This window comes from Achromobacter spanius (genome assembly GCF_002812705.1).
Classification (GTDB): domain Bacteria; phylum Pseudomonadota; class Gammaproteobacteria; order Burkholderiales; family Burkholderiaceae_B; genus Achromobacter; species Achromobacter spanius.
Genome location: NZ_CP025030.1, coordinates 5,126,611 through 5,182,592 on the forward strand (window position 1 = coordinate 5,126,611; position 55,982 = coordinate 5,182,592).

53 protein-coding genes (2 of these 53 only partly in view) are annotated in these 55,982 nt (G+C 65.2%); 13 read left to right on the forward strand and 40 right to left on the reverse strand.

All coding sequences use genetic code 11. The features are described from left to right. From ccoP to CVS48_RS23180, 7 genes are all read right to left on the reverse strand, one after another. Window positions 1-364 carry the beginning of a cytochrome-c oxidase, cbb3-type subunit III gene (gene ccoP, locus CVS48_RS23150; RefSeq protein WP_242001183.1) on the reverse strand. 656 nt of this gene lie to the left of the window's left edge, so 364 of the gene's 1,020 nt are visible here — the first part of the coding sequence; it begins with the start codon at window positions 362-364; the stop codon falls past the left edge of the window. Continuing rightward, complete coding sequence (locus CVS48_RS23155) at window positions 361-537, reverse strand: cbb3-type cytochrome oxidase subunit 3 (RefSeq protein WP_100856484.1); 177 nt, start codon at window positions 535-537, stop codon at window positions 361-363. Before CVS48_RS23155 ends, ccoP begins: the two co-directional genes overlap by 4 nt. 2 nt (window positions 538-539) lie before the next feature. Beyond that, the gene (gene ccoO, locus CVS48_RS23160; RefSeq protein WP_100856485.1) at window positions 540-1,283 is read right to left on the reverse strand and encodes a cytochrome-c oxidase, cbb3-type subunit II; all 744 of its coding nucleotides are present in this window, start codon (window positions 1,281-1,283) and stop codon (window positions 540-542) included. 12 nt (window positions 1,284-1,295) lie between these two features. Next, the gene (ccoN, locus tag CVS48_RS23165; protein WP_100856486.1) at window positions 1,296-2,801 is read right to left on the reverse strand and encodes a cytochrome-c oxidase, cbb3-type subunit I; all 1,506 of its coding nucleotides are present in this window, start codon (window positions 2,799-2,801) and stop codon (window positions 1,296-1,298) included. A gap of 137 nt (window positions 2,802-2,938) precedes the next feature. Next, the gene (gene ccoS / locus CVS48_RS23170; RefSeq protein ID WP_100856487.1) at window positions 2,939-3,112 is read right to left on the reverse strand and encodes a cbb3-type cytochrome oxidase assembly protein CcoS; all 174 of its coding nucleotides are present in this window, start codon (window positions 3,110-3,112) and stop codon (window positions 2,939-2,941) included. Next, complete coding sequence (locus CVS48_RS23175; protein WP_100856488.1) at window positions 3,109-4,128, reverse strand: P-type ATPase actuator domain-containing protein; 1,020 nt, start codon at window positions 4,126-4,128, stop codon at window positions 3,109-3,111. The genes ccoS and CVS48_RS23175 overlap by 4 nt, the downstream gene beginning before the upstream one ends. A gap of 100 nt (window positions 4,129-4,228) precedes the next feature. Continuing rightward, complete coding sequence (locus tag CVS48_RS23180) at window positions 4,229-5,497, reverse strand: adenosylmethionine--8-amino-7-oxononanoate transaminase (RefSeq protein WP_100856489.1); 1,269 nt, start codon at window positions 5,495-5,497, stop codon at window positions 4,229-4,231. Between the two features lie 148 nt (window positions 5,498-5,645). On the opposite strand from CVS48_RS23180, the gene CVS48_RS23185 reads away from it, so the two are divergent. From CVS48_RS23185 to CVS48_RS23200, 4 genes are read left to right on the forward strand one after another with little or no spacing between them, the layout of a single operon-like run. Next, window positions 5,646-6,833, forward strand: coding sequence for an aminotransferase class I/II-fold pyridoxal phosphate-dependent enzyme (locus tag CVS48_RS23185; protein WP_100856490.1), 1,188 nt, complete (start codon window positions 5,646-5,648; stop codon window positions 6,831-6,833). Further along, window positions 6,830-7,579 (forward strand): alpha/beta fold hydrolase, encoded by a 750-nt coding sequence (locus tag CVS48_RS23190; protein ID WP_100856491.1) that lies wholly within the window; start codon window positions 6,830-6,832, stop codon window positions 7,577-7,579. The genes CVS48_RS23185 and CVS48_RS23190 overlap by 4 nt, the downstream gene beginning before the upstream one ends. Then, entirely contained in the window at window positions 7,579-9,015 is a 1,437-nt protein-coding gene (bioD, locus tag CVS48_RS23195) for a dethiobiotin synthase (protein WP_100856492.1), read from the forward strand. Before CVS48_RS23190 ends, bioD begins: the two co-directional genes overlap by 1 nt. A 53-nt stretch (window positions 9,016-9,068) precedes the next feature. Further along, a complete protein-coding gene (locus CVS48_RS23200) occupies window positions 9,069-9,317 on the forward strand; it encodes a ribbon-helix-helix domain-containing protein (RefSeq protein WP_100856493.1) in 249 nt (82 codons plus the stop codon). Between the two features lie 22 nt (window positions 9,318-9,339). Here the strand turns inward: CVS48_RS23200 and CVS48_RS23205 are convergent, their stop codons facing one another. Then, a complete protein-coding gene (locus CVS48_RS23205) occupies window positions 9,340-10,230 on the reverse strand; it encodes a LysR family transcriptional regulator (protein ID WP_100856494.1) in 891 nt (296 codons plus the stop codon). Between the two features lie 105 nt (window positions 10,231-10,335). Between CVS48_RS23205 and CVS48_RS23210 the strand changes: the two genes are divergently transcribed. Beyond that, a complete protein-coding gene (locus CVS48_RS23210) occupies window positions 10,336-11,400 on the forward strand; it encodes an NAD(P)-dependent alcohol dehydrogenase (RefSeq protein WP_100856495.1) in 1,065 nt (354 codons plus the stop codon). A 156-nt stretch (window positions 11,401-11,556) separates the two neighbouring features. Here CVS48_RS23210 and aceA read toward each other — a convergent pair whose 3' ends face one another. After that, window positions 11,557-12,876, reverse strand: coding sequence for an isocitrate lyase (aceA, locus tag CVS48_RS23215; RefSeq protein ID WP_100856496.1), 1,320 nt, complete (start codon window positions 12,874-12,876; stop codon window positions 11,557-11,559). 320 nt (window positions 12,877-13,196) lie between these two features. Between aceA and queF the strand changes: the two genes are divergently transcribed. The 3 genes from queF (at window position 13,197) to CVS48_RS23230 (ending at window position 16,824) form a co-directional block, all read left to right on the forward strand. Further along, window positions 13,197-14,021 (forward strand): NADPH-dependent 7-cyano-7-deazaguanine reductase QueF, encoded by an 825-nt coding sequence (gene queF, locus CVS48_RS23220; RefSeq protein ID WP_100856497.1) that lies wholly within the window; start codon window positions 13,197-13,199, stop codon window positions 14,019-14,021. 133 nt (window positions 14,022-14,154) lie between these two features. Further along, entirely contained in the window at window positions 14,155-15,309 is a 1,155-nt protein-coding gene (locus CVS48_RS23225) for a M20 aminoacylase family protein (RefSeq protein WP_100856498.1), read from the forward strand. Between the two features lie 96 nt (window positions 15,310-15,405). Continuing rightward, complete coding sequence (locus CVS48_RS23230; protein ID WP_197723139.1) at window positions 15,406-16,824, forward strand: MFS transporter; 1,419 nt, start codon at window positions 15,406-15,408, stop codon at window positions 16,822-16,824. Here the strand turns inward: CVS48_RS23230 and CVS48_RS23235 are convergent. From CVS48_RS23235 to CVS48_RS23290, 12 genes are all read right to left on the reverse strand, one after another. After that, a complete protein-coding gene (locus tag CVS48_RS23235) occupies window positions 16,750-18,060 on the reverse strand; it encodes an MFS transporter (RefSeq protein ID WP_100856499.1) in 1,311 nt (436 codons plus the stop codon). The genes CVS48_RS23230 and CVS48_RS23235 overlap by 75 nt on opposite strands. Window positions 18,061-18,271: 211 nt before the next feature. Further along, complete coding sequence (gene pgsA / locus CVS48_RS23240; RefSeq protein WP_100856500.1) at window positions 18,272-18,844, reverse strand: CDP-diacylglycerol--glycerol-3-phosphate 3-phosphatidyltransferase; 573 nt, start codon at window positions 18,842-18,844, stop codon at window positions 18,272-18,274. A gap of 79 nt (window positions 18,845-18,923) precedes the next feature. Continuing rightward, window positions 18,924-20,753, reverse strand: coding sequence for an excinuclease ABC subunit UvrC (gene uvrC / locus CVS48_RS23245; protein WP_100856501.1), 1,830 nt, complete (start codon window positions 20,751-20,753; stop codon window positions 18,924-18,926). Next, window positions 20,716-21,774 carry a beta-N-acetylhexosaminidase gene (nagZ, locus tag CVS48_RS23250; protein WP_100856502.1) on the reverse strand — a complete coding sequence of 353 codons (1,059 nt, stop codon included), beginning with the start codon at window positions 21,772-21,774 and terminating at the stop codon, window positions 20,716-20,718. The genes uvrC and nagZ overlap by 38 nt, the downstream gene beginning before the upstream one ends. A gap of 14 nt (window positions 21,775-21,788) precedes the next feature. Next, window positions 21,789-22,256: a holo-ACP synthase gene (gene acpS / locus CVS48_RS23255; RefSeq protein ID WP_100856503.1), complete on the reverse strand. Its 468-nt coding sequence runs from the start codon at window positions 22,254-22,256 to the stop codon at window positions 21,789-21,791. A gap of 70 nt (window positions 22,257-22,326) precedes the next feature. After that, window positions 22,327-23,067 carry a pyridoxine 5'-phosphate synthase gene (locus CVS48_RS23260; RefSeq protein WP_100856504.1) on the reverse strand — a complete coding sequence of 247 codons (741 nt, stop codon included), beginning with the start codon at window positions 23,065-23,067 and terminating at the stop codon, window positions 22,327-22,329. Beyond that, window positions 23,064-24,581 (reverse strand): efflux transporter outer membrane subunit, encoded by a 1,518-nt coding sequence (locus CVS48_RS23265; RefSeq protein WP_100856505.1) that lies wholly within the window; start codon window positions 24,579-24,581, stop codon window positions 23,064-23,066. Before CVS48_RS23265 ends, CVS48_RS23260 begins: the two co-directional genes overlap by 4 nt. After that, a complete protein-coding gene (locus tag CVS48_RS23270) occupies window positions 24,578-27,808 on the reverse strand; it encodes an efflux RND transporter permease subunit (RefSeq protein WP_100856506.1) in 3,231 nt (1,076 codons plus the stop codon). The genes CVS48_RS23265 and CVS48_RS23270 overlap by 4 nt, the downstream gene beginning before the upstream one ends. A 65-nt stretch (window positions 27,809-27,873) precedes the next feature. Further along, complete coding sequence (locus CVS48_RS23275; RefSeq protein ID WP_100856507.1) at window positions 27,874-29,184, reverse strand: efflux RND transporter periplasmic adaptor subunit; 1,311 nt, start codon at window positions 29,182-29,184, stop codon at window positions 27,874-27,876. A gap of 289 nt (window positions 29,185-29,473) precedes the next feature. Next, complete coding sequence (locus CVS48_RS23280) at window positions 29,474-29,875, reverse strand: helix-turn-helix domain-containing protein (protein WP_100856508.1); 402 nt, start codon at window positions 29,873-29,875, stop codon at window positions 29,474-29,476. A 159-nt stretch (window positions 29,876-30,034) separates the two neighbouring features. Beyond that, window positions 30,035-31,228: a DUF3734 domain-containing protein gene (locus CVS48_RS23285; RefSeq protein WP_100856509.1), complete on the reverse strand. Its 1,194-nt coding sequence runs from the start codon at window positions 31,226-31,228 to the stop codon at window positions 30,035-30,037. 14 nt (window positions 31,229-31,242) lie between these two features. Continuing rightward, window positions 31,243-31,839 carry a DUF4136 domain-containing protein gene (locus tag CVS48_RS23290; RefSeq protein WP_419191468.1) on the reverse strand — a complete coding sequence of 199 codons (597 nt, stop codon included), beginning with the start codon at window positions 31,837-31,839 and terminating at the stop codon, window positions 31,243-31,245. Window positions 31,840-32,017: 178 nt separating this feature from the next. On the opposite strand from CVS48_RS23290, the gene CVS48_RS23295 reads away from it, so the two are divergent. After that, on the forward strand, window positions 32,018-32,812 hold the full coding sequence (locus CVS48_RS23295) for a TOBE domain-containing protein (protein ID WP_100857821.1): 795 nt from the start codon (window positions 32,018-32,020) through the stop codon (window positions 32,810-32,812). Window positions 32,813-32,897: 85 nt separating this feature from the next. On the opposite strand, the gene CVS48_RS23300 is transcribed toward CVS48_RS23295, so the two are convergent. The 8 genes from CVS48_RS23300 to CVS48_RS23330 form a co-directional block, all read right to left on the reverse strand. Then, window positions 32,898-33,584: an ATP-binding cassette domain-containing protein gene (locus CVS48_RS23300; RefSeq protein ID WP_100856510.1), complete on the reverse strand. Its 687-nt coding sequence runs from the start codon at window positions 33,582-33,584 to the stop codon at window positions 32,898-32,900. Then, the gene (gene modB / locus CVS48_RS23305) at window positions 33,581-34,267 is read right to left on the reverse strand and encodes a molybdate ABC transporter permease subunit (RefSeq protein ID WP_100856511.1); all 687 of its coding nucleotides are present in this window, start codon (window positions 34,265-34,267) and stop codon (window positions 33,581-33,583) included. The genes CVS48_RS23300 and modB overlap by 4 nt, the downstream gene beginning before the upstream one ends. A gap of 24 nt (window positions 34,268-34,291) precedes the next feature. After that, window positions 34,292-35,050, reverse strand: a complete 759-nt coding sequence (gene modA, locus CVS48_RS23310; RefSeq protein ID WP_100856512.1) for a molybdate ABC transporter substrate-binding protein — start codon at window positions 35,048-35,050, stop codon at window positions 34,292-34,294. Window positions 35,051-35,174: 124 nt separating this feature from the next. Next, a complete protein-coding gene (gene speD, locus CVS48_RS23315; protein WP_100856513.1) occupies window positions 35,175-35,525 on the reverse strand; it encodes an adenosylmethionine decarboxylase in 351 nt (116 codons plus the stop codon). After that, window positions 35,522-35,689 carry a hypothetical protein gene (locus tag CVS48_RS29420; RefSeq protein WP_167401045.1) on the reverse strand — a complete coding sequence of 56 codons (168 nt, stop codon included), beginning with the start codon at window positions 35,687-35,689 and terminating at the stop codon, window positions 35,522-35,524. The genes speD and CVS48_RS29420 overlap by 4 nt, the downstream gene beginning before the upstream one ends. Before the next feature lie 4 nt (window positions 35,690-35,693). After that, complete coding sequence (locus CVS48_RS23320; protein WP_100856514.1) at window positions 35,694-37,163, reverse strand: DUF4178 domain-containing protein; 1,470 nt, start codon at window positions 37,161-37,163, stop codon at window positions 35,694-35,696. Between the two features lie 6 nt (window positions 37,164-37,169). Next, entirely contained in the window at window positions 37,170-38,189 is a 1,020-nt protein-coding gene (locus CVS48_RS23325; RefSeq protein ID WP_100856515.1) for an SPFH domain-containing protein, read from the reverse strand. Between the two features lie 43 nt (window positions 38,190-38,232). Then, the gene (locus CVS48_RS23330) at window positions 38,233-38,619 is read right to left on the reverse strand and encodes a DUF350 domain-containing protein (RefSeq protein WP_100857823.1); all 387 of its coding nucleotides are present in this window, start codon (window positions 38,617-38,619) and stop codon (window positions 38,233-38,235) included. Between the two features lie 89 nt (window positions 38,620-38,708). Here CVS48_RS23330 and CVS48_RS23335 point away from each other — a divergent pair, with 89 nt between their 5' ends. The 3 genes from CVS48_RS23335 to CVS48_RS23345 are packed head-to-tail and all read left to right on the forward strand — an operon-like array spanning window position 38,709 to window position 43,142. Next, on the forward strand, window positions 38,709-40,220 hold the full coding sequence (locus tag CVS48_RS23335; RefSeq protein WP_100856516.1) for a polyamine aminopropyltransferase: 1,512 nt from the start codon (window positions 38,709-38,711) through the stop codon (window positions 40,218-40,220). After that, the gene (locus CVS48_RS23340) at window positions 40,220-41,902 is read left to right on the forward strand and encodes an NAD(P)-binding protein (RefSeq protein WP_100856517.1); all 1,683 of its coding nucleotides are present in this window, start codon (window positions 40,220-40,222) and stop codon (window positions 41,900-41,902) included. Before CVS48_RS23335 ends, CVS48_RS23340 begins: the two co-directional genes overlap by 1 nt. Next, window positions 41,895-43,142, forward strand: a complete 1,248-nt coding sequence (locus tag CVS48_RS23345) for an NAD(P)/FAD-dependent oxidoreductase (RefSeq protein ID WP_100856518.1) — start codon at window positions 41,895-41,897, stop codon at window positions 43,140-43,142. The genes CVS48_RS23340 and CVS48_RS23345 overlap by 8 nt, the downstream gene beginning before the upstream one ends. A gap of 267 nt (window positions 43,143-43,409) precedes the next feature. Here the strand turns inward: CVS48_RS23345 and CVS48_RS23350 are convergent, their stop codons facing one another. The 3 genes from CVS48_RS23350 to CVS48_RS23360 all read right to left on the reverse strand — a co-directional run bounded on the left by CVS48_RS23350 (window position 43,410) and on the right by CVS48_RS23360 (window position 46,272). Beyond that, complete coding sequence (locus CVS48_RS23350) at window positions 43,410-44,204, reverse strand: ABC transporter ATP-binding protein (protein ID WP_100856519.1); 795 nt, start codon at window positions 44,202-44,204, stop codon at window positions 43,410-43,412. A gap of 1 nt (window position 44,205) precedes the next feature. Next, window positions 44,206-45,096, reverse strand: a complete 891-nt coding sequence (locus CVS48_RS23355) for an ABC transporter permease (protein WP_100856520.1) — start codon at window positions 45,094-45,096, stop codon at window positions 44,206-44,208. Window positions 45,097-45,300: 204 nt separating this feature from the next. After that, entirely contained in the window at window positions 45,301-46,272 is a 972-nt protein-coding gene (locus CVS48_RS23360) for an ABC transporter substrate-binding protein (protein ID WP_100856521.1), read from the reverse strand. Between the two features lie 270 nt (window positions 46,273-46,542). Here CVS48_RS23360 and CVS48_RS23365 point away from each other — a divergent pair, with 270 nt between their 5' ends. Further along, window positions 46,543-47,499 carry an aldo/keto reductase gene (locus CVS48_RS23365; protein ID WP_100856522.1) on the forward strand — a complete coding sequence of 319 codons (957 nt, stop codon included), beginning with the start codon at window positions 46,543-46,545 and terminating at the stop codon, window positions 47,497-47,499. Between the two features lie 44 nt (window positions 47,500-47,543). Here the strand turns inward: CVS48_RS23365 and CVS48_RS23370 are convergent, their stop codons facing one another. The 8 genes from CVS48_RS23370 to CVS48_RS23405 all read right to left on the reverse strand — a co-directional run. After that, a complete protein-coding gene (locus tag CVS48_RS23370; RefSeq protein ID WP_100856523.1) occupies window positions 47,544-48,515 on the reverse strand; it encodes a Bug family tripartite tricarboxylate transporter substrate binding protein in 972 nt (323 codons plus the stop codon). Between the two features lie 167 nt (window positions 48,516-48,682). Beyond that, window positions 48,683-50,224, reverse strand: a complete 1,542-nt coding sequence (locus CVS48_RS23375; protein WP_100856524.1) for a malonate--CoA ligase — start codon at window positions 50,222-50,224, stop codon at window positions 48,683-48,685. A gap of 5 nt (window positions 50,225-50,229) precedes the next feature. Continuing rightward, window positions 50,230-51,021, reverse strand: coding sequence for an enoyl-CoA hydratase/isomerase family protein (locus tag CVS48_RS23380; protein WP_100856525.1), 792 nt, complete (start codon window positions 51,019-51,021; stop codon window positions 50,230-50,232). A gap of 54 nt (window positions 51,022-51,075) precedes the next feature. Beyond that, on the reverse strand, window positions 51,076-52,392 hold the full coding sequence (locus CVS48_RS23385) for a malonyl-CoA decarboxylase domain-containing protein (RefSeq protein ID WP_167401046.1): 1,317 nt from the start codon (window positions 52,390-52,392) through the stop codon (window positions 51,076-51,078). Beyond that, complete coding sequence (locus tag CVS48_RS23390) at window positions 52,343-53,095, reverse strand: GntR family transcriptional regulator (protein ID WP_100856526.1); 753 nt, start codon at window positions 53,093-53,095, stop codon at window positions 52,343-52,345. The genes CVS48_RS23385 and CVS48_RS23390 overlap by 50 nt, the downstream gene beginning before the upstream one ends. 187 nt (window positions 53,096-53,282) lie before the next feature. Beyond that, on the reverse strand, window positions 53,283-54,053 hold the full coding sequence (locus CVS48_RS23395; protein ID WP_100856527.1) for a class I SAM-dependent methyltransferase: 771 nt from the start codon (window positions 54,051-54,053) through the stop codon (window positions 53,283-53,285). Window positions 54,054-54,232: 179 nt separating this feature from the next. After that, the gene (locus CVS48_RS23400) at window positions 54,233-55,363 is read right to left on the reverse strand and encodes an acyl-CoA dehydrogenase family protein (RefSeq protein WP_242001182.1); all 1,131 of its coding nucleotides are present in this window, start codon (window positions 55,361-55,363) and stop codon (window positions 54,233-54,235) included. A gap of 117 nt (window positions 55,364-55,480) precedes the next feature. Next, window positions 55,481-55,982: the 3' portion of an acyl-CoA dehydrogenase family protein gene (locus tag CVS48_RS23405; protein ID WP_100856528.1), read on the reverse strand. The gene runs 698 nt beyond the window's last position; 502 of the gene's 1,200 nt are visible here — the last part of the coding sequence; the start codon falls outside the window, past its right edge; the stop codon is at window positions 55,481-55,483.

A 55,982-nucleotide genomic window follows, 5' to 3' on the forward strand; every position in this document is an offset into this window, starting at 1 on the left:
TTTCAAAACGGGCGTAGATGGGGCGCACGGCGTTGGCCATCTGGGCCTGGTGCCGCGCCACTTCTTCCGTGCTGCTGTAGCCCAACTGGCCCTTGTACGAGCCCAGGCCCGGCATGAAGAACAGATAGCCCAGCGCGAACAGGCAGGCCAGCAGGTACATCCACGTCCACCACGTGGGAACGGGGTTGTTCAGTTCGGTCAGGTCACCATCCCAGACGTGGCCGGTGTCTTCCACCTGCCCGGCGGCCGGCTTGGCGCCCAGCCAGCGGCGCTGCGTGTACAGCAGCCACACGCACCAGAGCACGCCGCCCACAGCGACCACCGAAATGAAAATCCCCCAGAAGCCATTGACGAAATCGCTCATGATCGATTCGCTCCATCTTGTTGTGCCTGCCCGAATTCATCGGGCAGGGCGAACGGCAACATGGCCGATTCGCGGTTGGCGCCCTGGCGGCCGCGCGAGCAGGCCCACCAGACGATGCCGAAAAAGGTCGCCATGGAAATGGCGGTAACGATTGCGCTCAGGTAAGCCACCATGATCAGCCTCCCGTAGCCGGTTGCGCGGCGGGTTGCGTGGCCGTTTGCACGGCGGACTGTGCGGCCGATTCCGCGGCCTTCCTGGCCTCTTCCGCCTGCTTGGCTTCGGCCGCCTGCTTGGCGCGGCGCACGCCCACGCCCAGGCTTTGCAGGTAGTCGACCAATGCGTCCTCTTCCGTCTTGCCTTCGATTTCCTTGGGCGCGGCGGCGATCTGTTCGTCTGTGTACGGCACGCCCAGCGTGCGCAAGGCCCGCATGCGCTCGGACACGTTCTGACCGGTGATCACCGTCTTTTGCAGCCAGGGATACGCGGGCATGTTCGATTCCGGCACCACCTTGCGCGGGTCGCGCAGGTGAATGCGGTGCCAGTCGTCGGAATAGCGTTCGCCCACGCGCGCCAGGTCGGGCCCGGTGCGCTTGGAGCCCCACAGGAACGGGTGGTCGAAGACCGATTCCGCCGCCGTCGAATACGAGCCGTAGCGTTGCACTTCGGCGGCCAGCACGCGCACTTGCTGCGAGTGGCAGCCCACGCAGCCTTCGCGGATGTACACGTCGCGCCCCATCAGCCGCAGCGGGCTGTAGGGTTCGACGCCCGCCACGGGCTGGGTGGTGCTGTGCTGGAAGAACAGCGGAATGATCTGAACCAGGCCCGCGAAGGACACCACCAGGATGCTGGCGATGATCATCCAGCCGATGTTCTTCTCAAGCGTCTGGTGAGAAAAGAAGCCGGTTTTATTGTTGGCCATGATGTCCTCTCGTCAAGCAGTGGCCGGCACGGCGGGCGCGGCGGGCACGTCGGGCGCAGAGACCGACGGGCGAGCGGCATGGGGATCGTCTTCGGGAATGGCGGGGTTGACCGGCAGCGCACCGCGCACCGTCATCCACACGTTCCAGGCCATCACGAACACCCCCGACAGGAACAACGTGCCACCCAGCAAACGGATCAGGTAGTACGGCACGCGCGTCTTCAGTTCTTCGACGAAGCTGTAGACCAGGGTGCCGTCGCTGGCGGTGTCGCGCCACATCAGGCCCTGCTGCACGCCGGCAATCCACATGGCGGCGATGTACAGCACCACGCCGATGGTGGCGATCCAGAAGTGCAGTTCGATGGCCTTTACGCTGTACATCTTTTCGCGGCCATACAGGCGCGGAATCAGGTAGTACAGCGAGCCGAAGGAAATCATCGCGACCCAGCCCAGTGCGCCGGAGTGCACGTGGCCAATGGTCCAGTCCGTGTAATGCGACAGCGCATTGACGGTGCGGATCGACATCATCGACCCTTCGAACGTGGACATGCCGTAGAACGACAGCGCGGTGACCATGAACTTCAGGATCGGGTCGGTACGCAGCTTGTACCAGGCGCCTTGCAGCGTCATGATGCCGTTGATCATCCCGCCCCAGGACGGCGCCAGCAGAATCAGCGAAAACGTCATGCCCAACGATTGCGTCCAGTCAGGCAGCGACGTGTACAGCAAGTGGTGCGGACCCGCCCACATGTACGTGAAGGCCAGCGCCCAGAAGTGGACGATGGACAGGCGGTACGAATAGATCGGGCGGCCGGCCTGCTTGGGCACGAAGTAATACATCATGCCCAGGAAGCTGGTGGTCAGGAAAAAGCCCACGGCGTTATGGCCGTACCACCACTGCACCATGGCGTCCTGCACGCCGGCGTACGCCGAGTACGACTTCCACATCGACACCGGCATCTCAATGTTGTTGAAGATGTGCAGGATGGCGATGGTGAGGATGTACGAGCCGAAGAACCAGTTGGCCACGTAGATGTGCTTGGACCGGCGCTTGATGATGGTGCCGAAGAACACGATGGCGTAGGCCACCCAGACCAGCGTGATCAGGATGTCGATGGGCCATTCGAGTTCGGCGTATTCCTTGCTGCTGGTGAACCCCATCGGCAAGGTGATCGCGGCGGCGACGATGACGACCTGCCAGCCCCAGAACGTGAAGGCGGCAAGCTTGTCGCAGAACAGCCGCGTCTGACAGGTGCGCTGGACCACGTAGTACGACGTTGCGAACAACGCGCTACCGCCAAAGGCGAAGATCACCGCGTTGGTGTGCAGCGGTCGCAGGCGGCCGTAGCTGAGCCATGCGGTGTCGAAATTCAACTGAGGCCAAATCAGCTGCGCGGCGATAAAAACGCCCACAGCCATGCCGACAATCGCCCAAACCACCGTCATGAGCGCGAACTGCCTCACGATCTTGTAGTTGAAGGTGTCGGCCTTGCTTGCGATTGCGGCGCAATCGTTCATCACCCTTCCCCCAAAGTAACAAATAGCTCCAGGCTTGAATGATGGGACCGGGCCTATAAGTCGGCGTTGATATGGATCAAGCGCGCGTGGGGCAGCAAGGGAACGCGGCAACGCCGCAACGCATCAGCAAGGGTTTGTTATGAATTGAAGCCGCCGCCGCTGGCGCGGCCGCTGTCGTCGTCACGCAGGATCGCCGTGCCCGCGCTGTCGGTATCGTCGTACTGGCCGTTGAACACGGCCCACCAGAACGCTACGCCGATGGCCAGCACGAACAGCAGGGACAAAGGCAACAGCAAGTACAGGATGGTCATCGCGCCACTTCCATCTTGGCTGCTTCCATCTTGGCCGCTTCCATCGTTGCCACGTCCAACGCGGGCGAGGGCACCGCGCTGCCGGACCAGTCGCGGCGGCACAGGCGCCACGAGTTATAGGCAACCGCCAACGACGACACCAGCATCGTGATGGCGGCCAGCCAGGGCTGCACCCAACCCATCAACGCCAACGGCGTCATCAGCAAATGCCAGACGAGCGACCCGTACAGGTTCTGCCGCGCCTTGTGGCGCGCCTGTTGCAACAGCGCATCCAGCGCGGCGTCGGGCATGTTGGGATGCGCCGCCAGCGCCGAGTGCGCGGACGCCATCGCCGTGGGCACCGCCATCGACATCGCGCAAGGGCAGCTCATGACCAGCAGCGCCACCATCACGGGCAGGCTGTGGGCGGGGTCGATATAGGCCCAGCCGACGGCGGCGGCCAACGCCAACGCCACCTGCGCCAGCACAAAACGCGACGCCAGGCGATCGGCGCGCGCGCCCAGGTCCAGCCGCTGCGCCTCAACGCGCTGATGGCGCAAGCCGCCCGCCGCGCCGCCAAATGATTGGCGGGCGCACAGTTCCAGGTAGCGCGCGGTCAGCAGGAACGCCACGAACATCGTGACGGAATCAAAATAGACTTCGCCGCGCCCCGTCCAGGTGGCGTGCACGCTGGGAATGAACGCGGCGACGATGCCCAGCGCCACCGGCACGTCCATGCCGGCGCGGCCGTGGCGCAGGTTGTCGCCGGCATGGCGCCAGATGGGCCAGGCGGAATACAGCACCACGGGTATGGTCAGCGCGAAGCTGGCCCAGTTCATCAGCACGATGGCCCAGTCCAGCGTTTCCAGGGCGTCGGCGGGCATGCTCTCGTGGCGCAGGTAACCGGGCCAGGCGAACATCATCACCTGCATCATCGCCAGCCAGGCCAGCGACAGGCGCACCAAGGCATGGCGGCGCTGCTGGCGGTCGGTATCCGACAGGCAGGACGGGACGGCGAAGATCGATTTTGCTCGCATGCGCCGATGGTAGCTAGCGCCCCCTCCCCCCGCCTTGATCTGGATCAAGCCGCTTTTTGTTGCGGCCTGCCTGGCGTGTCCTGCGTGTCCACAGATCGCATCAAGGGCGCTGCTGGCGCAGCACGGCCACCACCGCGCGAGTCAACGCGGCCAGGTCGTCGCCATCGATCGTCAGCGCCGGGGTCAGGTACACGACGTTGCCGAAGGGGCGCACCCACACACCCGCATCGACCAACCGGCGCTTCAAGGCTTCGCGGTCGGTGATGCCGTCCAGCTCCACCACGCCGATGGCGCCCAGCACGCGCACGTCACGCACCCAGGGCAAGTCGCGGCAGGGTTCCAGGCCGGTCGCCAAGGCCTGGGACAGCGCTTGCGCCTGCGCCAGCCGGGGTTCGGACTCGAACAGATCCAGCGAGGCATTGGCGGCCGCACACGCCAGCGCATTGCCCATGAACGTGGGGCCATGCATCAGTGCATGCGCCGGGTTGTCGGACCAGAAGGCGTCGAACACCCGGTTGCTGGCCACCGTGGCGGCCAGCGGCAACGTGCCGCCCGTCAGCGCCTTGGACAAGGTGATGATGTCGGGCTTGATGCCGGCCTGCTCGAAGGCGAACATCGTGCCGGTGCGCCCGAAGCCGGTGAAGATCTCGTCAAAGATCAGCAAGAGGCCGTGGCGGTCTGCCAGGCGGCGCAAGCGGCGCAGCACTTCCGGGTCATGCAGCAACATGCCGCCCGCGCCTTGCACCAGGGGTTCGACGAGAATGCCCGCCAGTTGCGGCGCGCGCGCTTGCAGGAATTGATCCAGCGCCGCGTAGGAGGCGTCGTCGCGCGGCAGGTCCACGATGTCGTGCTCGGCCAGCATGCCCCGGTACAGGCTGTGCATGCCGTCGTCGGGGTCGCACACGGCCATGGTGCCGAACGTGTCCCCGTGATAGCCGCCCCGAAACGCCACAAAGCGGCTGCGGCCCCGCTCGCCCTGGTTCAGCCAGAACTGCACCGCCATTTTCATGGCGACTTCGACCGCCACCGACCCGGAGTCGGTGTAGAAGACGCGGTCCAGCCCCGGCCCCAGCAAGCCGGCCAGGCGGCGCGCCAGCGTCAGCGCGGGTTCATGGGTCAGGCCGCCAAACATCACATGCGGCATGGCGTCCAGTTGCGCGCGCACGGCCTGGGCGATGTGCGGGTGGTTGTAACCGTGGCAAGCCGTCCACCAGGACGCCACGCCATCGATCAGGCTGCGCCCGTCCGCCAGTTCCAGCCGGCTGCCGTGGCTGCGCACCACGGGCAGCGGCGGCGTCACCGTTTTCATTTGGGCATAGGGAAGCCAGATATGAGGTTGGCCCTGGGCCACCCAGTCGGGCGTGTGCATGGTTGAGCTCCGAAAAAACAGGCGCGTTCGCAGGGCATTCCTGGCGTCCCGAACGCCGGAAAACGCCCTGCGCGCCTCCACTACAATGGCCCGCATTCTACGGCTTGGCACGGGCGCCCCCCTTGCCCGGCCGCTGCCGGAACGATTGATGTCTAAGCTGGATTCCCTGTTTTCTTCCGAGTTGGCCGCCGCCGACACCCGCCACGTACGCCGCCGCCTGCGCACCGCCACGGCCGCGCCGCCCGGGCGCATTGTGCTCAATGGCGCGCCCGTGCTGAACTTTTCCAGCAATGATTACCTGGGCCTGTCCAAGCACCCGCTGCTGATTGAACGCGCCCGGGAATGGGCGGCCCGCCACGGCGCGGGTGCGCAAGCGTCGCGGCTGGTCTGCGGCAACCTGGACTTGCACGAACAAGTGGAAGCCAAGCTGGCTCGCCTGAAAGGCACCGAGGCCGCGCTGCTGCTGGCCTCGGGCTGGCAGGCCAACGCCGCCGTGCTGCCCGCCCTGCTGCGCGCCGCCGCAAACCTGGGCGAGATCGAGCTGTACGCTGACAAGCTGAATCACGCCAGCCTGCACCAGGGTTGCCAGGCGGCCGGGGTCAGGCAGATCCGCTTCCGGCACAACGACCTGGATCATCTGGAAAGCCTGCTCGCCGCTCGCGTGCAGGCCGGCGCCGGCAAGCCCGTGGCCCGCTTCATCGTCACGGAAAGCGTGTTCAGCATGGACGGCGACCGAACCGACGTCGTCCGGCTGGCAGATCTGGCCGACCGCTATCAGGCCTTTGTCTACCTGGACGAAGCGCATGCCACCGGCGTACTGGGGCCGGGCGGCATGGGATTGGCGGGCCTGGCTCCGGGCCGTATCGACCTGGCGATGGGCACGTTCAGCAAGGCGCTGGGCGGCTTCGGCGCGTATGTGGCCGGGTCGCGCGCGCTGTGCGACTACTTGATCAACACCTGCTCTGGCTTCATCTACACCACGGCACTGCCGCCCGCCGTGCTGGGCGCCATGGACGCCGCGCTGGACCTGGTGCCCACACTGGACGCCGAGCGCGCCCGGCTGACTGCCGCCGGTGACCGGCTGCGCGCCGCGCTGCAAGGCATGGGCTTGGACACCGGCGATTCCTCCACGCAGATCGTGCCCGCCATCGTGGGCGACGAAGCGCGCGCGCTGGACATGGCGGCCGCCCTGGAACGCCTAGGCCTGCTGGCCGTGGCCATCCGCCCGCCCACCGTGCCTGCCGGCACCAGCCGCCTGCGCCTGACGCTCAGCGCCGCGCACCGCGATGTCGACGTCGGGCAACTGATCGATGGCATCAAGGCGGTGCTGGCATGACCCCCACGCGCCCCACCCTGCTCTTCGTACACGGCTGGGCGTTCGACGCTTCGGTCTGGACGCCGCTGCGCGCCGAGCTTGGCGACTGGCCACACGAGGTTGCCGACGCCGGTTACTTCGGCGCCGCGCAATCGTCGGCCGCAACCATCGGCCGGGTTCTAGACCCTGCCATCGACCCAGTCGTCGGCCATGTTGTAGACCCAGTCATCGGACAGGTTCAAGACCCCGCCAGCGCCCCCATCATCGCCATCGGCCATTCAATGGGCGTGCTGCGCTTGTTGCGGGATCTGCCGTCCAACTGTGTGGGCTTGGTGTCGATCAACGGGTTCCCGCGCTTTGGCGCCGCGCCGGACTTTGACGCCGGGGTACCGCGCCGCACGCTGGACCGGATGATGAAACGGCTGTCCGCCGACCCCGTCGCTGTCTTGCAAGACTTTCGCGAGCGCTGCGGGGACGCTTCCGCCTTCGGTGAACCGCGCCTGGAACCATTGGCCCGCGACCTGGAAGCCTTGCGCGACGAAGACCAGCGCGACGCCTTGGCGGCGCTGCCCGTTCCCTTGCTGATTCTGGCCGGACAGGACGACCCCATCGTTCCCGCTACCATGACGCAAGCCGCGTTCGGCGGCCGCTTGGGCGACGAACGGCACGATCTGGAACACGGCGGCCATTTGTTGCCGGTGTCGGCCGCGCCCTGGTGCGCGCGCCACATCGCCGGTTTCATCGACCGCGTGGCGGGTGCCGCCTGATGCAAGCCACGCCACGTAACGTCCGGGTCGGCGCCCGCTTTGGCGCCGCCGCCCACCGCTATGAAGACCACGCGCCCATCCAGCGCAGTACCGCCGAACGGCTGGCCAGCGATATCGCTTGCCTGCGTTTGCCCGCGCGTCCTCGCATCCTGGAGATCGGCTGCGGCACCGGCTTGCTGACCAAGGCCCTGGCGCGGCGGCTGGGTGAGGCGGACTGGACCATCACCGACATCTCGCCCGCCATGCTCGCCGCCGCCCAGCGCGGCCCGGCGCTACCCGGCACGGCGCGCTTCCAGTTGCTGGACGGCGAACACCCCCAGGCGCTGGATGGCGAGTACGACCTGATCTGCTCCAGCCTGGCCGTGCAGTGGTTCACCGACCTGAACGCCGGCCTGAGCCGGCTGGCCGCGCTGCTGGCGCCCGGCGGCCATCTTGCCGTCGCGACGCTGGCCGACGGCACCTTCAGCGAATGGCAGCGCGCGCATCAGGCGGCGGGCTTCGCCGCCGCCACGCCGCCCTACCCGCCGTGCCGGGTCATCCGTCCCGCCATGAGCAATCTGGCCGGTGGCGTGCGCGGCGAACGGCTGATACAAAATCATCCTGATGGCCTGACTTTCCTGAAGGGCTTGAAAGGCATCGGCGCCACCACGCCCGCGCCCGGACGCTCGCCGCTATCCGCGGCGGCGCTGCGCCGAGTACTGGCGGCGTTTGACGAACAAGGAGCCACGGTGACGTATCACCTGGCCTACGGTATGTGGAAAAAATCAACGCAACGCCCCGCCGGGGTTTTCGTGACCGGCACTGACACCGGCATCGGCAAGACGCTGGTGTCCGCCATCCTCGTGCGCGCCTGGAACGCCGACTACTGGAAACCGGTGCAGACCGGCGTATCCGAAGAGCGGGGCGACACCGACACCGTGGCCGAACTGGCGCAACTGCCGCCCGAACGCCAGCACCTGCCCGCCTACGTGCTGCAAGCGCCGCTGTCGCCCTGGGCCGCCGCCACGCTGGAAGACACGGTCGTCGACGCAACCAGCATCGTGCCCCCCGCCACCACCGCGCCCTTGATCGTGGAAGGCGCGGGCGGCCTGTACGTGCCCATCGACGACACGCACATGATGATCGACCTGATCGCCCGCCTGGACATGCCCGTGGTGCTGGCGGCGCGCAGCGGCCTGGGCACCATCAACCACACGCTGCTCAGCCTGGAAGCCCTGAAGCGCCGCGGCATCCCGATTTTGGGCGTGGTCATGAGCGGCCCGCTGTCCCCCGGCAACAAGGAAGCCATCGAACGCTTCGGCGACGTCCGCGTGCTGGCCGAAATCCCGCCGCTGTCGCACGTCGACGCGGCAACGGTCGCCAAGCTGGCGCAGGGCATTCCGCCTCTGGAGGAGTGTTTGGCGGCGCTGGGCGAGGCGCCGACGGTAGCGGATTAGGGGTCGGGAAGTACGATCTTGCCAAATTTTGCCAAGACCCCTAATCTACGGCGATGGGCACCATGAACATTTCCCTCCCGGACGCGCTGAAATCCTTCGTTGACGAACAGGTCTCCGAAAGAGGCTACGGCACCAGCAGCGAGTATGTCCGCGAACTCATCCGCAAAGATCAGGATCGGCTTCAGAAGCGAAGCTTGATGCTTGTCGGCGCATCTTCCGCCCCAGCAGCTCCCGCCGACGCCGCCTATTTTTCTGACCTGCGTGCCCGAATCTGCAATGGATCCAAGCCTGGCACAAAGTAGTAAAAGCCAACCCCGCCCCGCGCTAGCCGGTCTGTTTCGCCATGTCGATAAACGCCCGTAACGCTGACGACACGCGACGTTGACGGGGGTAATACAGCATGAAGCCCGGAATCGTCGGGCACCAGTCATCAAGCATCCGCGTCAACTGCCCCGATTGCAGCAGGTCGCGCACGTAGTGTTCCGGCACGCAGCCGATGCCGATGCCGTCCACCGCCGCGCGCACTTCCGCGTGCACGTCGCTAAGCGCAATGCGGCCGGTCACGTCGACTTCCATGGCAACGCCATCCTTTTCGAATTCCCACTTGTAGAAGCGCCCGCTGGGAAAGCGGTAGCGCACGCACGCGTGGCTCAACAAGTCGTGGGGATGGCGGGGCAATTGCCGGCCTGCCAGGTAGGCCGGTGAGGCGACCACCGCCGCGCGCAACGCCGGGCCGATCTGCACGGCCACCATGTCTTCGGGCACGGCCTCCAACAAACGCACGCCTGCGTCAAAGCCGGATGCCACGATGTCGACAAAGCTGTCATCCTCGGCGATTTCCAGCTGGATGTCCGGATAGGCGGCCAAAAAGCGCGCGGCGAACGGCATCAGCAGCATGTGGGACGCGGCCCGCGATGTGTTGATCCGCAACGTACCGGACGCGGCGCCTCGAAAGTGGTTCATCTCTTCAAGCGCGTCGCCCAGGTCGGCCAGCGCGGGAAGCAAGCGTTCGGCCAGGCGCTGCCCGGCGGCGGTCAACGCTACGCTGCGCGTCGTGCGATTGAACAGGTTCACGCCCAGCCGCTCTTCCAGGTTGCGGATGGCGTAGCTGACGGCGGACGTGGACAGGGCCAATTCCTCGCCCGCGCGGCGAAAGCTGCAATGCCGGGCCACGGCGGCGAACGCGGCCAGGTGGGACAGGTTATCCGCCTGCATGATTATGCAAATTCCTTGAACAAAACATGCGGAAATTCTAGCTTGATGCCGCGGATGGCGAAGCATATTGTGAACGCCTGCTTAACAAATTCCTGCAAATCGATCATGACTCAAGCCCGTGGCTACGCCGCCCACAGTACCGACACCCCGCTGGTTCCCTTCAGCTTCACGCGCCGCGAGCCGGGCGACGACGATGTGCAGATCGACATCCTGTACAGCGGCATTTGCCATTCCGACCTGCATCAGGCGCGCGGCGATTGGGGCAATTCGATGTACCCGATGGTGCCGGGCCACGAAATCGTCGGCCGCGTCGCGCAAGTGGGCAAGAACGTCACCAAGTTCAAGGCGGGCGATTACGCCGGCGTGGGCTGCATGGTGGATTCCTGCCGGCACTGCAAGGCCTGCCGCCTGAACCTGGAGCAATACTGCGAGCAAGGCGCCACGCTGACCTATAACGACAAGGAACGCGGTAGCGACCAATTGACGTTCGGCGGCTATTCCGACCACATCGTTGTCAAGGAACACTTCGTCGTCAAGGTGTCCGACAAGCTGGATCTGAAGGCCGTGGCGCCGTTGCTGTGCGCCGGCATCACCACCTATTCGCCGCTGCGCCACTGGAAGGTCGGCCCTGGCCAGAAAGTGGGCGTCATCGGCTTGGGCGGCCTGGGCCACATGGGCGTGAAATTCGCGCACGCGATGGGCGCGCACGTGGTGATGATCACGACGTCGGCCGACAAGGGCCGCGACGCCAAGCGCCTGGGCGCCGACGAAGTCCTGGTGTCGCGCGACGCAGAGGCGATGGCCGCGCATGCCGGCTCGTTCGATTTCCTGCTGAACACCGTGCCCGTCAGCCATGACGTGAATCCGTACCTGGCATTGCTGACGCTGAACGGCACGATGGCGCTGGTGGGCGCGCTGACGCCGCTGGATCCGATCCCGGGCGCCAACCTCATCATGGGGCGCAAGTCGATTGCCGGTTCGGCGATTGGCGGCATGCAGGAAACGCAAGAGATGATGGACTTCTGCGCCGAACACGGCATCGTCAGCGATGTCGAGATCGTGCCGATCCAGGCCGTGAACGACGCCTATGAACGCCTGGCCAAGAACGATGTGAAGTACCGCTTCGTGATCGACATGGCCTCGCTTGAGAAAGAGGCGGCTGCGGCCTGACGCGCAAGCGTGCCGGGATAGAAAAAAAAGGGTGCCCGAAGGCACCCCGAATCCACCCTACAACAGCACCTACAACTGCAACTGCAAAGCAATCAATCTCGTCACCCGGTCAACGGCTTACCGGGCGACGGGTCATGCGATAACGCGGCCAGGCGATCAAGCCACCTTCTGTTCCTTGCCGTGTTCAAACTGGGCCTCTTCCGTGGAGCCGGTCAAGGCGGTGGTTGAAGACTGGCCGTTTTCGATCGTCTGCGTCACGGCGTCGAAGTAGCCGGTGCCCACTTCGCGTTGGTGCTTCACGGCGGTGAAGCCCAAGTCGGCGGCGGCGAATTCCTTCTGCTGCAATTCCACGAAGGCGCTCATCTGGCGGCGGGCATAGCCGTGGGCCAGTTCGAACATGCCGTAGTTCAGCGCATGGAAGCCGGCCAGCGTGATGAACTGGAACTTGTAGCCCATGGCGCCCAGCTCGCGCTGGAACTTGGCGATGGTGCCGTCGTCCAGGTTCTTCTTCCAGTTGAACGAGGGCGAGCAGTTGTACGCCAGCAGCTTGCCCGGGAATTGGCGATGGATGGCGTCCGCGAACTTGCGGGCGTATTCCAGGTTGGGCGTGGACGTTTCGCACCAGATCAAGTCAGCGTAGGGCGCATAGGCCAGGCCGCGCGAGATGGCCTGGTCGATGCCGGCCTTGGTGCGGAAGAAGCCTTCCACGGTGCGCTCACCGGTGATGAAGGGGCGGTCGTTTTCGTCGACGTCGCTGGTCACCAGGTCTGCCGCGTCGGCGTCGGTACGAGCCAGCAACACGGTGGGCGTGCCCATCGTATCGGCGGCCAGGCGGGCCGACACCAGCTTGGCGACGGCCTCGCGGGTGGGCACCAGCACCTTGCCGCCCATGTGGCCGCACTTCTTCACGGAAGCCAACTGGTCTTCGAAGTGGACGCCGGCGGCGCCCGCGTCGATCATGGCTTTCATCAGTTCAAAGGCGTTCAGCACGCCGCCGAAACCGGCTTCGGCATCCGCCACGATGGGCGCGAAATAATCGATGTAACCCTCGTCGCCCGGGTTCTTGCCTTCCATCCACTGGATCTGGTCGCAGCGCGACAAGGAATTATTGATCCGGCGAACCACTTGCGGCACCGAGTTGGCGGGGTACAGCGACTGGTCGGGGTACATCTCGCCGGCCAGGTTGGCGTCACCGGCCACTTGCCAGCCCGACAGGTAGATGGCCTTCAGGCCGGCCTTGACCTGCTGCATGGCCTGGTTGCCGGTCAGGGCGCCCAGCGAATTCACGAAGGGTTCGCTATGCAGGGATTCCCACAACCGGGTCGCGCCACGTTCGGCCAGCGTGTGCTGCACGCTGATCGAGCCGCGCAGGCGGATGACATCCTCGGCGCTGTAGTCGCGCTTGATGCCCTGCCAGCGGCTGTTTTCGGCCCAGTCTTTCTGCAAATTGCGGATTTCGGTTTCGCGAGTGCTCATGGTGATGCTCCTGGTCAGTGATGGGAAAACTTCAAAAGATTCGCGTCTTGCATTGCGTGAATCGTTGGAGAAAGTCTATGCCTGTGCTGCAGGGCAATGTGAGCTTATGTCTTATAGAAGATGAAAAATGTTTTTGTTTAAAATCAATGAATTAAAACTTCAATTTCGTATTGCGGAATGACTTTGCCATCTGTGAAATGCGCTTTGGTTGCGCAGCAGCAGGAACTTTCACATGACGAGACTTACATTTCATAATGCGAAAATTTGGCGTTTTCCGACCGCCTACAATGCCGCTATTCCTCCGATTTCCTTGATTTGCCATGACCCTGTCTCACGGCCCCCTGGGCCAAAGCGTGGCCTACGCCTCGCAATACGATCCCTCGTTGCTGTTTCCCATCGCGCGCTCGCATAATCGGGCAGCGCTGAACCTGGAAGCCGGCAAGCTGCCCTTCACCGGCGTGGATATCTGGAACGCCTACGAGCTGTCCTGGCTGGACGCCAAGGGCAAACCGCGCGTGGCCATGGCCACGTTCTCGGTGCCGGCCGACAGCCCCAACATCATCGAATCCAAGTCGTTCAAGCTCTATCTGAATTCGTTCAACCAGACACGGCTGGTGAATTCGGCTGCCCTGCGCGGGCGCCTGGAACGAGACCTGAGCGCCGCCGCGGGCGCGCCGGTTGGCCTGGATTTCTTCCTGCCGCAGCGGTTTTCCGAATTGCGGATGGCGGAGATGGACGGCATCTATATCGACAAGCTGGACATCGAGATCGACACCTACGAGCCCGCGCCCGAGCTGCTGCGCACCCGGCCCGGCGACGTGGTCGAGGAAACGCTGGCCTCGCGCCTGTTGAAGTCCAATTGCCCGGTGACCGGCCAACCCGATTGGGCCAGCGTGCAGATCCGCTATCGGGGCGCCCCCATCGACCGCGAATCGCTGCTGCGTTACCTGGTGTCGTTCCGCCAGCACGCCGAATTCCACGAGCACTGCGTGGAACGCATCTTCAGCGACATCCAGGCGGCCTGCGCCCCGGAACACCTGACGGTCTACGCGCGCTACACACGCCGTGGCGGCCTGGACATCAACCCGTGGCGCAGCAACGTGGAAGCTTCGCCCCCGGCCGACGTGCGCACGGTCCGCCAATAAGCCCAACTCACGACCAGTTACAGATTTACCTTCCACCGCCGATATCGTCTAAGGTTCCCACGGCATCAGGCGGGCCGCCCGGCCCGCCGCCACATCCGAACCTCAGCCATTTCACTTCCCCCAGGAGGCGGCAATGCAAGTCCGTGATTGGTTTGTCGAGCGTCAACCGGAATTCGCGCAATGGCGGCAAGACCTGCACGCGCATCCGGAACTAGGTTTTCAAGAACACCGCACCGCCGAACTGGTTGCGGCCAAGCTCAAGCAGTGGGGCCTGGAGGTGCATAGCGGCATCGGCCGCACGGGCGTGGTGGCGGTGTTGCGGGGCGAACGCCCCGGCGGCCGTCGCATCGGGCTGCGGGCCGACATGGACGCGCTGCCCATGCAGGAGAAAACCACCCTGCCGTATCGCTCCACCCACGAAGGCAGCTTCCATGGCTGTGGGCACGACGGGCACACGGCCACGCTGTTGGCGGTGGCTCAACACCTGTCGCAGAACCGAGACTTCGCAGGCACTCTTAATTTCATCTTCCAACCGGCCGAGGAAACGCTAGCCGGCGGCGCGGCGATGATCGAAGACGGGCTGTTCACGCGCTTTCCCTGCGACGAGATCTATGGCCTGCACAATAATCCGATGCTGGGCAAAGGGCGCGTCGCCGTGCGCGAAGGCGCGCTGCTGGCCGCCTGCGACGGCTTCACCATCCGCGTGCATGGCGTGGGCTGCCACGGCGGCATGCCGCAGCAAGGCAACGACCCGGTAGTCATCGCCAGCCAGTTGGTGGGCATGCTGCAAACCGTGGTCAGCCGGTCTCTGGACCCGCTGGTGGCGGGCGTGGTCAGCGTGGGCATGATGAACGGCGGCACCGCGCCCAACGTCATCCCCGACCTGATGGAACTGCGGGGCACGGTGCGCACCATGAGCATCGCCGCGCGCGAAACCGCCTTGCGCCGCGTGCGCGAAATCTGCGATGGCCTGGCCTTGTCCAACGCCACCCGCATCGACTGCGAGTTCGGCCTGGGCTGCCCGCCCACCATCAATGCGCCCGGCCCGGCCGCCACGGTCGCTGCCGCGGCGGCGCGCGTGGTCGGCATCGACGCGGTGGACGACCGGGTCACGCCCTTGATGGCCTCGGAAGATTTCTCCTACCTGCTTCAGGAATGTCCCGGCGCCTACTTCTTCGTTGGCCAGGACGGCCATTTCTGCCATCACCCTGAATACGATTTCGACGACGACATCCTGCCCATCGGCGCAGCGGTCTTCGTAGAGATCGTGCGCGACCGCCTGGGCTGATCCCCCCTTTTCTTGCTGTCGAGTCCACGGGCCTCGTTGCCATGCAACGCGCCCGTGTGTCCCCTTGCGCCTGTACGGCGTTCGCAGGAGTCCGTGATGACGCTTCCATCTTCCCCCGCTTACCAGGTTTCCGCCGCCATGCGGCGCCGCGTGGTCATTGCCTCGGTGCTGGGCAATGCCTTCGAGTGGTTCGATTTCGCCATCTACGGCATGTTCGCCGCCGTGATTTCGCGCCTGTACTTCCCCACCGGCGACAGCGCAACGTCGCTGCTGCTGGCGCTTGCCACCTTTGGCGTGGCCTTTGCGGTGCGCCCGATCGGCGGCCTGGTGCTGGGCATGTACGCCGACCGCCACGGCCGCCGTCGCGCGTTGTCGCTGATGATCCTGATGATGGCCGGCGGCACCGCCCTGATCGGCCTGCTGCCCACCTATGCCTCCATCGGCGTGGCGGCCAGCGTGCTGATGTTGGTGGCGCGGCTGATTCAGGGGTTTTCCGTGGGTGGCGAATACGCCAGCGCCAGCGCCATGCTGGTGGAGTTCGCCCCCACCGGGCGGCGCGGCCTGTACGGCAGCTTTCAGATGTGCTCGCAGTCGCTGGCGTTTTCAGCCGGGGCCGGCGTGGTCTACCTGCTGTCTTCGAACCTGTCGACGGCGGACCTGGAAAGCTGGGGCTGGCGCGTGCCGTTCCTGTTCGGCATCCTGATCGGCCCCATTGGCTATTACCTGCGCACGCAGGTAGACGAAACGCCTGAATTTCGCCGCTTTCAGGACCAGCTCGTCAAACCCGAACGCACCACACTGCGCACGCTGTTTTCGCGGTATCCGCGTGAACTGGTCGGATCGTTCTGCATCGTGGTGACGGGCACGGCGTCCAACTACGTCATGCTGCTGTACCTGCCCATCTTCGCCGTCACGGAATTGGGGCTGACGATGGGTGACGCGCAACTGAGCAGCGCCTTGGCCGCCGTGCTGCTGCTGGTACTGTGCCCCTTGTCCGGCGCGCTGTCGGACCGCCTGACGCGCCGCGCGCTCATGCTGCCGGCCACCTTCGCCTTTGGCGTGGTCACGTGGTTCATGATGGCGCGCGTGCTGCATGCGCCGTCCTTCGCCACGCTCTTGCAGGCGCAATTACTGGCGGCGGCCTGCATGGGTTTCATGTGGGGGCCCACGCCCGCGCTGATGACCGAGATCCTGCCCGTGAACTTGCGATCAACCGGCGTGTCGCTGTCGTACAACCTGGCAGTAATGCTGTTTGGCGGCTTGGCGCCCTTCATCAACACCGCCCTGATCCAGCAGACCGGCAACCTGATGGTGCCGGCCTATTACGTGGCGCTGTGCGTGCTGATTGGTTTGATTGGGCTGATGTTGCTGGGCCCAGGCAAGCCAGGTGGAGACGGCGCCCAAGAAAAGTCAGGACCGGGTGGCGACACCCGAAACACGTCAGGACCGGGCGACCGCGCCCCCCGCCAGCACGGGATCGGCGCGGCGCGCCTGCACGGCGATCCACTGCGCTAGCAGCGCCGCCGCCGCGAAGGCCACGCCCGCGCCCACCCACGGCCCCTGGCGGAATCCTGCATCCAGCAGCAGGCCGAACGCCAGCGGGCCCAGGGCCGAGCCCACGTCCATGCCCGAATACACCAGCCCATAGACAGAACCGGTGGAACCCTTGGGCGTAACGCGGCGGATCAGCATGTCGCGCGAAGGCGCCGCCACGCCCGAGCAGAAGCCGGCCAGGCCCACCACCGGCGCGGCCAGCGCGGCCGGCACCAGGCCCAGGGCCAGCACCACCAGCGTCAGGCCGGCCAACAACAGCGCCACCATCACGGTGCGCTCTGTGCGTGGGTTGGCCGACACCAGGAAGCCGCCCGCCGCCATGCCCACGGCCGACGCCACCATGTAGCCGGACAAGGCCGAGCTGGCCACGACTTCAGACAGACCGTACAACTGGTCCAGCAGCGGAATCGTGTAGTTCTGCACCGACGACAGCGCAATCGACGTGCACGCAAAGAACAGGAACGCGCCCCACAGCGCGGGCTTGGACAACAGCGTCGCCAGGGTGGTCAGCACGCCTTCTTGCGGCTTGGGCGCGGCTTTGAGTGCTGCCGTGGCGGCCTGGGTTTCATCCTTGGCATCGGCGTCCTGCGGCATTGGCCCGCCAAGCAGATGGCCTCCCAGCACGGTCAGCACCAACACCACCGCCACCAGCCCCGCCGCGCTGTAAGCGGCCACGCGCCAGTCGGCCAGCAAGGTGATGGTGGTCATGAATATTGGCGTCAACGCCCAGCCCAGGTTGCCGGTCAGCCCGTGCGCCGAAAACGCGTGCCCCAGGCGGGACGGCGTAATGCGGTGGTTGATGATGGAATAGTCGGCCGGATGGAACACCGAATTGCCGATGCCGCCCACGATGGCCGCCACCATCAGCATGGGGTAGCCGTTGGCAGAGCCGATCAACACGCCCGACAACACAAAGCACGCCAGCCCGAACCACAGCACGGGCCGCGCGCCGATGCGGTCCACGACGAAACCCGAGGACGCCTGGCCGATGCCCGACACCACGTAGAACGTAGCCACCAGCGCGCCCACCCGTGCGAAGTCCAGGCCGAATGCCGTGGCCAGGGACACGTTGAGCAGGGGTAGTACCAGTTGGAAAAAGTGCGATGCGGCGTGCGCAACGCCGATCAGCAGAATGGTCTTCCAGTCGCGCCGACGGACATCGGCATCCGAGGGCAAGGGGGTGGTGGCGGTGTGCATTGCAAAAGGCCGCGAAAGCGGCGGGTAGCGCACGCAGTGATGCGGTGCGCGGGTTGTCTCCGGCAACGGCCGGGAGCCCGGCCGTTGAGTTCATGGCGAATGCGGCGGCAAGGCCGGGCCGGATCGTGCCGGCCATCGCTCTTTGACTGTGTTGGCGGCCGCCATGCGCGAGCCGGGCCGCCGTCTGCAAATCAGGATACTGCCAGGGCGCTTACAGCGCTTTCTCGCGGATGGCGGGCCAGGCGCGCTGCAGGTAATACAGCATCGACCAGACCGTCAGCACCGCCGCAACGATGATCAGCACGTCGCCAAGCAGCTTGGTGCTGATGCCGTAAACGGGCTGGTTGTACAGCAGGCAGGGAATCGCCACCATCTGGGCGGCGGTCTTGAACTTGCCCAGGCGGTGCACGGCGACACTGGCGCTGGCACCGATCTTTGCCATCCATTCGCGCAAGGCGGAAATGGTGATTTCACGGCCGATGATGATCAGCGAGATGAAGGCGTCGACGCGGCTCAGGTCCAGCAGGACGATCAACGCGGCGCAGACCATCAGCTTGTCGGCGACGGGATCCAGGAAGGCGCCGAAGGCCGAGGTCTGGTTCCAGCGGCGGGCCAGCCATCCGTCGAACCAGTCGGTCAGCGCCGCGATGATGAACGCCCACGCCGCGAAGGTGTCGCGCGTGGGGACCGATATCCAGCTCTCGGGCAGGTAGAACAGCCCGACCACCAGAGGAATCATGGCGATGCGCAGCCACGTCAGGATTATGGGTACGTTAATTGGCATAGTGTTCGTATGCTACATCAGCCGGATGACGCTGGCTGTTTCGGCGCCGCGGCGTGGCCGCGCGCCGGCCGGACAGCGGCTAACCACGCAATGCCTCGTAGATACGTTCGGCCAGGTCTTGGGAAATGCCGTCCACCGACGCCAGGTCCTCGATGCTGGCGGACGCCACCCCCGAAAATCCGCCGAATCGGGCCAACAGGCGCTGGCGGCGGCGGGCGCCCACCCCTTCAATCTCTTCCAGCCGCGACACATTGCGCGTCTTGGCACGGCGCGCCCGCATGCCGGTGATGGCAAACCGGTGCGCCTCGTCGCGCACCTGGGCAATCAGCATCAGCGCGGCGGATTCACCGCCCAACGCCACGGGCGGCCGCTCGTCGGCGAAAACCAGGGTTTCCAGGCCAACCTTGCGCCCTTCCCCCTTGGCCACACCGACCAACGTCTGAATGTCCAGCCCCAATTCCGCAAACACCTTGCGCGCCACCTCGACCTGGCCCTTACCGCCGTCGATCAGCACCAGGCCCGGCATCTGGGCGTCGCCGTCCGCCACCTTGGCAAAGCGGCGCGTCAGCACCTGGCGCATGGCCGCATAATCATCGCCCGGGGTGATGCCGGCAATGTTGTAACGGCGGTAGAGCGAGGGCTGCATGTCGTGGTGTTCAAACACCACGCACGATGCTTGCGTGGCTTCGCCGGCCGTGTGGCTGATGTCGAAGCACTCGATGCGCAGCGCATCCAGCGCGGCTTCATCGGTGTCCAGGTCCAGTGCCTCGGCCAGCGCCAGCGTGCGGCCGGCGCGCGCGCCGGATTCGGTCAGCGCGCGGGCCAGCGCCATCTCGGCGTTCTTGCCCGCCTGTTCCAGCCACGAACGACGCGCGCCCTGCGGACGGGTCAGCAGGCGCGATGGCCGCCCGCCCGCCTGTTCGATCAGCAGGTTGATCAGATCCGGGTCGGGCAAGGCGTGCGAACAGACCAGCACGGGCGGCATGGCGTTGTCGGTGTAGTGCTGGGCGATAAAGGCCTCAAGCACCTGCGGCGCGGCTGCGCCTTCGGCATGCGTCGGAAAGAAGGGTTTGTCGCCCAGATGGCGGCCACCGCGCACCATCGCCAGGTTCACGCAGACCTTGCCGCCCGCCACGGCCACCGCAATGATGTCGGTGTCTTCGCCGCTGGTGTTCTCCATGGTCTGCTGGTGCAAGACGCGCGCCAGCGAACCCATCTGGTCGCGCAGCGCGGCGGCTTCCTCAAAGCGCAGTTCACCCGCCGCCTGCTGCATGCGCGCTTCGATTTCGCCCATGACTTCTTTGGCTTCGCCATTCAAGAAGCGCACCGCGCGCTGCACGTCGCGCTCGTACTCCTGGGCCTCGATGGCGCCCACGCATGGCGCCGAACAGCGCCCGATCTGATGCAACAGACAGGGGCGCGAGCGGTTGGCGAAGACGGTGTCTTCACAGGTGCGCAGGCGGAAGACTTTTTGCAGGATCTGGATCGTTTCGCGCACCGCCCAGGCGTTGGGGAACGGGCCAAAGTACTGGCCGCGCTTGTTGGTCGCGCCGCGATAGTAGGCAATGCGCGGCCACTCGTGGCCGGTGATCAGCAGATAGGGATAGGACTTGTCGTCGCGAAACAGGATGTTGTAGCGCGGCTTCAGGCTCTTGATGAGGTTGTTTTCCAGAATCAGCGCTTCGGCTTCCGAGCGCGTCACGGTGACCTCCAGCCGCGCCACTTTCGACACCATCTGGGCGATGCGGGGGCTGGCCAGGTTCTTCTGGAAATACGACGAGACGCGCTTCTTCAGGTCGCGCGCCTTGCCGACATACATGACTTCACCGGCTGCATCCAGGTGCCGGTAGACACCTGGAAGATGCGGCAGGTCAGACAGGAACGATTTGAGATTGAAGTCGTCGGGCATTCTGATAACGGTGTTCGGCCTGCAAGGTATCCCAGTCGGGCGCATCGAAACGCGGCATCAGGCGGCGGATGCGTTCGACCGATTCGGGCGCGTGGTCGAACTTCAGGCGCGACAGCAAATCGTCGGCCAGATCCGGCCGGTTGCACACCAGCACCATGTCGCAACCGGCGTTGAGCGCCGCCTTGGCACGGGCCAGGATATCACCCGCCACCGACGCGCCTTCCATTGTCAGGTCGTCGGAAAACACCACGCCGTCATAGCCCAGGCGCTTGCGCAGGATGTCTTGCACCCACTTCCTGGAAAAGCCCGCCGGGTGCTTGTCCACCTTCGGGTAGATCACGTGCGCGGGCATCACCGACGGCAGCACGGCGTCACCCAGCCAGGCGTAGGGCGCGGCGTCGTCCTTCAAGATGTCGTCCAGCTTGCGGGGGTCGACGGGAATTTCGTGGTGCGAGTCCGCACCCACGTAGCCGTGGCCCGGGAAGTGCTTGCCGCAGGCCGACATGCCGGCCAGCGCCAGGCCCTGGATCAGCGCGCGCGACAGCATCGTGACCACGCGCGAATCCGAATGGAAGGCCCGGTTGCCGATCACCTGGCTTGCGCCGTAGTCCAGGTCCAGCACCGGCGTGAAGCTCATGTCCACGCCGCAGGCGCGCAGTTCGGCGGCCAGCACGTAGCCGGCCTCAGTCGCCAGGCGCATGGCCTGCAAGGGGTCACGGTCCCACAGCGTGCCCAGGTCGCGCATGGCGGGCAAGGCCGTGAAGCCGTCTTCGCGGAAGCGCTGCACGCGGCCACCCTCGTGGTCCACCAGGATCAGCAGCGGCTCCTTGCGGGCCGTGTGAATCTGGCGGGTCAGCTTGGTCAGTTGCTTGCGGCTTTCAAAATTACGGGCGAACAGAATCACGCCGCCCACCAGCGGGTGGCGCAGGCGGGTCTTTTCTTCTTTGGTCAGCGAGGTTCCCGCCACGTCGACCATCACGGGGCCGGGGGGCAGGACTACCTTGGATTTTTTCTTGGCCATGAGGGGGTCCTAATTCAGGGCTTGCGTTCGACCACCACATAGGCGGCGGCCATATCGGATTCGTCGGTGATGGACACATGCGCCGCGCCGAACCGTTGACCATACCAGTCTTGCAGTTCAGGCGCGATGACCAGCACCGGGCGCCCGCCCGGCGCGTTCAGCGTCTGCACGCGCCGCCACGTCATGGGCATGCGCATGCCCAAGCCGATGGCCTTGGAAAACGCTTCCTTGGCGGCAAAGCGGGTCGCCAGAAAGCGCACGCCGCGCACCGGGTCACGGGCACGGCGCGCATGGAATTTTTGCAGTTCTTCGGTGCCCAGGATCTTTTCCGCGAACCGGTCGCCGTGCCGTTCCAGCGCACGTTCAATCCGGTCGATGCGCAGCAGGTCCATGCCGATGCCGGCGATGGCGCCGGCCGCGGCGGGGGCTGCGGTGGGGGCCGCGCTGGGAACTGCGGCGGGAGCCTTGGAGGAATCAGACATAAACGTCACCTAAAAACAGCGTCACGGGAGGCGTGACGCAAGGTGGTGGCATCCGTCATCCGGCCAGCGGTCACAGGCCGCGCAGCGCTTGCAGGCGTGCCTGCACCATCACCGCCTTCATGTCGCGAACCGCTTTTTCCCAGCCGTCGAACACCGCCTGCGCCACGATGGCGTGGCCGATGTTCAGTTCAGAGACACCGTCAATGGCGGCCACCGGGGCCACGTTGCCCAGGTGCAGGCCATGGCCGGCGTTCACGCGCAAGCCATGGCGAAGCCCTTCAGCCACTGCCAGCCGGATGCGTTGCAGCTCGGCTTCGGCCGCGTCGCCCTGCGCTTCCGCATAGGCGCCGGTATGCAGTTCGATGACCGTGGCGCCGGTCTTGGCCGCCGCGGCGATCTGCACCGGGTCCGGGTCTATGAACAGGGACACACGTATGCCCGCTTCGACCAGCAGGCCCACGGCGTCCGTCACGGAGTCCATGGCGCCCGCCACTTCCAGGCCGCCTTCGGTGGTGAGCTCGGTGCGCTTTTCGGGCACCAGGCAAACGTCCTGCGGTTTGACGGCGCAGGCAATTTCCAGCATTTCCGCCGTAATCGCGCATTCCAGGTTCATGCGCGTGCGCAGTTGCGGACGAATCGCGTACACGTCGGCGTCCTGGATATGACGCCGGTCTTCACGCAGATGCAGCGTGATGAGGTCGGCGCCGGCGTCCTCCGCGCGCAGCGCGGCGGCCACCGGGTCCGGGTACGCCGTATGGCGTTGTTGCCGCAAGGTGGCAACGTGATCGATATTTACACCAAGTTCTATCATTGCGTGGTCGTCGACACTTTGGTCGGTTCTTTCGTGGTTTCTTCCCAGCCGCCGCCCAAGGCCTTGTAGAGCTCCACGCGGTTGATCAGCGCGGCCAGACCCGTCTGCACCAGCGACAACTGGGCATTGAAGAAGTCTACCTGCGCGGTCTGCACCTGCAAGTAGCTGTCGATGCCGTTGGTATAGCGCAGGTTCGACAGTTCCAGGGTGCGGGAAGACGATTCCTGCAAGGCGCGTTGGGCGTCCAACTGCGCGCCGTAGGTGGCTTCGCCCGCCAGCGCGTCGGACACTTCCCGGAACGCCTGCTGGATGGTCTGCTCGTATTGCGCCACGGCGATGTTGTCGCGCGCCTTCGCCAGGTTCAGCCCTTCACGGATCGAGCCGCCGGCAAACAGCGGGGTCGTGATGGACGGCGAGAAGCTCCAATAACCCTGGCCGCCCTTGAATAGATCACCCAAGGACGGACTGGCCACGCCCAACAGGCCGGTCAGGGAAATCGTCGGGAAGAACGCCGCGCGGGCCGCGCCGATGTTGGCGTTGGCCGACCGCAGCTGGTTTTCCGCCGCCAGAATGTCGGGGCGCCGTTCAAGCAGGTCGGAAGGCAGGCCCGACGGCACGGTGGCCAGCAACTGGTCGCGGCCAAACGTGGCGGGCGGCGGCAGGTCTGCGGGCAAGGGCGCGCCCACCAGCAACACCAGCGCGTTCAGCGCCTGGGCACGAGCCCGGGCCAATTGAGCCAGGTCCGACGACGCCGTATCCAGCAGCGTCTTGGACTGGTTCAGGTCCAGTTCGGAGGCCACGCCGCCGTCAAAGCGGCGCTTGACCAGGTCATAGGACTCCTGGCGCGACGCCAACGTGCGCTGCGTCAGGTCCAGCTGGACTTCGGCCGCGCGCAGGTTGAAGTACGCCTGCGCAACAGAACCGACCAGCGTGATCTGCACGGTCTTTTGCGCCTGCTCGGTCGACAGGTACTGCTGGTACGCCGCTTCCGACAGGTTGCGCAGCCGGCCGAACAGATCGATTTCAAACGTCGTCAGGCCGATGCCGGCCTGGTACGAGCTGGAAATCGAGCTGGAATCCGGCCCACCCGCGCGCATGTTGGCCGGCAGATGCTGACGCTGGCCCTGGATGCCGGCGCCGATGCTGGGCCACTGCGCGCCGCGCTGAACGCCATACTGGGCACGCGCTTCTTCCACGCGCTGCACCGCCACGCGCAGGTCGCGGTTGTTGACGAGCGACAGCGAGATCAGGCTTTGCAGACGCGGGTCGCGGAAAAATTCGCGCCAGCCCAAATCGGCGGCGGGTATGCCGGCTTCGGGCACGACCGCCGAGGCCGGCTGCGACCCGAGCGACGTGGGGTTGTTGTAGCCGCCGTACTGCACCTTGGGCTGATCGGGCCAGACGCCCGTGACCGGTGCGTCGGGACGCTTGTAGTCGGGCGCCAGCGAGCAGCCGGCCAACGCCACCGCCACGAAGGCGGACAGGGCGGATTGCTTGATCATCAGGGCTTTCATGCCTTGCCCTCCGGGCCACCATTGGGTTGTACGGGGGTGTATCCCGCTTCTGCGTCGGGCTGGCCGCCGGCCGCCTTCTTGGCCGCCTGCTCTTCTTCCCAGGCCTTCAGTTCGGCGCCCAGCAGGCGCGGGCGGGTCTTGAACAGGCCCAGAACCACCACGAAGAAGGTCGGCACGAAGATCACGGCGAACGGCGTGGCGGCGAGCATGCCGCCCAACACGCCCAGGCCCACCGCGCGCTGGCTGGCGGCGCCCGCGCCGGTGGCCATGGCCAGCGGCACCACGCCCAGGATGAACGCCAGCGACGTCATCAAGATCGGCCGGAACCGCAGCCTGGCCGCTTCCACCGCGGACTCGTACAGCCCCATGCCCCGGGCGTACTGATCCTTGGCGAACTCCACGATAAGAATGGCGTTCTTGGCCGCCAGGCCGATCACGGTCACCATGCCCACCTGGAAGTACACGTCGTTGGACATGCCCAGCGCGCTGACCAGCGCCACGGCGCCCAGCATGCCCAGCGGCACCACCAGCATGACCGACAGCGGAATGGCCCAGCTTTCATACAGCGCGGCCAACACCAGGAACACAATCAGCAGCGACAGGCCCATCAGGATAGGCGCCTGGTTGCCGGCTTGCCGTTCCTGGTAGGACAGACCCGTCCATTCGTAGCCGAAGCCTTGCGGCAACTGCGCCACCAGGTTCTGCATTTCTTCCATGGCCTGGCCCGTGGTGTAGCCCGCGGCGGCGGCGCCGCCGATACGCATGGACTCGTAGCTGTTGTAGCGCACCACCTGCACCGGGCCCTGGACCCACTCGGCCGACACGAAGGTCGACAAGGGCACCATGCCGCCCTGGCCGTTGCGCGCGTTCAGCTTCAGGACGTCGGACAACTGCATACGATACGGCGCATCCGCCTGCACCCAGATGTTCTGCATCCGGCCCATGTTGGGGAACTTGCTCAGGTAGGCCGAACCGACTGCCGTCGAAATCAGCGATGCCGCTTCATTGAAGTCCACGCCCAAGGCGGCGGCCTTGTCACGGTCAATGTTCAGCGTCAGTTGCGTGCCGGCCGCCAGGCCGGTGATACGCACCTGCGACAGCACCGGGCTCTTCATCGCCATGCCCATGAGTTGGCCCGTCGCGGCGGCAAGCGCCGCGGAACCGGCCGCGCCCCGGTCTTGCAGACGCAAGTCGAAACCGGTGGCGTTACCCAGGGACGAAATGGCCGGCGGCACCAGGGTGAACACCTGCGCATCGTGGATGCCCATCAACTGCTTCTGGAAGGCATTGAAGGCAATGGCGCCCGCGGAATCCTGCTTCTCTTTCCGGTCCTTGAAGTCTTTCAGGGTGGTGAACGCAATGGCCGCGTTCAGGCCGTTACCGTTAAAGCTGAAGCCCTGCACGGCGATGATGTTCTCGACGGCGGGAATGTTGCGGAAGTATTCCTCGACCTGTTCGATCACCTCGACCGTGCGGTTGGCGCTGGCGCCCGTGGGCAGTTCGATGTTGCTGATGACGTAGCCCTGATCTTCCTCGGGCAGGAACGACGACGGCAGGCGCAGGTACAACCAGCCCAGCAGCAGCACCAATACCAGGAAGGCCAGCATCATGCGGCCACCCTTGTGCAGAATGCGCGACACCCAGTTCTGGTAACCGTGGGTGGTGGCGTCGAACTTGCGGTTGAACCAGCCGAAAAAGCCCTTTTTCTCGTCGTGGTGCCCCTTGGCCACCGGCTTGAGGATGGTGGCGCACAAGGCCGGCGTGAAGGTCAGCGCCAGCAGGGCCGAGAAGAAGATCGACACGGCCATGGCCACCGAGAACTGGCGGTAGATCACGCCCACGGACCCGCTCATGAAGGCCAGCGGCAAGAACACCGTGACCAGCACCAGCGTGATACCGATAATGGCGCCGCTGATCTGCGGCATGGCTTTCTTGGTGGCCTCTTTGGGCGGCAAGCCCTCGGTGGCCATGATGCGTTCAACGTTTTCGACGACCACGATGGCATCGTCCACCAGAATCCCGATGGCAAGCACCATCGCGAACATGGTCAGCACGTTGATGGAAAAGCCCAGCCCCAGCATCACCGCGAACGACCCCAGCATGGCCACCGGAACGACCAGCGCGGGAATCAGCGTGTAGCGCACGTTCTGCAGGAACAGGTACATCACCAGGAACACCAGCACCATGGCTTCAGCCAGGGTGTGCAGCACCTGTTCGATCGACACCTTTACGTAGGGCGCGGTGTCGTAGGGAATGGCGTACTGGATGTTGCCCGGGAAGTACTTGGACAGTTCTTCCATCTGCTGGCGCACGCCCTGGGCGGTGGCCAGCGCGTTGGCGTCCGGCGACAGCACAATGGCGAAGGCCGCCGTCGGCTTGCCGTTCAAGCGGGCGCCGAACTGGTAGTTGTCGGCGCCGACTTCAATGCGGGCGACGTCGCGCAGCAGCACCTTGGAACCATCGGTGTTGGCGCGCAGCACGATCTTGCCGAAGCCGTCCACGGTGCTCAGCTGACCATTGGCCGTGACCGTGGCCGTGATGCGTTGCGATTCCGGGTTGGGCGGCGCGCCGATGCTGCCGCCCGAGATCAGGACGTTCTGGGCCGCGATGGCCTGGTTGACCTCGTTCATGCTCAGGTTGAAGCCCACCAGCTTGGCGGGGTCTACCCAGACACGCATGGCGCGCGGCGCCGCGAACAACTGGAACTGGCCCACGCCTGCCACGCGCGAGACCGGGTTCTGCACGTTGCGCGTGATGTAGTCGGCCAGCGCCGTCTGGTCCAGCGAGCCATCCTCGGACGACAGCGTCACGATCATCAGGAAGCCGGTACTGGTCTGCTCGTATTGCAGGCCCTGCTGCTGCACGGCGGAAGGCAACTGCGCAATCACGTTCGACACGCGGTTCTGCACGTCAACCTGAGCCAGGTCTGGGTTGGTGCCCGGCGCGAAGGTGGCGGTGATGGTGGCCGTGCCGTAGGAATCGCTGACCGACTCGTAGTAGATCAGGCCCTTGGCGCCGTTGAGTTTGTCTTCGATGATGCTGGTGACTGATTCCGCCACCTCATTCGCCGAAGCGCCAGGGTAAGTGGCGGTGATCGTGATGGCCGGCGGGGCCACGTCCGGGTATTGCGCCACCGGCATGTTCGGGATGGCCAACACCCCGGCCAGCAGAATGAACAGGGCGACTACCCAGGCGAAAATTGGTCGATCAATAAAAAATTGCGGCATGTGGGCTGACTCTGAAAGCGATGCTCACCAAAGAGGAACGCGGCGCTTGTGACGCCGCGTGCCGCTTACGATTTCTGGCCTGCGGCCTTGTCCTGCTGAGCGGGCTCGGCAGGCTTGGACGGATCAACCGGCGCGGCGGGCTGGCCGCCAGGCTGGGGGCTGGGCTGTGCGCCGGGTTGTGCACCGGATTGGGCCGCGGGTTGGCCTGCGGGTTGACCTGGTTTAGGCGCCGCGCCGTTCTTGGTCCATTGGCTGACCTGCACGGGCGCGCCCGGACGGATCTTCTGGAAGCCTTCCACCACGACCACGTCGCCGGCATTCAGGCCGCTGGTGATCAACCAGTTGCTGCCCAGCGCGCCGCCGGTGGTGACGGGCAACTGTTGAATCTTGTTGTCCTTGACCAGCATCAGGCTTTGCGAACCGTCGGCGGTGCGTTGCAGCGCCTGCTGCGGCACCATCAGCGCCTTGTCGTCCACGCCCTGCTCCAGGCGCACCCGCACATACATGCCGGGCAGCAAGATGCCATCGGGGTTGGGCACTTCGGCACGCAGGTTCACCTGGCCCGTGGACGGATCCACGGTAATGCCGGTGAACAGCAGCTTGCCGGGGTGCTCGTATTCCGAGCCGTCTTCCAGCACGACCATGGCGCGGGCGGTGTCCTTGCCCACTTGCTGCAGCTTGCCGCTGGCAAACGCGCGGCGCAACGAGGCCAGTTCAGCGGTGGACTGGGTGAAGTCCACGTAGATCGGGTCAAGTTGCTGCACGGTGGCCATCTGCGTGGCCGAGGTGGATTCCACCAGCGCGCCTTCGGTGACCAGCGGCTTGCCGATGCGGCCCGTGATGGGCGAGGTGACGTCGGTATAGCCCAGGTTGATGGCGGCGTTGTCTTGCGCGGCCTTCGCGGCGGCGACGGTGGCGTCGGCCTGCCGGAACGAGGCCACGGCGTTGTCGTATTCCTGCTTGCTGACCGCGTTGGCCTTCACCAGCGGCGGGGCGTAGCGGTCGGCCAGCAGCTTGGCGCTGAACAGGTTCGCCTGCGCCTGCTTCAGTTGCGCCGTGGCCTGATCGTAGGCGGCTTTGTAGGGCGCCGGATCGATCTTGAACAGCAGTTGGTTTTCCTTGACGTCGCCACCTTGCTCGAAGGTGATCTTCTGCACGATGCCGGTCACGCGCGCGCGGATTTGCGCATCGCGCACGGCATCCACGCGGCCAGGCAGTTCAGAAACGATGGGCGCGCGCTCAGGCTGAACGGTAATGACGCTGACCTGAGGCATGCCCGGGTTCATATGCGGCTCTTCTCCGCATCCCGCCAACAGCAGCGCGAGGATGCCACCGGAAACAGCCAGACCTGAAACACGTTTAGGCAAAAACCGCATTGAAACCCCCGCGTAAGCGTAGTGAACCGCTTCAGTTAATCGCATCAATCATTACGCATCGATCGGCAGAATCAGGCTGACGAATCATCAAGCGCGCCCGCGTCAACCATGACGGTCAAACACGACCTCCCGCGATCAACCTCGGTCAGGCGCTATCAAACCAAGCCTAAACATCAGCCACGACACGTAAACAGCCCAATAATGTAACTCAGTTATTGGGGAAATTACGTATTTTTCGGCCGCTTAAACGATGCATGGCGCTGCATTAGGAGACAAACCGGTAAGCGCCTCAAAGGTCCGAAAGCTCTCTCAGATTGCCCAGGAACACATAGCCCATGCCATGCACAGTATGCAGCGGCAAGCGAATACCTGTCTGCAATACTTTGCTGCGCAGTCGGCAGATAGCCACATTCAGGGTGCGCAGGTTGGTGCTTGCGCGCAGCGTCATCAGTTCTTCACGCAACAATTGACGGTTGGGGTTGCGCAACAGGCAGATGAAGCAAGCGCGTTCGATTTCAGTGAGGTCGATGCGCACGCCGCTGGGCGCCAGAAGCGTCCAGCCCCGGTATAGCAGGCTCCACCAGCCATCAAGGCGGTCATTCGCCAACGGCAGGGGCGCGGCGGTCTGGGGTAAGGCGGAAGCGTCCGGCGGCTGCGATGCCAGGCGGGTAAAAACGTCAAGCGCGTTCATGGCGAGTCTCCACCAGGACGGCCCTCGTCAACAGTGGCGGCGGCCGGATCCCGGAACAAGGTTGCTGTTTGTCCTTGAAGACTACCGGCCTTACGGCCTTATGACGCAGGTTCGACGCGCTATGAGGCCGAATATCAGACCAGTCCTATGAAACCCTGACTAATTGCGCGTGCCGTTGCGATGGATGTCGTGCGTGACAAAGCAACTGTCCTGCGTGGGGCGGGCCAGAATGCCGGGCTTGGCAAGCGTCTGGCGGATGTCGGACAAGCCGGACTCCCAGTGTTCGCGCATAGCCTCGGTACCGAATTCATAGTCCTTGGAATAGCGCTCCCGGTGCTTGGATTCGTAGATCAGGTTGATGATGTTGGTGGCCGGCGTGTGCGACAGCTTTCGGATATCGGCCAGGTCGGGCGCGTTGCGATCAGCCTCGGGCAGGCGTTCAAGCAGGCGCTGCAAACCGTGGCGCAGCTTCAGCACGCGGCGCAACTGGTCGGTGACCAGGCGTGTGCGGCTGGAATACTGGATGTCTTTCTGGCGCTCGGCCACCTCTTCCAAAGTCGTGGGCAGGCCGCCGCGCGCGGGCCAGAGGTCAACCTGGAAGGCCAGCGTGTCGCGCATGTTTTCGGTGGTCAGCACTTGCGCCAGCGGCGTGTTGGACACCACGCCCCCGTCCCAATAGTGTTCGCCGTCGATCTCCACGGACGGAAAGCCCGGTGGCAAGGCGCCCGACGCCATGATGTGTTCGGGGCGCAACGTGTCTTTCAGACTGTCGAAATACGCGAAGTTGCCCGACTGCACGTTCACCACGCCGAAGCTGGCGCGGACTTCGCCGCTGTTGAGCAGGTCAAAATCCACGAACTGGCGCAGGGTGGCGGCAAGCGGCGTGGTGTCGTAGAAGCTGGTCGAGGCCGCGCCCCGGCCCTTGGCCAGGTAAGGCGGCGGAAAGCGCGGCTTGAAGAAGCCCGGCTGCCCCGAAAACAAAGCCTGGAACGCGGACACCTGGCCGTTCATGGCCGGCGAGCCAAAGCCGAAAGGAATGCCTTCAAACATGCCCGCCAGCGTATCGCCCCACGGCACCGACGCAAAACCCGCGGGCCGACAGATGCTTTCCCAGAAGCCGCGCAAGCGATCAACCCGCTCATCTTCGCGAGAGCCCGCGATGATGGCCGCGTTGATCGATCCGATGGAAATGCCCGACACCCAGTTGGGCCGGATGCCGGCCTCGTGCAGGCCCTGGTAGACCCCCGCCTGATAGGACCCCAACGCGCCTCCGCCTTGCAGCACGAGGGCGACGGTGTCGTAGGACGGCGTATTGCCGGTGTCTTTGGACAAAGCCTTGCGGCGAGTGGTCATGCGGCTACCTCGGGTCAGGGTTTGCTTTTGTCCGGCAGTTGCGGCGCGGCCACGCCGGCGCGGAACGGATACTTGGCGAAGATCTGGGCCACGGCCTTGTCCACGTTTTGCGGCGTGTTGGCGCTATCGGGGTTCTGCACTTCGCCCACGGCCACGCCTTCCCACACCAGTTGCTTGCGGCGCGCGTCGACCAGGTCGATGTTCAGCGTGCCCTCGGTGTATTGGTAGACGTCGTCGCCCCAGCCGTAGCCGGGCCAGCCGCCGTAAAAGCCCGAGCGGTAGCCGTAGTACGGCCCCATGGGCGGCGCGGCGGGCGTGACCTGCGTTTTTTGCTGGAGCTTGGCGCCGAAGTTCACCAGCAGATCGGGATTGGTGGCGCTGTAGCTATAACCGCGCATTTCCATCTGGCCGCGCGTGGCGTCCTTCAGGCGCTCGGTGAGCAAGGTGCTGTAGCCGGCCTTGTCGGTGCCCAGCGGTGTCATGAATCCGAAGGTTCGGTACTGCGCAAAATTGGCCTGATGGTCGTAGTCGCCCTTGATGGTAGGCCCCGAGGCGCAAGCCGCGAGCAATGCCGTCATGGAACCCGCCGTCAACCATTTCACCGCTTTGATCGCTTTCATGTGGATGTCTCCGAGAGCACAGGGCCACGACATAGTGCCGCGAAGCCCGTGAAGTTTCAACAGAAACTCATTCGCATCCCGTGCCGGCGCCCCCCCCGGATCGCGCCTCGCCGCGCCCTGCCCGTCCATTACACTCGGGGCTGGCTTTTTGACCCTGATGCTGACCATCATGTTGGAACTCGACGGCTCGATCTGGTTTCGTTCCGGCGCCCAGACCTGGGGCGGAAAAAATCGCATAGACCTGCTGGCGCAGATTGACGCCACCGGCTCCATCACGGCCGCCGCGCGTGCCGTGGGCATGAGCTACAAGGGCGCCTGGGACGCCATCGACGCCATGAACAACCTGGCGGGCGAACCGCTGGTGCTGAGGGTGGCGGGCGGCAAGGGCGGCGGAGGCACGCAACTGACCGACCGCGCGCGCCGCCTGATCGTGACCTTCCGCGCCCTGGAGTCTGAACACCAGAAATTCATGGACAAGCTGACGCACGCGGGGCTGGACGCCAGCGGCGACATCGACCTGATGAGACGCTTCATGCTGAAAACCAGCGCACGCAATAAATTTTTGGGCACCGTGACCGAGATCCGCACGGGTGCCGTCAATGACGAAATCCAGCTTCGCATCGCGGGCGGCCATCTCATCACCGCCACCATCACCCGCGACAGCACGGCGGAACTGGGCTTGCAGCCCGGCAAGGAGGCGATTGCGCTGGTCAAGGCGTCGGCCGTCATCATCGGCGCGCCAGGTCCGGGCTTGCGGCTGTCGGCGCGCAACCAGTTGCTGGGGCATATCTCGGCCATCCGGCCGGGCGCGGTCAACAGCGAGATCCTGATCGGCATGGAAGGCGGCGCCACGCTTGCGGCCATCGTCACCAATGACAGCGCGCGGGAACTGGGGCTGGAAGTGGGCGCGCCGGCCGTGGCCATCTTCAAGGCATCCAGCGTGATCCTGGGCGTGCTGGACTAGGCGCAGACGCCTGCCGAGGCCACAGGCGCGGGCTTAATGCTTGGGATCAGCGCTTGGGATCAGCGCTTGGGATCGACGCTCGGGATCAAACCCCCACGTCATCGCGGCGGCGGCCGACCTTGCCGTCGCGCACTTCAAAGACCTCGTCGGCCAGGGCGTCCACGTCCGCCGGATCATGCGTGATCAGCAGCATCGGCACGTCAAGCTGCCGCTGCAAGGCACTCAGTTCCTGGCGCATCCGGCCGCGCAGGTGCGAATCCAGCGCCGAGAACGGCTCGTCCAGCAAGAGGATGTCGGGTTGCAGCATCAAGGCCCGCGCCAGCGCCACGCGCTGCTTCTGGCCGCCGGATATTTCGCCGGGATAGCTGCCCACGATGGCGCCCAGTTCAAAGGCATCGACCCAGCGCCTGGCCTCGGGCCCCACCTCGCGCCGGGGCGGATTGCGCCAACCCCGGCGCAATCCGAAGGCGATGTTCTGCGCCACCGTCAAATGCGGAAACAAGGCGTAGTCCTGAAACAGATACGCCACGCGCCGCGCCTGCGCGGGCAGGCAGATGCCGGCTTGGGAATCAAACAGCACCCGGCCGTTGATCTCGATGCGTCCGGCGTCCGGGCGCAGCAGCCCCGCCACGGCGCGCAAGGTCAGGCTCTTGCCCGCGCCGGATGGCCCGAACAGGGCGATGCGCTTGGACGACGAGGTAAACGCCGCATCTAGTTGAAAGTGCCGGTCGCCCGACACCATGCGTCGGGCGATCTGGATGTTGATGCTCATCGCCCGCCCCCATCGCGCCGGCTGGCGCCCACGGGCAGCAGCTTGCCCGCCGCCACCAAGACCACCACGCAGGTCATCGACGTGACCAGCACCAGCAGATTGGCGGTGCGGTCGTCGCCCGCCTGCACGGCTTCGTAGATGGCGACCGACAGCGTCTGCGTGCGGCCCGGCAGGCTGCCGGCGATCATCAGCGTGGCGCCGAATTCGCCCAGCGCGCGGGCAAAGGCCAGCAACACGCCCGCCACGATGCCACGGGCGGCCAAGGGCAGCGTCACGCGGAAGAACACGCCGACTTCGCTCACGCCCAGCACGCGCGCCGCGTTTTCCAACTGGGCGTCCACGTTTTCAAATGCGGCGCGCGCTGACTTGAACACCAGCGGAAATGCCACGATGGCGGCGGCGATCACCGCGCCCTGCCACGTGAAAACCAGTTCAATGTTCCACTTCGCCAGCGTTTCGCCGATGATGCCGCGCCGGCCCAGCAATACCAGCAGGTAATAGCCCAGCACGGTAGGCGGCAGCACCAGCGGCAGCGTCAGGATGGCGTCCAGCAGATCACGGCCCGGCCAGCGCCAGCGCGACAGGCCATAGGCCGCGGCGGTGCCGGCCACGGTGGCCAACAGCGTTGCCCAGCCGGCCACTTTCAGCGACAGCAGCAGCGGCACCCAGACCGTATCCGTCATCGATACCCGCCCATCACATGGACATCAAGGTTGCTGGAAGCCATACCGCGCCAGGATGGCCTGGCCTGCGGGCGACCGCACATAGGCCACGAAACGTTCGGCTTCCGGCGCCGCCGCCTGGCGTGCCGTGACGGCTATCGGATAGGTCACGGGCGTTTGCGAGGGCACGCGCACCGCCACCTTGACCTGCTCGGGCATGACGGCGGCGTCGGTGGCAAACACGAAACCGGCGTCGACCTCGCCGCGCGATACGTAGGCCAGGCTTTGGCGCACGTTTTGCGCCAGCACGCCCTTGGCTTGCACGGCGTCCCACAAGCCCGCCGCTTCCAGCGCGCCCTGCGTGTAGCGCCCCACCGGCACCGACGCCGGGTTGCCATAGGCCACGCGCTTGATGTCATCGCGGGTCAGGTCTTTCAGCGACGTGATGTTGGCCTTGCTGTCGGCCGGCACGATCAACACGACCTGGTTCGCCGCGAAGTCCACGCGCGATGCCCGTTTCACGGCCTGTTCTTCAACCGCCTTGTCCATCGCCTTCTGGTCGGCCGAGGCAAACACATCCGCTGGCGCGCCCTTCAAGATCTGCTGCAGCAAGACGTCGGACGCGCCGAAGTTCAGCACGACCTTGGTGTCCGGATGTTCCTTTTCGTAGGCCTGCGCCACGTCCTTGAAGGCGTTGGTCAGGCTGGCCGCGGCGGATACGACCAGGTCGGCGGCCTGCGCGCCAGGCATCCAGAAGGCGGAAAGCGCCAGGGCCAGCGCGGGCAGCGCACGTTTGCAAGACATGGTTTTCCTTGGAAATTGCGAGTTCGGTATCGAAATATATAGCGGTATATAACGACCGTCAATTTGGCGCGCAGGCGCGGCCTGCGTTCGATCAAGGATTAAGGCTTAAAGGAAAAAATCGCGTTCAGCCGCGCTCGACGGTTGTGACGCGCAGCGTTTCCGGCGCCAGCGCCGCTTGCAGGCTGGCCAGCGCCAGCTCGGGCTGGGCCGCCCCGCACATGAAGATGTCCAAGGCCGCGAAGCGATGCTCGGGCCAGGAATGGATGCTGATATGGGATTCGCTCAGCATGACCACGCCGGTCACGCCGGCGCCCTCGCCGAAGTGATGGAAATGCGCGCTCAGCACATTTGCGCCCGCGGCCCGCGCTGCCGCGACCAATTGCGTTTCAAGCACCTTGGCGTCGCGCAGAAGGTCGGCGGCTACACCGCGAAAATCCGCCAGCACATGACGGCCGGGCGTGGCGTGCACCGTCACTTGTGCGACCCGCCCGACGACCAGCCCGACCCACCCGACGAGCTGCCCCAACTGCTGCTGCTACTGCTGCGGCTGCCCCCGCTCATGCTCACGCCCGGCGAACTGGCGCCCGTGGCCGCCATCACCACCACCAAGGCATAGATGCCATACAGGAACTTGCCCATCGTTCTACTCGTCCTTTCCGGAAAGCTTATCCGCCAGCTTGGCGGGGAACCACAAGAACGCCAGCCCGATCAGGATCGGCACGAAGCGGCCGTTCAGGATGTTGCCGAAATTCAGGAACACCATGCCGATCGTCGCAATCCAGGCCCATTTGCTGTATCCGCCCGGCTTGCCGCCCAGCGGCAGGGACTTCTGCTTGGCCAGCTCGGGGTTGCCGAACCATTCCGCCAGTTGCGCCGGCGCCACCGGCGCCGATGCCGACCAGCCCAGCTCGGACTCGCTCAGTTCGCGCGTCAGCTTCAGCGTGCCGGCCTTGTAGTCGGTGATCTTCGTGGTGTCGCCCGCCTTCACGCGCCAGTTGAACGCGCCCAGCGGCATCTCGACCCGCGAGGTGTAGTCATACAGCTTCTGGTACAGCTTTGAGCGCCAGCGCACGCTGCTGGCGTTGTTCTGGCTGGGCCAGGTGTCGCAGACTTGCACGCGCTCCCAGCCTTCGTCGGTTTCCACCAGCCAGATGAAGCCCTTGGCCGGATTGAACAACAGGTATTCGATCCAGTCGGAGGGCTCGTCGGGGTCGGGATCGGCGCATTTCATCAGGCCGATCAGCGTATAGCTGACGCCGCTGATCTTGGCCACCGCGCCCAGCGACAAGGTGGTGGAAATTGCCTTGAGCTTGCGCGCCTTCGCGATGACTTCGGCGGTGGGACCGGAACAATCGACCGCGGCCGCGCAGGACGGGCACACCACATGGGTGGCCATGGCCGCCACAAAGCTGATCGGCGCGCCGCAGTTGGGGCAGTCCAGCGCCTTGATCTGGCCGCGAAAACGGCCCGCCGTCTCTTCGACCTGCTCGTTGCTGCGCAACGATGCCGCCTGCATGGCGGACAGGTCGAAGGCCTTGCCGATGTAGAGCTCGGGTTCGGGGCCGTCGGAAAAATCCAGCGTGAGGAAGGCGTCCACACTGCGGAAATCCGTCACCTTGGCTTCCCAGCCATCCCCAAGCACAAAGGGCAGTTCGCCTTGCGCGCCGCCGGCCTGCGCGCGACGCACGTCCGACGCCACGAAGCGCTGCCCGTCCAGCTTGAGCTCGTCGCCCGGCGCGATGTCGGCAAAGGCCGGCAGCCCTTGCGTGGCCTTGACCTTGCGCCGCCGCGTGACCGCGTACTGGCCCGAAGCGTCCGACAGCCAGCCGTCGGCGCCGTCTTCGAACCAGACGTACCACTCGTTCCAGAAGCCGTCGTCATAGCGCAGTTGAATGCGGCCGATCACATCGAAGCGCTTGCCGTCGACGCTGCCCGCCGCGCCCAGGCACAGCGGCGAATAGTCTTCCAGCACGTCGGCCATTTCGCCGATGCGCTTGACCGACTCGGCATCTTTCAACAAGGTGCTGCGGCATGCCCCGCAGACCGCCATGACCGAGGCGGTAGAGGTGAACTTGACCGGGGCGCCGCACTGCGGACACAGAACCTGCTGCATGGGGCCTTAGCTGGTCAGTTTCTTCAGCACTTCCGCCTTGGCCGTGTCGTAATCGGCGGCGGTGATCAGGCCTTTATCCAGCAGGTCTTTCAACTGCTGCAAGCGCGCGACCGGGTCGGGTTGCGCCGGCGCCGCGGGTTGCTGGGGTTGAGCTTGGGGCTGGGCTTGCCCCACGCCCAAGCCTGCCGCCATGGTCTGCCCCAGCGCCGCGCCCGCCGCCAGGCCTGCGCCCACGCCGGCGATACCGCCTTCGTTCTGCGCGGCCAGGGGAATCGCCGTGGCCGTCTGGTACTGCGTGAACTTGCCCAGGTCGCCCGCCATGCCCATCGAAATCCGCGTGTCCAGCGCCTTTTGCAGCTCTTCGGGCAACGACACGTTTTCAACCGTGAAGTTGTCCAGCTTGACGCCATAGCGGTCGAACACCGGCGCCAGTTGTTCGCTGATGCTTTGCGACATCAGCCCCTGGTTGCCCGCGATGTCCAGGAACGGCACCTTGGACCCGCCCAGCGCCGTGGTCATGGCGGCCACCACCATGTTGCGCAATTGCGCTTCCAGGTCGTCCACCGTGTATTCGTCGCGCGTGCCGCTGATTTCGCGATAGAACTTGGCCGGGTCGGCAATCTGGTACGAGTACACGCCGAACGCGCGCAGCCGCACCATGCCGAATTCGCTGTCGCGCAAGGTCACGGGTTGCGCCGTGCCCCAGCGCCGGCCCAGTTGCAGCCGCGTGCTGAAGAAGATCACGTCCGACTTGAAGGGCGACTCGAACAGCTTGTCCCAGTTCTTCAGGTAGGTCAGGATCGGCAGCGTCTGCGTGGTCAGCTTGTACATGCCGGGGCCGAACACATCGGCCACCTTGCCTTCGTTCACGAACACCGCCATCTGCGATTCGCGCACGGTCAGGCTGGCGCCGTACTGGATTTCAAAGTCCTGCATCGGATGGCGCCAGGCGAGCACGCCGTCGCGATCCTCGTTCCATTGCAGGATGTCGATGAACTGCTTGCGAATAAAGGAACCGAGACTCATGAAAAGCTCTCCCGTGTCAGATCGGATTCGATGGCGCCCGCCTTCAGGTCAGGCAGGCCGCATTCACGATGCCGGCGGCCAGCGAGATCGAACCGATCAGGCCGCCCATGGCGATGTTGTTTTGTTCGATGGCCTCGTTCATGCCCTGGACGGCCTTGTTGACCACCACGTACACAACGATCTGCACCAGCATGGCGGCCAGGCCCCACACCAGGAACATCACGAAGCTGGCATGCACGGCAATGCTTGAGCACAGGGTGAAGCTGAAGCCCACCAGCGCGCCGCCATACGACAGCACGGCGGCGATGTTGCCTTCGCGGATCAGGTCGAATTCCTTGTAGCGGGTCACGGCGGTATAGACCGCGGTGAAGACGCCCAGCATGACAAGCGCCGAGACGATATAGATCAGATAGGTCACCGCCGGATGCATCGCTTCTCCCATTGCCACCCTCCTAATTGCGCGCAGTATATACGCGGCGTTCGATATACTGCGAACGCATTTTTCGCCCCGGACACCTCATGCGCGACCGCGTTCTCATCCTATCGGTATTGATCGTTGCTTCCTGCGGTTTGGGCTATGAGCTCATCAGCAGCGCGCTGGCCAGCTATTTACTGGGCGATTCCATCCTTCAGTTCTCGTCCGTCATCGGCTGCTATTTGTTCGCCATGGGCATCGGCTCGTGGTTGTCAAAATATGTAAGAGACGAAGACGTTTTGAATCGGTTCATCGACGTTGAGCTGCTCGTAGCCCTGTTGGGCGGGGTCTCGGCGGCGGTGCTGTTCCTGGTGTTCGCCTGGCTGTCCGCGCCCTTTCGCGCGGCGTTGTATGTGGGCGTTTTCGTGATCGGCTTGATGGTGGGCATGGAGATCCCGCTGGTGATGCGGGTGTTCAACCAGCGCAAGGCCGAGTTCCGGGAAATCGTCAGCCGCGTGCTGACCTTTGACTATCTGGGCGCGCTGGCCGTGTCGCTGATCTTCCCGCTGCTGCTCGCGCCCAAGCTGGGGCTGCTGCGTACCAGTTTCCTGTTCGGCATCCTGAACGCCAGCGTGGCCTTGTGGACCACCTGGCTGTTTCGCGCTGAAGTACGCCGCCCTGGTGAAAAGGCGTTGCGCGCCTGCGTGGTGATCGGCTTCCTGGGGCTGGGCTTCTTCTATTCCACCGCCATGACGACCTGGGCCGAAAAAGGCCTGTATGGCGACGACGTGGTGCATGCCGAAACCACGCCCTACCAGCGCCTGGTGGTAACGCGCTGGCACGACGACCTGCGCCTGTACATCAACAACAATCTGCAATTCTCGTCGCGCGACGAACATCGGTATCACGAATCGTTGGTGCATCCGGGCTTGCAGACGCTGCCCTGGGCGCGCAACGTGCTGGTGCTGGGCGGCGGCGACGGGCTGGCGGTGCGCGAAATCCTCAAATACAAGAACATCGAACACATCACGCTGGTGGACCTGGACCCGGCCATGACGGGGCTGTTTTCGCGTTCCGAGCCGCTCGTAGAATTGAACCAGGGTTCGCTGAAAGACCCGCGCGTCACCGTGATCAACGACGACGCCGGCCGCTGGTTGGAAACGCACGCCGAGGTCTACGACTTCATCGTGGTGGATTTTCCCGACCCGTCCAATTTCGGCCTGGGCCGCCTGTACTCGGTGCCCGTCTATCACCTGATGGCGCGCCACCTGGCGGAAAACGGCTACATGGTGATCCAGTCCACGTCGCCCTACTTCGCGCCGCGATCGTTCTGGAGCGTGGACGCCACGCTGAAGGAAGCCGGGCTGAACACCTGGCCGTACCACACCTATGTGCCGTCGTTCGGTGATTGGGGCTTCATCCTGGCCAGCAAGCGGCGCGACTACACACCGCCTGAAAAGATCACCGTGCCCACGCGCTATCTGGATGCCGTCACCACGCGCGAACTCTTCCACTTTCCCGCCGACATGCCGGCGCTGGCGATGCCGCCCAACCGCTTGAATGAGCAGTCGCTTGTGCGCTATTTCGACGAGGACTGGCGCAAGGTCATCCGCTGATGCGCCGCCGCAGCTTCCTTCTGGGCGCGGCCACGGCGGCGGTGGCGGGCGCGGCAGGGTACGCCCGGTCGCGCATCGTCGAGACCACGGCCGACGTGTCCTATCCCGGCATGCAGGCCGGGCACGCGCTGCGCGACGGCGCCGCGCTGCCCGCGCCCACGGTCAGCTATCGGCATCAGGTGGTGATCTTGGGCGCGGGGGTGGCGGGCCTGTCCTGCGCCTGGAAGCTGGCGCGCGAAGGGTTCACCGATTTCGTCGTGGTGCAAGGGCCCGAATTCGCCGGCAACGCGGCGGGCGGGCAGCGCGACGAACTGCACTATCCGCTGGGCGCGCATTACCTGCCGCTGCCCTCGATCGCGTCCACCCACGTGCGCGAGATGCTGGACGACTTCGGCATCATCGAACGTGGCGCGGGCGACATCCGCCCGTACTACGACGAATCCATCCTGGTGCATTCGCCGCAAGAACGCCTGCTGCGCAACGGCCATTGGGAAGACAGCCTGCTGCCCATGACGGGCGTGCCCGATGCGGACGTGGCACAACACCATCGCTTCCTGGCGCTGATCAACCGCCTGCACACCCAAGTGGGCAACGACGGTCGCAAGGTCTTTTGCATTCCGCTGGTGCTGTCGTCGGAAGACCCCGCGTGGCGGGCGCTGGACACCATCACCTTCAAGCAATGGCTGGACCGCGAAGGCTACACGTCGCCCGCCTTGCACTGGTATCTGAACTACTGCTGCCGCGACGACTACGGCGCGAACTACGACGTGGTTTCGGCCTGGGCGGGCCTGCACTATTTCGCCAGCCGCGACGGCCATGCCGCGAATGCCGGCGAAGGCGCGGTGCTGACCTGGCCAGGCGGCCTGTCGGTGCTGGCCGAGCGCATGCGCCAATCCATCGACGCAAAGCTGGGGCACACCCGCTGGCTGATGGCTGGCACGGCGGTGCGCGTGGCCGACACGCCCGCCGGCCCCCTGACGACTTGCCTAACAGGGGACGACACGCCGCGCGCCTATACGCTGCAAAGCCGGCGCACCGTCTGCGCCATGCCGCTGTTCGTGGCCCAACGCATCCTGCCCGACATCCGCGCCTATGGGTATGACCCTGCCGTACATGCCTCGTCGCATGCGCCCTGGCTGGTGTCCAACTTCGTGCTGGACGGCTATCCCATCGAGGCCCCCGGCGAACCGCTGTCCTGGGACAACGTGGTCTACCTGGGCCGGGCGCTTGGCTATGTGGTGTCCACGCACCAACTGCTGCGCGTGACGCGGTCGCCGCGCACCGCGTTCACCGCTTATCACGCGCTAAGCGGGCAGACACCCAGCGCCGCGCGGCAATGGCTGGCCACCGCCAGCCCGCAAGACCTGCGCGACGAAGCCGCCGCCGACCTGCTTGCCGCCTATGGCAAGGAGTTCTGGCGCCACGCGCGCCGGCTCGACATCACCGTGCGCGGTCATGCCATGGCTTCGCCGCTGTGCGGGTATTTATCCAACGCCGGGCTTGCCGCCCTGCGCGAGGTGGACGGCCCGATACTGTTCGCGCATGCGGACTTGTCGGGCTATTCCGTCTTCGAGGAAGCGTCGTGGTGGGGCGTGGTGGCGGCGGGCCGGATTTTGGGACAAGCCGCGCTAGGTAAAGGAACAGGTACAGCTACAGGTACAGGAACAGGAACACATGGGTAAGCACGTCATCGTCTTGGGCGCGGGCATTGTGGGCGTATGTTGCGCGCTGGAGCTATTGCGCCGGGGCGCGCGGGTCACGCTCGTCGACCGCCAGGCGCCCGGCATGGAAACGTCATTGGGCAACGCGGGCGTGCTGGCGCGCAGTTCACTGATGCCGTTCAATCACCCCGGTTTGTGGGGGCAACTGCCCCGGCTGATGAAGAACGACAGCGTGCAGTTCCGCTATCGCGCGTCGTATCTGGCCAGGAACCTGGGCTGGGCGACGCGCTTTTTGTTGAACGCGCGGCCGTCGGCATTCAAGGAAACCGTGAAGGCGCTGGACGGCCTGATCCGGCTGTCCGCCCCTGAGCATTTGAAACTGCTGGACGAGGCCGGAGCACGCCATCGCTTGCGGGACACGGGCTGGGTGTTTTTGTACCGCAGCGAGGCGGCGTGGAATGGCAGCGCGTTGGCGCGCAACACGTTTGCGCAGTATCAGGTGCCCACGCAAACCTTGAGCGCCGCCGAATTGGCCGAACTGGAACCGGCGTTGTCGCCGATCTTTCACCGGGCGCTGTGGATCCAGGGTTCGTATTCGGTTGACGATCCGCACGCGGTGGTCGCGGCCTATGCCGACCTGTTCCGCGCAAAGGGCGGCACGTTCCGGCGCTTGCAGGCCGCCCGCATTCGCCGCGATGGCCAGGGATGGACGGTGCATGGCGAGCAGGCATCGGAATCGGTGTCGGCGGACCAATTGGTGGTGGCGTTGGGGCCGTGGTCGAAGGCGATGTTGAAGACCACGGGCATCGAGCTTCCCATGGCGTTCGAACGCGGCTATCACATGCATTACCGAGGCGAAGGTGGGGCAAGCGTCACGCGGCCGGTGTACGACACGGGCGGCGGTTATGTGTTGTCGCCCATGGCGCGCGGCCTGCGATTGTCGACGGGTGTGGAGTTGGACGCCTGCGACGCCGCGCCACGCAACACGCAGTTGGACCTGGCGGAAGCGCGGGCGCGTGAAGCGTTTCCGTTGGGTGAGCGGTTGGATCCCAGCGCATGGCTGGGCCGACGCCCCACCCTGCCCGACAGCCGGCCGATGATCGGGCAGGCGCCGAAGCACCCGGGGTTATGGCTGGCGCTGGGCCACCAGCACATCGGTTTCAGCACCGCGCCGGGCACGGCGAAGATATTGGGTGAGTTGATGTTCGACGAGGGGGATGCGTCGCGCCACCATGCGTTTCGGCCGGGGCGGTTTATTTAGGGTCGGTGGGGAGCGGCGATGGATGGGGTGCGACGCGGGTGCAGGGGCGATGATGGGTTGCGCGCAATCCAGGATGTGTTTCTTGCGGCAGACATCGCGCGCTTCACCCATCCTACGAGGTACACGACGCAATCGTAGGATGGGTGAAGCGCGCGCTGAAAGGCAACGTATCCCCGCCGCCCCAACGCGCGCAACCCATCACACGCTGCCACGACGCGCAACCCGTCTCGTGCTGCCCCAACGCGCCACCCATCTCACGCCGCCGTCCTACCCCAACAACAACGCATCATCCGACAGCTTTTCCCCGCGCACACGCTCGAACATCGCCAGCAAATCCGGCACGTCCATGCCGCGGCGCTCGTCGCCGGAGACGTCCAGCACCACCTGCCCCTGATGCAGCATCACCGTGCGGTCGCCCACGTCCAGCGCCTGGCGCATGCTGTGGGTCACCATCATGGTCGTCAACTGGTTTTCGGCCACGATTCGCGCCGTCAGTTGCAGCACGAAATCCGCGGTGCGCGGATCCAACGCCGCGGTGTGCTCGTCCAGCAGCAAAATCCGTGACGGCTGCAAGGCCGCCATCAGCAGGCTGACCGCCTGACGCTGGCCGCCGGACAACAACCCAATACGGTCAGTCAGCCGGTTCTCCAGCCCCAAGCCCAACGTAGCCAGGCGTTCGCGAAAACCGTCCTTCATCGACGCCTTGACCGCGCGGCTGTAGCCACGGCGCACGCCGCGCATCTGCGCCAGCGCCATATTTTCTTCAATGGTCAGGTCTTCGCAGGTACCCGCCATGGGGTCCTGGAACACGCGGGCCACCCGGCCGGCGCGCGCCCAGACGGGCTGGCGCGTCACGTCCACGCCGTTGATGTCGATCGTGCCGGAATCAATCGGCAGGTCGCCCGACACCGCGTTCAGGAACGTGGACTTGCCGGCGCCGTTGGAGCCGATGACGGTCACGAACTGGCCAGAGGGAATGTCCAGCGACAGGCCGCGCAAGGCGCGGGTTTCGATGGGCGTACCCGCGTTGAAGGTAATTTTCAGATCTTTGGCGGACAACATATCAGCGCCCCTTCTTGCCGACGAGACGGCGCTTGAGCATGGGGATGACCAGGGCAATCGTGACCAGTACCGCCGTAACGAGGTTCAGGTCTTGCGCCTTCAGGCCGATGAAATCGCTATTCAACGCCAGCGCGATGAAGAAGCGGTAGACGATGGCGCCGATGATCACGGCCAGCGTCGCCAACACCAGCTTGCGCGACGGCAGGATGCTTTCGCCGACGATCACCGCGGCCAGGCCGATCACGATGGTGCCGATGCCCATCGAAATATCCGAGCCGCCCTGGGTCTGCGCGAACAGCGCGCCGGCCAGCGCCACCAGTGCGTTGGACAGCGCCATGCCGCCCAGGATCATGCGGCCGGTGTTGACACCCTGTGCGCGAGCCATGCGGCCGTTGGAGCCGGTGGCGCGCAGCGCCAGGCCGCTTTGCGTGGCGAAGAACCAGTCCAGCGCCAGCTTCACCAGGATCACGATCACCATCAGGATCAGCGGGCGAGCGACGTAGTCGGAAATCCAGCCCGGCTGCAAGATGGTGAACACGGTGGGTTCGGTGATCAGCGGCACGTTGGGCTTGCCCATGATGCGCAGGTTGATCGAGTACAGCGCGATCATCATCAGGATGCTGGCCAACAGGTCCATGATCTTCAGCTTCACGTTCAGCCAGCCCGTCACCAGCCCCGCCGCCGCGCCGGCGATGGTGGCGACGACCGTGGCGGTAAACGGGTCGGTGCCCGACGCGATCAGCGTGGCACAGACGGCGCCGCCCAGCGGAAAGCTGCCGTCAACGGTCAGGTCGGGAAAGCGCAACAGGCGAAAGGAGATAAACACGCCCAAGGCCACCAGGCTGAAGATCAGCCCGATCTCCAACGCGCCTAACAACGAGAACAATGACATGGGTTAAATCCAATCAGGGTAAGGATGGTGCATATTAAAGACTTGAAACGTCGGATTTCTTGCGTTCCGGCATCAGTTTTACCCGAGCTTTCGCAACAAACGTTTCTCGGTTCGTCGGGGACGGGGCCGCCGCGCGCCCCAAAAAAAAATAACAAAAACCCCGCGCACGCCGCTTGAGCGTGGCGGGGTCTGGCCGGAATCGCTTTACTTCACGACCACCGCGGCCGACTTGATCACGTCGTCGGACAGCGTCACGCCCTGCTTGGCGGCGGCGCCCGGGTTCACGTAGAGCTCAAGCTTGGAGATGACTTCCGACGGAATGGCGCCGGGCTTTTCGCCCTTGAGGATGCGCACCACCACCTTGCCGGTCTGCATGCCCAGGTCGTGGTAGTTGATGCCCAGCGCCGCGATACCGCCGCGCTTGACGCTGTCGGTGTCGGAGGCGATCAGCGGGATCTTGGCGTCGTTACCCACCTTGACCAGCGATTCATAGGCCGATACGACGTTGTTGTCGGTGTTGGTGTAGATGACGTCGACCTTGCCGATCAGGCTGCGCGCGGCCGAGGCCACGTCAACCGAACGCGGGGCGGCGGCTTCCACCAGGCTCATGCCCGACTTGGGCAGGATTTCCTGCAGCTTCTTCACCACCACGACCGAGTTGGCTTCGCCCGGGTTGTAGACGATGCCCACGCGCTTGGCGTTGGGCACGATTTTCTTGATCAGTTCAACCTGCTTTTCCAGCGCCAACATGTCCGACACGCCGGTCACGTTGGTGCCCGTGGCGTCCATGCTCTTGACCAGTTGGGCGGCCACGGGGTCGGTCACGGCGGAATACACCACCGGCACGTCCTTGGTGGCGGCCACGACAGCCTGGGCCGAGGGCGTGGCGATGGCGACGATGGCGTCCGGGCGGTCACCCACGAACTTGCGGGCAATTTGCGCGGCGGTGCCGTTGTTGCCCTGCGCGCTTTGGTACTGCCACTTCAGGTTCTTGCCGGATTCAAAACCGGCTTGCTTGAGGGCGTCTTGCACCCCGTCACGCACGGCGTCCAGCGCCGGATGCTCGACGATGGCGGTCACCGCCACCGATTTTTGCTGCGCGGACACCGGCGCGGCGATAGCCATTGCCAGCGCCATGGCGCCAACCGTCAGAAAATGTTTTTTTCCGATCAGCATACTAAGCTCCTTGAACCCTTGGTTTTTGTTCATTACTACAACTGCGCCGGCGGCTTCCCGCCGGTCGGTCAGCCGTAAAGCCGTATAGTCTAACTTGCCGCCAGACAAAAGAATTTGCGGGGAATCCCTGAAATGGTGCATGCCAATCAGGCATGCCCCAAGCCAGGGCGCGCGGCGCCAATATACTAAATATCGCCACCCGGGCTCTTGCTGCCCGCGCTTCATGCAGCAGCCCGGGGCAACCCGTCAGACGCATCCAAAGGCCTCACCATGATCAAACGCGCGCTGGGCCGTTCCGGCCTGCAAGTTCCCCCGCTTACCTTCGGCGGCAACGTCTTCGGCTGGACCGTCGACGAAGCCGGCGCCTTCTCCCTGCTTGACGCCATGGTGGACGCGGGTCTGAATTTCATCGACACCGCCGACGTGTATTCGCGCTGGGCTCCCGGCAACCAGGGCGGCGAATCCGAAACCTTGATCGGCAAATGGCTCAAGCGCTCGGGCAAGCGCGACCGCGTGATGATCGCCACCAAGGTCGGCATGGAAATGGGCCCCGACGCGGTGGGCTTGTCGCCCGCGTACATCCGGCGTGCGCTGGAGGCCTCGCTGGCTCGGCTGCAAACTGATTACGTGGATCTCTACCAGTCGCACAAGGACGACCAGGACACGCCGCTCACCGACACGCTGGCCGAATACGCCAAGCACATTGAAGCGGGCAAGGTGCGCGCCATTGGCGCGTCGAACTACACGGCGGTGCGCCTGTCCGAAGCCCTGATCGCGGCCGAACGCCACGATCTCCCGCGCTACGAAAGCATCCAGCCCGAATACAACCTGTACAACCGCTCTGCCTTCGAATCCGGCCTGCAAAGCCTGGTGAAGACGCAGCAGATGGGCACGATCAACTACTACGCGCTGGCCAGCGGCTTTCTTAGCGGCAAGTACCGCAGCGCGGCGGATGCCGGCAAAAGCGCGCGTGGCCAGAAGATCGTGGACACCTATCTGAACGAGCGCGGCATGCGCATCCTGAAGGCGCTGGACGAGGTCTCGGAAGACGCCGGCTGCACGCCTGCGCAGGCCGCGCTGGCCTGGCAGATCGCGCAGCCCGGCATCACCTCGCCGATCGTCAGCGCAACGTCCCTGGCGCAGCTTGACGAACTGGTCAAGGCCGCCAGCCTGACGCTGACGCACGACCAGTTGGCCAAGCTGAGCCAGGCCAGCGAGTGGCGCTGACGAGGGCCAAGCGCCGCTAGTGGCAACGTAGCGGCGCCCCCCCGTCAATCCAGCGTCACGCCGGAATCCTTCACCACTTTGGCCCAGCGAGCCACTTCGCTGTCGACGAACTTGCCGAAGGCGGGGCCCGTCATGTTGGGCACCGCCGACCCGTTTCCGGCCCAGGTTTCCTTCAACTTCGGCGTGTTCAGCGCCTTGGTGATTTCAGACGCCATCTTGTCGACCGCCGCTTGCGGCGTGCCGGCCGGCGCCCAGATGGCGTACCACGTGGACACCACGTAATTGGGCACGCCCGCCTGGGCAGCAGTGGGCACGTCGGGCAAGGAAGCCGACCGCTCGGTGGCGGCCACGGCAAGAGGCTTGATCGCCCCCGCGCGGATGTGGCCGGCCGACGAGCCCAGGCCATCGAACGCCATGTCCACCTGTCCGCCGATCAGCGCCGACAGCATAGGTCCGGCCCCCTGATACGGCACGTCGACTAACTTGATGCCTGTCTGCATGGCGAACAGCTCGCCCGCCAGATGGTGCGTGCTGCCCTTGCCTGCCGTGCCGTAGTTGATTTCGCCGGGATGCTTCTTGGCATAGTCGATGAATTCCTGCAGCGTCTTGACCGGCAGCTTGCCGGGGTTGATCACCACCACTTGCGGCGGCTGCGCCACCAGCGCCACGGGCACGAAATCCTTCTGGATGTTGTAGCTGAGGTTTTTGTAGAGCGAGGGAGCCAGCGCATGGTGCGCGCCGCCCATGAAGAAGGTGTACCCGTCGGGTTTGGCCTTGGCCGCCACACCGGCGCCCACCGTGCCACCCGCGCCGCCCTTGTTGTCGATGACGACTGTCTGGCCCAGTTGCATGGTCAGTTGCTGAGCCAGCGGGCGGGCGAAGGTGTCCGTGCCGCCGCCAGCGGGGAACGGAACAATCAAGGTGATGGCGCGCTCTGGCCATTGCGCGGCGGCCGAGCCGCCGAAACCCAGGGCTGCCACGGCGAATACGGCCGTGGCGATCTTGCGAACTTTCATAATGTCTCCTCTTGCTGCATCACGGGGACGGCGCGGTTGTCTGCGTCTCGTCTCTTGAATTTTTTATTGAATGAAGCTGCCAGGACTGCATAGCGGGGATGGGGTCGGCATCGCCTCCTTTGAAGAAAAAAATGCCGGCCCCTGAAGGCCGGCACTGATGGTTGGCGTCACAGCGCCTGATAGGTTTCGCGCAGCACGTTCTTTTGCACCTTGCCCATGGTGTTGCGCGGCAGTTGGTCGATGATGTGCACGCGCTTGGGCACCTTGAAGTTCGCAATGCGCGACTTCAGTTCGCGCTGCATCGCGTCCGCGTCCAGCGACACGCCTTCCTTGGGCACCACCACCGCGACGACGGCTTCGCCGAAGTCCGGATGCGGCACGCCGATGACGGCCGATTCGGCCACGCCGGGCATGTCGTCGATCAGCGTTTCGATTTCCTTGGGATAGACGTTGAAGCCGCCCGAGATGATCAGGTCTTTGCTGCGGCCCACGATGGACAGGTAATCGGACGGCGCGTCACGGCCAGCGGATTCACCGCCCCAGCGGCCGACGTCGCCCGTCTTGAACCAGCCGTCTTCGGTGAATTCCTCGCGCGTCTTTTCCGGCATGCGCCAGTAGCCCGAAAACACGTTGGGCCCGCGCACCTGCACGTTGCCGATCTCGCCCGGCGCAAGCGCTACGCCCGCGTCGTCCACCACCCGCACTTGCACACCCGGCAGCGCGCGGCCGACGGTGCCGGCCAGGCGTTCGCCCAGCTTGGCGTCGTAAGGGTTGGACGTCAGCATGACGGTCTCGCTCATGCCGTAGCGTTCCAGAATGGCGTGGCCGCTGCGCGTCTTGAAGTCCGAGAAAGTCTCGGCCAGCAGCGGCGCCGACCCCGAGATGAACAAGCGCATGTTGGCGCACACGGCGCGGTCAAAGCGCGGGTCGGCCAACAGGCGTACGTAGTAAGTGGGCACACCCATCATCACCGTGCTTTGCGGCAGATAGCGCAATGCCTGATCGGCGTCCAGCTTGGGCAGCCAGATCATTTTGGCGCCCGCCAGCAAGGCCCCGTGCGAGGCCACGAACAAGCCGTGCACGTGGAAGATGGGCAGCATGTGCAGCAGCACGTCGTCTTCGCGCCAGCCCCAGTATTCGTGCAGCACCTGCGCATTGGCGGCAAGGTTGCCGTGCGAGAGCATCGCGCCCTTGCTGCGGCCGGTGGTGCCCGACGTGTACAGAATGGCGGCCAGGTCTTCCGGCTTGCGCTCCACGGTCTTGAACGTTTGCGGCAGGCTGCCCGCGGCGTCCAGCAGCGTGCCCGTGCGGTCTTCGTCCAGCGTGTAGACGTGCGCGCAGCCGGCCTTGTCGGCGGCGCGCTGCACCCAGTCTTGGTTCTTGCTGGCGCAGACCACGACGGCCGGCTCGGCGTTGCCCAGGAAGTATTCGATCTCGGCTTCGCGGTAGGCCGTGTTCAGCGGCAGGTACACCAGGCCGGCGCGCAAGGTGGCCAGATACAGCAACAGCGCTTCCGGCGACTTCTCCACTTGCACCGCCACGCGCGACCCGTCGGGCAGGTTCAGCGACGTCAGCAGGTTGGCCAGGCACGCAGTGGCGCGGTCGATGTCATCCCAGGTGTATTCAAGGTCGGGCGTTTCCAGCGCGACTTTGCTGCGGTCTTTGGGAAAGCCGCCTTGCAGGACAGCATATAGATTGGCGTTGCTCACCTTGGTCAGTCTCCGGAAAAGGATGGATCTACGCCGGCCAGGAATGCGCGCACGCCTTCCTGGTGGTCCCGGCTTTCGGCATAGGAGAAATAATCTTGATATTCGTCTTCGGTCAAGGCGCCGCCTTGGGCAAGCCTGGCCGACAGGCGCTTATTGATGCGGGCGGCCAACGGCGCGCCCTGGCAGATGCGTTCGGCGCTGCGGCGCGCGGCGTCGGCAACCTGCTCATCCGGCACGATGCGAGTCAGCAAGCCAAGGCCGTGGGCCTCGTCGGCGCCGAACACGCGGCCTTCCAGCAGGATGGCCAGCGTGGCCGCGCGTCCGACCAGGGCCAGCAGGCCGCGCATTTCATCGGGCGCCATGGGAAAGCCCAGGCGGTTGATCGGCACGCCGAACCGGGCCGACGCGCCCGCGATGCGCAGGTCGCACTGGCTGGCGATCTCCAGCCCGCCGCCCACGCACACGCCTTCAATCTGCGCCACCACCGGATGCGGGCAATTGGCCACCGCTTGCAGGGCCGGCGCCAGGATGTCGCGGTGATAGCGCTGCACGCCCGCCATGTCGGCGCGCTGGGCGGGAAATTCGCGGATGTCCGCGCCGGCCGCGAAATTGCCGCCTTCGCCGCGCACGATCACGCAGCGCAAGGCGTCGTCGGCGGCCACGCGCATGAACACGTCGCGCAGTTCGCCCCACATGCCCACCGTTATCGCGTTCAGGCGCCCTGGGTGCGATAGCGTCACCCAGGCCAAGGCCCCTTCGCGTTCCAGCCGCACGCGGCCGGTCACGTCTTGCGTCATGTCCCCTACCCTTTTTTATTGATATGTCTTGCTGTCGTCGCCGGGCAATGGCAATCAGGCCACGCGCCCCACCCCTCGGCTGACCTGGGGCTTGCCTTCGCCCAGGCGCGCCAGGTTGGTGTCCAGTTCGTCAAGGTCGTACAGGTAATTGACCATCAGCGCGCAGGATTGCTTGAGCCCCTTGGTCGACGTGTCGGCGGCCCAGTTCAAACGTTCAATGCGGGCTCCGTTGCCCAGGTGAAAGCGCGCCACCGGGTCCAGCGGCAAGCCGTTTTTCATGGATTGCAGATAGGTCGCGGCCAGGCGGAAGCCCGCGCGCTTGACCACGTCGGACGCCGGGCCCTGCGCGGCCTTGGCCAGGCGCGACACCCAGCGCTGCCCGTCCGGCACGCCTTCGCGCTTGCGGTCCTTGGCGCGCGATTTGTCTTCGCGCACGATGGCCTCCACCGCGTCGGCGTCCAGCTTGCCCAGCCAGTCGGCAAAACCGGGGATGGGCGACAGCGTGGCAAAGTTCTTCAGCTTGGGCAGTTCTTCCAGCAGTTGCTCGACCACCCGCTTGAGCAGGAAGTTACCGAAGCTGATGCCCTTCAGGCCGGGCTGCGTATTCGAAATGGAATAGAAGATGGCCCAGCGTGCCTTGTCCAGGTCCTGCGGCGGCAGCGTGCTGTCCAGCAGCACCTGCACGTTGTCGGCCATGTTGCCTGCAAACGCCACTTCCACGAAGATCAGCGGCACGCCCGGCATCTGCGGATGGAAATAGGCGTAGCAGCGGCGGTCGGGCGACACGCGGCGGCGCAGGTCATCCCACGAGGTGATCTCGTGCACGGCTTCGTACAGGATCAGCTTTTCCAGCAGCGAGGCGGGCGAATCCCAGGTCAGCGGGCGCAGTTCCAGCAAGCCCACGTCAAACCATGCCGACAGCAAGCCTTCCAGTTCCTTGTCCAGCCCCTGAATGCCGGACACCTGCTTGCGCCAGCGCAGCATGTCGGCACGCAGGTCCACCAGGAAGCGCAAGCCATGCGGCAAGGCGTTGAAGCGCTTGAACAGGCGCGTGCCCTCGCCGCCATCGGCCGAGAAGGTGGCGCGCACTTGCGCCAGCGCGGCCAGCATCAGCCGGCGGTCCTTGCCGTCGGCCGCGCTGTATTGCTCGCACCAGCGGCGCGCAAGCTTGTTGGCGGCCACGTCGGTCAGGCGCGCTTCAAACAGGCGGCGCACTTCGGACTCGCTGGGCAAACGCCCGCGTTCCCAAAGCTTGCCCAGCCGCGTCATCAGGCTGGCGCCTTCAGCCGCGGCGGCGGCATCGATCAGTTCGGGGTCAGGCTCAGGCGTGCGAGCGCCCCGCGCGGGCGCGAGATTGGCGGGTACGGACATGGGCGGGCTCCTGGATAACGATGGGATCGATCAAAGCCGGGTCGGCGGCGTCTTCATTGGCCAATGCGCGCAGGGCTTCCAGCTGCCGCATCAGATGGGTGTGGGCCAGCGCCTGGGCGGCGTCGCTGTCGTGCGCTTTCAGCGCTTCAAAAATGGCCAGGTGTTCGGCGCAGGACTGCTGAATGCGCCCCGGGCGCGCCAGGCTGCGATGCCGCGACAGGCTGAGCACCTTGCGCAGGTTGCCCACCATGTCCGACAGCCATTGGTTGCCGGCCAGCGCCTGCACGGCTTCGTGGATCAGGTAATTAGTTTGGTAGTAGGCGTCGATACGGCCGGCGCGCGCGTGGCCGGCCAGTTCGGCATGCAGCGGCTCAAGCGCCGCCAGTTCCGCGTCGCTGGCCTTGCGCGCGGCCTCGAAGGCGCAGCGCCCTTCCAGCATGGCCATCAGCGGAAAGATGTCTTCCAGGTCTTGCGTGGACAGTTCGTTGACGAAGCAGCCGCGCCGTGGCTCCAGCCGCACCAGCCCTTCGGTGGCCAGCACCTTCAGCGCTTCCCGCAAGGGCGTGCGGGAAATGCCCATTTCGCCGGCCAGCCGCAGTTCGTCGATCCACTCGCCATTGCTCAACGCACGCGCGTGAATCATGGCGCGCAGGCGATCCGCGACTTCCAGGTAGAGGGCTTGACGGACGATGGGTTGGCTCATGGGGAGGGGCGCTTGGGGGGTGCTTGGGAGTGTTTGGGCGTGTTTGGATTGGACGCTGTAATTCATAATTATGAACAGGCCCATGTTAAATCCCGATGCGGAAAAAGGTAAACCCCTGGAAAACCCCTTCCGCCCCCGAACGCCATCCTGAAGATGAAAACACCCCCGGCAGAACGCCGGGGACCGATCAGAAATGCAGCACGCCGTCCACGGCGTGGCGGGTCAGCGCCCGCGCCCAGCGGCGCGCCGGCAGCCCGTACTTGGATTCGACGACTTCCGCGCGTTCCAGCAATTCGGCGGGGGTGACTGACAGGCGCGGGCCCGAGAAAGCCAGCACGATCTGGTTGCCCGCGTCCACTTCCGGCAGCAACACCACGCGGTCGTCAAACGCCTTGGACAGGTTGTCGATATTCTTGCCGAAGCTTTCGTGGCGGCCGAACAGGTTCACCGCCACCACGCCGACCTCGCCCAGCACGCGCCGGCAATCGCGATAGAACTTCACGCTGTCGCGCACCGGGCCTTCGGCGGCGGCGTCATACAGGTCCACCATCAGCACGGGGCATCGTCCGGCGTTGGCGGGGTCGGCCACCCACAGCCCGGCGTCCATGTGTTCGACTTGCAGCCGGTTCGATCCGGGCAGGCGGAAGAACATGTGGCACGCGGCGGTCACACGCGGGTTCCATTCCACGGCCAGCAGCGGGCTGCGCGTGTGCTTCACGCAAAAGCGCGCCAGCGAACCCGCGCCCAGGCCCAGCATGCCGATGGCCTCTTCCTTGGGCGGCTCCAGGAACAGCAGCCAGGCCATCATCTGGCCGGTGTATTCCAGCACCAGCTCGGCCGGGGTCTTGACGCGCATGGCGCCCTGGACCCATTGGGTGTTGAAGTGCAGATAGCGCACGCCGTCCAGTTCGGACAGGGTCGGCTGGTCGAGTTCGGAGGGGAAGTTCGATTTATTCATGGCGGCGATTGTAGGGCGGACGCCGGGCGGGCGTCTGGCCGTTGCTTGCTTGGCCTGCCTGCTATGCCCGCCCGTCATGTCAGCCCGGCATGTCAGCCCGGCATGTCAGCCCGATCTGCCAGCCCCGCCTGCCTGAACCGTATGCCAGCGCATGCTGGCCGCAGCGCCGGTTCGCGCCCTCAGGCAGCGGCCCTGTCGGCGTCGGCGCCTTCCCAGATCCGCTCCAGCCATTCGGTGCATGACGCATCCGCGTGCAAGCTCGCCGCCAGCCGCAACACCCGCTTCAGGTACAGGTGCGCGTCGCATTCCCAGGTGATGCCCAGGGCGCCATGCACCTGAATCGCGTTCTGCACGGCGCGCCGGCCGCCCTCCACCGCCAGCAGCGGCACGTACAGGCTGTCGCGGTCCGCCGATGGTGCGTCGGCATCGTGGGACGCCGCCGCGGCCATACCGGCCAGCCGCGCGTCGTCCAGCGCCATCCAGTCGTCGGCCAGGCGATGCTTGATCGCCTGGTTGGCGCCGATGGCGCGGTCGAACTGGCGGCGCTCGCGTGCATACGCCGCCGCCATGTCCAGCGCCGCCGACGCCGCGCCCAGCAGTTCCGCCGAGCGCAACAGCGTCATGCGGGCTTTCAAGCGCCGCCACAGGCGCGCGTCGACTTGTAATTCGATAGCCTCCTGCACGTCGGGGCACGCCACCCGCGCCACCGGCATCGTCGGGTCCAGGCCCGCGGTGGCCGAGATGCCTGATGTGCCGGGAATGCCCGCAATGCCCGACGTACCGGAAATGCCCGATGTGCCCGCAGTGCCCCCGATGCCCGACAAGGGCGCATGGCGTTCCAGCCGCAAGCTGCCCGGCCCCACGCAGCCCAATGCCAAGGCCGGCACGCCTGCCCCCGCGCCCTCGATGAACGCCGAGCCGTCCGGGCGCATCGCCGCGTCCGCGAAGTACATCTCGCCTTGCATCATGGCTTGCGCCCACTTCGCCACGGGTCCGGCCGCGCCAGCCTCGCACAAGGTGGGCAGCACGACCATGTTCGCCACCAGCGGCAGGCTCAGCAAATGCCGCCCCGCCGCTTCCGCCACGACCCAGGCCTCTCGCATACCCAGGCCCAAGCCCAGCCCGTCGTGCCCGGCCGGCGCCAGCAGCGCGGGCCAGCCTTGTTCGGCAATCTCGCGCCATAGCGCCAGGCGGGCGTGAGCCGAACGCGTCGCCGCCGCGCGGGCGACGCTTGGAGGATGGCGGTCAGCCAGAAAGCGCCCGGCCGCCTCTTGCAGCATGCGCTGGTCTTCACTCAAGGAAAAAGTCATGGTGATCGTCGTGACAAGGTTCAAGCTAGTGGCAGGTTCAAACCGTGGCGGGCGCTAGCGCGTGGTTGGTTCAAGTCGAGGCGAGTTCAAGTTGTGGCGAGTCCTGGCTCATGGAATTCAAGCCTTAGGCAGGCCCAGCATCTGCTCGGCGATGATGTTGCGCTGGATCTCGGACGTGCCCGCCAGGATGGTTTCGGCGCGCGACCACAGGTAGGCGTGCGTCAGCTCGGCGGCTTGTGCATCGGCGTCGTCCACCAGGCATGCCGCGTCGCCCAGCATCTGCATGGATAGTTCCAGCAACCGCTGATGTGCCTCGCTCCAGTGGATTTTGGTGGACGAGCCTTCCGGCCCGGGCGGGTCGCCGCGCATGGCGCCTTCCAGCGCGCGTTGCGACTTCAATGCCAGCACATGGCTGTCGGCCGCCAGCCGCGCCCACTTGTGACGCACCGCCGCCGACGAGGCCGGCACATGCCCGTAGGCATCGGGGCGCAGCGCCAGGCGGCGCACAGCGTCCAGCTCTTGCCCAAAGCGCACCAGGCGCGGAATGAAATACGTGCCGCGCTCAAAGCTGGCGGCGGCCATCGCCACCTTCCAGCCCTGGTTCTCCTGCCCCAGCAGC

What these genes read in the sequence shown, in the direction of transcription:
- CVS48_RS23155 (WP_100856484.1), bottom strand. Translation starts at nt 537, where the DNA reads ATGGTGGCTTACCTGAGCGCAATCGTTACCGCCATTTCCATGGCGACC.
- ccoO (WP_100856485.1), bottom strand. Translation starts at nt 1,283, where the DNA reads ATGGCCAACAATAAAACCGGCTTCTTTTCTCACCAGACGCTTGAGAAG.
- ccoN (WP_100856486.1), bottom strand. Translation starts at nt 2,801, where the DNA reads ATGAACGATTGCGCCGCAATCGCAAGCAAGGCCGACACCTTCAACTAC.
- ccoS (WP_100856487.1), bottom strand. Translation starts at nt 3,112, where the DNA reads ATGACCATCCTGTACTTGCTGTTGCCTTTGTCCCTGCTGTTCGTGCTG.
- CVS48_RS23175 (WP_100856488.1), bottom strand. Translation starts at nt 4,128, where the DNA reads ATGCGAGCAAAATCGATCTTCGCCGTCCCGTCCTGCCTGTCGGATACC.
- CVS48_RS23180 (WP_100856489.1), bottom strand. Translation starts at nt 5,497, where the DNA reads ATGCACACGCCCGACTGGGTGGCCCAGGGCCAACCTCATATCTGGCTT.
- CVS48_RS23185 (WP_100856490.1), top strand. Translation starts at nt 5,646, where the DNA reads ATGTCTAAGCTGGATTCCCTGTTTTCTTCCGAGTTGGCCGCCGCCGAC.
- CVS48_RS23190 (WP_100856491.1), top strand. Translation starts at nt 6,830, where the DNA reads ATGACCCCCACGCGCCCCACCCTGCTCTTCGTACACGGCTGGGCGTTC.
- bioD (WP_100856492.1), top strand. Translation starts at nt 7,579, where the DNA reads ATGCAAGCCACGCCACGTAACGTCCGGGTCGGCGCCCGCTTTGGCGCC.
- CVS48_RS23200 (WP_100856493.1), top strand. Translation starts at nt 9,069, where the DNA reads ATGGGCACCATGAACATTTCCCTCCCGGACGCGCTGAAATCCTTCGTT.
- CVS48_RS23205 (WP_100856494.1), bottom strand. Translation starts at nt 10,230, where the DNA reads ATGCAGGCGGATAACCTGTCCCACCTGGCCGCGTTCGCCGCCGTGGCC.
- CVS48_RS23210 (WP_100856495.1), top strand. Translation starts at nt 10,336, where the DNA reads ATGACTCAAGCCCGTGGCTACGCCGCCCACAGTACCGACACCCCGCTG.
- aceA (WP_100856496.1), bottom strand. Translation starts at nt 12,876, where the DNA reads ATGAGCACTCGCGAAACCGAAATCCGCAATTTGCAGAAAGACTGGGCC.
- queF (WP_100856497.1), top strand. Translation starts at nt 13,197, where the DNA reads ATGACCCTGTCTCACGGCCCCCTGGGCCAAAGCGTGGCCTACGCCTCG.
- CVS48_RS23225 (WP_100856498.1), top strand. Translation starts at nt 14,155, where the DNA reads ATGCAAGTCCGTGATTGGTTTGTCGAGCGTCAACCGGAATTCGCGCAA.
- CVS48_RS23230 (WP_197723139.1), top strand. Translation starts at nt 15,406, where the DNA reads ATGACGCTTCCATCTTCCCCCGCTTACCAGGTTTCCGCCGCCATGCGG.
- CVS48_RS23235 (WP_100856499.1), bottom strand. Translation starts at nt 18,060, where the DNA reads ATGCACACCGCCACCACCCCCTTGCCCTCGGATGCCGATGTCCGTCGG.
- pgsA (WP_100856500.1), bottom strand. Translation starts at nt 18,844, where the DNA reads ATGCCAATTAACGTACCCATAATCCTGACGTGGCTGCGCATCGCCATG.
- uvrC (WP_100856501.1), bottom strand. Translation starts at nt 20,753, where the DNA reads ATGCCCGACGACTTCAATCTCAAATCGTTCCTGTCTGACCTGCCGCAT.
- nagZ (WP_100856502.1), bottom strand. Translation starts at nt 21,774, where the DNA reads ATGGCCAAGAAAAAATCCAAGGTAGTCCTGCCCCCCGGCCCCGTGATG.
- acpS (WP_100856503.1), bottom strand. Translation starts at nt 22,256, where the DNA reads ATGTCTGATTCCTCCAAGGCTCCCGCCGCAGTTCCCAGCGCGGCCCCC.
- CVS48_RS23260 (WP_100856504.1), bottom strand. Translation starts at nt 23,067, where the DNA reads ATGATAGAACTTGGTGTAAATATCGATCACGTTGCCACCTTGCGGCAA.
- CVS48_RS23265 (WP_100856505.1), bottom strand. Translation starts at nt 24,581, where the DNA reads ATGAAAGCCCTGATGATCAAGCAATCCGCCCTGTCCGCCTTCGTGGCG.
- CVS48_RS23270 (WP_100856506.1), bottom strand. Translation starts at nt 27,808, where the DNA reads ATGCCGCAATTTTTTATTGATCGACCAATTTTCGCCTGGGTAGTCGCC.
- CVS48_RS23275 (WP_100856507.1), bottom strand. Translation starts at nt 29,184, where the DNA reads ATGCGGTTTTTGCCTAAACGTGTTTCAGGTCTGGCTGTTTCCGGTGGC.
- CVS48_RS23280 (WP_100856508.1), bottom strand. Translation starts at nt 29,875, where the DNA reads ATGAACGCGCTTGACGTTTTTACCCGCCTGGCATCGCAGCCGCCGGAC.
- CVS48_RS23285 (WP_100856509.1), bottom strand. Translation starts at nt 31,228, where the DNA reads ATGACCACTCGCCGCAAGGCTTTGTCCAAAGACACCGGCAATACGCCG.
- CVS48_RS23295 (WP_100857821.1), top strand. Translation starts at nt 32,018, where the DNA reads ATGTTGGAACTCGACGGCTCGATCTGGTTTCGTTCCGGCGCCCAGACC.
- CVS48_RS23300 (WP_100856510.1), bottom strand. Translation starts at nt 33,584, where the DNA reads ATGAGCATCAACATCCAGATCGCCCGACGCATGGTGTCGGGCGACCGG.
- modB (WP_100856511.1), bottom strand. Translation starts at nt 34,267, where the DNA reads ATGACGGATACGGTCTGGGTGCCGCTGCTGCTGTCGCTGAAAGTGGCC.
- modA (WP_100856512.1), bottom strand. Translation starts at nt 35,050, where the DNA reads ATGTCTTGCAAACGTGCGCTGCCCGCGCTGGCCCTGGCGCTTTCCGCC.
- CVS48_RS29420 (WP_167401045.1), bottom strand. Translation starts at nt 35,689, where the DNA reads ATGGGCAAGTTCCTGTATGGCATCTATGCCTTGGTGGTGGTGATGGCG.
- CVS48_RS23320 (WP_100856514.1), bottom strand. Translation starts at nt 37,163, where the DNA reads ATGCAGCAGGTTCTGTGTCCGCAGTGCGGCGCCCCGGTCAAGTTCACC.
- CVS48_RS23325 (WP_100856515.1), bottom strand. Translation starts at nt 38,189, where the DNA reads ATGAGTCTCGGTTCCTTTATTCGCAAGCAGTTCATCGACATCCTGCAA.
- CVS48_RS23330 (WP_100857823.1), bottom strand. Translation starts at nt 38,619, where the DNA reads ATGCATCCGGCGGTGACCTATCTGATCTATATCGTCTCGGCGCTTGTC.
- CVS48_RS23335 (WP_100856516.1), top strand. Translation starts at nt 38,709, where the DNA reads ATGCGCGACCGCGTTCTCATCCTATCGGTATTGATCGTTGCTTCCTGC.
- CVS48_RS23340 (WP_100856517.1), top strand. Translation starts at nt 40,220, where the DNA reads ATGCGCCGCCGCAGCTTCCTTCTGGGCGCGGCCACGGCGGCGGTGGCG.
- CVS48_RS23345 (WP_100856518.1), top strand. Translation starts at nt 41,895, where the DNA reads ATGGGTAAGCACGTCATCGTCTTGGGCGCGGGCATTGTGGGCGTATGT.
- CVS48_RS23350 (WP_100856519.1), bottom strand. Translation starts at nt 44,204, where the DNA reads ATGTTGTCCGCCAAAGATCTGAAAATTACCTTCAACGCGGGTACGCCC.
- CVS48_RS23355 (WP_100856520.1), bottom strand. Translation starts at nt 45,096, where the DNA reads ATGTCATTGTTCTCGTTGTTAGGCGCGTTGGAGATCGGGCTGATCTTC.
- CVS48_RS23360 (WP_100856521.1), bottom strand. Translation starts at nt 46,272, where the DNA reads ATGCTGATCGGAAAAAAACATTTTCTGACGGTTGGCGCCATGGCGCTG.
- CVS48_RS23365 (WP_100856522.1), top strand. Translation starts at nt 46,543, where the DNA reads ATGATCAAACGCGCGCTGGGCCGTTCCGGCCTGCAAGTTCCCCCGCTT.
- CVS48_RS23370 (WP_100856523.1), bottom strand. Translation starts at nt 48,515, where the DNA reads ATGAAAGTTCGCAAGATCGCCACGGCCGTATTCGCCGTGGCAGCCCTG.
- CVS48_RS23380 (WP_100856525.1), bottom strand. Translation starts at nt 51,021, where the DNA reads ATGACGCAAGACGTGACCGGCCGCGTGCGGCTGGAACGCGAAGGGGCC.
- CVS48_RS23385 (WP_167401046.1), bottom strand. Translation starts at nt 52,392, where the DNA reads ATGTCCGTACCCGCCAATCTCGCGCCCGCGCGGGGCGCTCGCACGCCT.
- CVS48_RS23390 (WP_100856526.1), bottom strand. Translation starts at nt 53,095, where the DNA reads ATGAGCCAACCCATCGTCCGTCAAGCCCTCTACCTGGAAGTCGCGGAT.
- CVS48_RS23395 (WP_100856527.1), bottom strand. Translation starts at nt 54,053, where the DNA reads ATGAATAAATCGAACTTCCCCTCCGAACTCGACCAGCCGACCCTGTCC.
- CVS48_RS23400 (WP_242001182.1), bottom strand. Translation starts at nt 55,363, where the DNA reads ATGACTTTTTCCTTGAGTGAAGACCAGCGCATGCTGCAAGAGGCGGCC.